The sequence below is a fragment of the Vibrio sp. YT-18 genome (genome assembly GCF_033337345.1).
Lineage (GTDB): Bacteria > Pseudomonadota > Gammaproteobacteria > Enterobacterales > Vibrionaceae > Vibrio > Vibrio alginolyticus.
The window spans coordinates 1-51,658 of sequence record NZ_JAWOQO010000027.1; the positions used below are offsets into that span (position 1 = coordinate 1).

Annotated in this window: 47 protein-coding genes and 1 pseudogene; 12 read left to right on the forward strand and 36 right to left on the reverse strand. The window is 45.0% G+C overall.

Annotation, left to right across the window (positions count from 1 at the left end; translation table 11 throughout):
* Positions 1–547: 547 nt before the first annotated feature.
* The 7 genes from R7M72_RS22450 to dusA all read right to left on the reverse strand — a co-directional run bounded on the left by R7M72_RS22450 (position 548) and on the right by dusA (position 7,551).
* On the reverse strand, positions 548–1,327 hold the full coding sequence (locus R7M72_RS22450; RefSeq protein WP_005382748.1) for a phosphoadenylyl-sulfate reductase: 780 nt from the start codon (positions 1,325–1,327) through the stop codon (positions 548–550).
* Complete coding sequence (gene cysI / locus R7M72_RS22455) at positions 1,320–3,056, reverse strand: assimilatory sulfite reductase (NADPH) hemoprotein subunit (protein ID WP_005382750.1); 1,737 nt, start codon at positions 3,054–3,056, stop codon at positions 1,320–1,322. The genes R7M72_RS22450 and cysI overlap by 8 nt, the downstream gene beginning before the upstream one ends.
* Positions 3,056–4,927 carry an assimilatory sulfite reductase (NADPH) flavoprotein subunit gene (locus tag R7M72_RS22460; RefSeq protein ID WP_213987538.1) on the reverse strand — a complete coding sequence of 624 codons (1,872 nt, stop codon included), beginning with the start codon at positions 4,925–4,927 and terminating at the stop codon, positions 3,056–3,058. Before R7M72_RS22460 ends, cysI begins: the two co-directional genes overlap by 1 nt.
* A 117-nt stretch (positions 4,928–5,044) precedes the next feature.
* The gene (locus R7M72_RS22465) at positions 5,045–5,275 is read right to left on the reverse strand and encodes a hypothetical protein (protein WP_005381264.1); all 231 of its coding nucleotides are present in this window, start codon (positions 5,273–5,275) and stop codon (positions 5,045–5,047) included.
* 157 nt (positions 5,276–5,432) lie between these two features.
* Entirely contained in the window at positions 5,433–6,092 is a 660-nt protein-coding gene (locus tag R7M72_RS22470; RefSeq protein WP_005381265.1) for a TIGR04219 family outer membrane beta-barrel protein, read from the reverse strand.
* A 98-nt stretch (positions 6,093–6,190) separates the two neighbouring features.
* Entirely contained in the window at positions 6,191–6,406 is a 216-nt protein-coding gene (pspG, locus tag R7M72_RS22475) for an envelope stress response protein PspG (protein WP_005381266.1), read from the reverse strand.
* A gap of 164 nt (positions 6,407–6,570) precedes the next feature.
* Complete coding sequence (dusA, locus tag R7M72_RS22480; RefSeq protein WP_318056331.1) at positions 6,571–7,551, reverse strand: tRNA dihydrouridine(20/20a) synthase DusA; 981 nt, start codon at positions 7,549–7,551, stop codon at positions 6,571–6,573.
* A gap of 321 nt (positions 7,552–7,872) precedes the next feature.
* On the opposite strand from dusA, the gene zur reads away from it, so the two are divergent.
* Positions 7,873–8,337 carry a zinc uptake transcriptional repressor Zur gene (zur, locus tag R7M72_RS22485; protein WP_005381268.1) on the forward strand — a complete coding sequence of 155 codons (465 nt, stop codon included), beginning with the start codon at positions 7,873–7,875 and terminating at the stop codon, positions 8,335–8,337.
* Between the two features lie 9 nt (positions 8,338–8,346).
* The gene (locus R7M72_RS22490; RefSeq protein WP_005381269.1) at positions 8,347–8,808 is read left to right on the forward strand and encodes a chemotaxis protein CheX; all 462 of its coding nucleotides are present in this window, start codon (positions 8,347–8,349) and stop codon (positions 8,806–8,808) included.
* 99 nt (positions 8,809–8,907) lie between these two features.
* Here R7M72_RS22490 and pgi read toward each other — a convergent pair whose 3' ends face one another.
* Positions 8,908–10,560 carry a glucose-6-phosphate isomerase gene (pgi, locus tag R7M72_RS22495; RefSeq protein WP_005381270.1) on the reverse strand — a complete coding sequence of 551 codons (1,653 nt, stop codon included), beginning with the start codon at positions 10,558–10,560 and terminating at the stop codon, positions 8,908–8,910.
* Positions 10,561–10,866: 306 nt separating this feature from the next.
* Here pgi and R7M72_RS22500 point away from each other — a divergent pair, with 306 nt between their 5' ends.
* Positions 10,867–11,286: a secondary thiamine-phosphate synthase enzyme YjbQ gene (locus tag R7M72_RS22500; RefSeq protein ID WP_042523680.1), complete on the forward strand. Its 420-nt coding sequence runs from the start codon at positions 10,867–10,869 to the stop codon at positions 11,284–11,286.
* 38 nt (positions 11,287–11,324) lie between these two features.
* Here the strand turns inward: R7M72_RS22500 and alr are convergent, their stop codons facing one another.
* Positions 11,325–12,401, reverse strand: a complete 1,077-nt coding sequence (alr, locus tag R7M72_RS22505) for an alanine racemase (RefSeq protein ID WP_031780779.1) — start codon at positions 12,399–12,401, stop codon at positions 11,325–11,327.
* A gap of 13 nt (positions 12,402–12,414) precedes the next feature.
* Positions 12,415–13,815, reverse strand: coding sequence for a replicative DNA helicase (locus R7M72_RS22510; protein WP_315956619.1), 1,401 nt, complete (start codon positions 13,813–13,815; stop codon positions 12,415–12,417).
* A gap of 221 nt (positions 13,816–14,036) precedes the next feature.
* Between R7M72_RS22510 and R7M72_RS22515 the strand changes: the two genes are divergently transcribed.
* Positions 14,037–14,801 (forward strand): DUF481 domain-containing protein, encoded by a 765-nt coding sequence (locus R7M72_RS22515; protein WP_005381276.1) that lies wholly within the window; start codon positions 14,037–14,039, stop codon positions 14,799–14,801.
* Positions 14,802–14,878: 77 nt separating this feature from the next.
* Here the strand turns inward: R7M72_RS22515 and rplI are convergent, their stop codons facing one another.
* From rplI to pilM, 14 genes are all read right to left on the reverse strand, one after another.
* Positions 14,879–15,331 carry a 50S ribosomal protein L9 gene (gene rplI, locus R7M72_RS22520; protein ID WP_005382760.1) on the reverse strand — a complete coding sequence of 151 codons (453 nt, stop codon included), beginning with the start codon at positions 15,329–15,331 and terminating at the stop codon, positions 14,879–14,881.
* A gap of 33 nt (positions 15,332–15,364) precedes the next feature.
* A complete protein-coding gene (gene rpsR / locus R7M72_RS22525) occupies positions 15,365–15,592 on the reverse strand; it encodes a 30S ribosomal protein S18 (protein ID WP_000090472.1) in 228 nt (75 codons plus the stop codon).
* Between the two features lie 16 nt (positions 15,593–15,608).
* The gene (gene priB / locus R7M72_RS22530) at positions 15,609–15,911 is read right to left on the reverse strand and encodes a primosomal replication protein N (protein ID WP_005381298.1); all 303 of its coding nucleotides are present in this window, start codon (positions 15,909–15,911) and stop codon (positions 15,609–15,611) included.
* A gap of 8 nt (positions 15,912–15,919) precedes the next feature.
* Positions 15,920–16,309, reverse strand: a complete 390-nt coding sequence (rpsF, locus tag R7M72_RS22535) for a 30S ribosomal protein S6 (protein ID WP_005381299.1) — start codon at positions 16,307–16,309, stop codon at positions 15,920–15,922.
* Between the two features lie 244 nt (positions 16,310–16,553).
* Complete coding sequence (gene rpe, locus R7M72_RS22540) at positions 16,554–17,225, reverse strand: ribulose-phosphate 3-epimerase (protein WP_042523676.1); 672 nt, start codon at positions 17,223–17,225, stop codon at positions 16,554–16,556.
* Positions 17,226–17,317: 92 nt separating this feature from the next.
* Positions 17,318–18,157: a Dam family site-specific DNA-(adenine-N6)-methyltransferase gene (locus R7M72_RS22545; protein WP_005382762.1), complete on the reverse strand. Its 840-nt coding sequence runs from the start codon at positions 18,155–18,157 to the stop codon at positions 17,318–17,320.
* A 69-nt stretch (positions 18,158–18,226) separates the two neighbouring features.
* Positions 18,227–19,738, reverse strand: a complete 1,512-nt coding sequence (locus R7M72_RS22550; RefSeq protein WP_033907307.1) for an SPOR domain-containing protein — start codon at positions 19,736–19,738, stop codon at positions 18,227–18,229.
* Positions 19,739–19,790: 52 nt separating this feature from the next.
* A complete protein-coding gene (gene aroB, locus R7M72_RS22555) occupies positions 19,791–20,891 on the reverse strand; it encodes a 3-dehydroquinate synthase (RefSeq protein WP_005381318.1) in 1,101 nt (366 codons plus the stop codon).
* 32 nt (positions 20,892–20,923) lie between these two features.
* The gene (gene aroK, locus R7M72_RS22560) at positions 20,924–21,442 is read right to left on the reverse strand and encodes a shikimate kinase AroK (RefSeq protein WP_005381319.1); all 519 of its coding nucleotides are present in this window, start codon (positions 21,440–21,442) and stop codon (positions 20,924–20,926) included.
* A gap of 187 nt (positions 21,443–21,629) precedes the next feature.
* Complete coding sequence (locus tag R7M72_RS22565) at positions 21,630–23,375, reverse strand: type IV pilus secretin PilQ (RefSeq protein WP_054577257.1); 1,746 nt, start codon at positions 23,373–23,375, stop codon at positions 21,630–21,632.
* A gap of 25 nt (positions 23,376–23,400) precedes the next feature.
* Entirely contained in the window at positions 23,401–23,916 is a 516-nt protein-coding gene (locus tag R7M72_RS22570) for a pilus assembly protein PilP (RefSeq protein WP_005382766.1), read from the reverse strand.
* The gene (locus R7M72_RS22575; protein ID WP_054577258.1) at positions 23,906–24,499 is read right to left on the reverse strand and encodes a type 4a pilus biogenesis protein PilO; all 594 of its coding nucleotides are present in this window, start codon (positions 24,497–24,499) and stop codon (positions 23,906–23,908) included. Before R7M72_RS22575 ends, R7M72_RS22570 begins: the two co-directional genes overlap by 11 nt.
* Positions 24,492–25,067, reverse strand: a complete 576-nt coding sequence (locus tag R7M72_RS22580; RefSeq protein WP_054577259.1) for a PilN domain-containing protein — start codon at positions 25,065–25,067, stop codon at positions 24,492–24,494. The genes R7M72_RS22575 and R7M72_RS22580 overlap by 8 nt, the downstream gene beginning before the upstream one ends.
* Positions 25,051–26,067, reverse strand: coding sequence for a type IV pilus biogenesis protein PilM (gene pilM / locus R7M72_RS22585; protein WP_017821733.1), 1,017 nt, complete (start codon positions 26,065–26,067; stop codon positions 25,051–25,053). The genes R7M72_RS22580 and pilM overlap by 17 nt, the downstream gene beginning before the upstream one ends.
* A gap of 144 nt (positions 26,068–26,211) precedes the next feature.
* Here pilM and R7M72_RS22590 point away from each other — a divergent pair, with 144 nt between their 5' ends.
* Positions 26,212–28,773, forward strand: a complete 2,562-nt coding sequence (locus R7M72_RS22590) for a penicillin-binding protein 1A (protein WP_025768081.1) — start codon at positions 26,212–26,214, stop codon at positions 28,771–28,773.
* Between the two features lie 53 nt (positions 28,774–28,826).
* Here R7M72_RS22590 and oxyR read toward each other — a convergent pair whose 3' ends face one another.
* On the reverse strand, positions 28,827–29,738 hold the full coding sequence (oxyR, locus tag R7M72_RS22595) for a DNA-binding transcriptional regulator OxyR (protein WP_005381326.1): 912 nt from the start codon (positions 29,736–29,738) through the stop codon (positions 28,827–28,829).
* A gap of 169 nt (positions 29,739–29,907) precedes the next feature.
* Here oxyR and R7M72_RS22600 point away from each other — a divergent pair, with 169 nt between their 5' ends.
* The 3 genes from R7M72_RS22600 (at position 29,908) to R7M72_RS22610 (ending at position 32,955) form a co-directional block, all read left to right on the forward strand.
* A complete protein-coding gene (locus R7M72_RS22600; protein ID WP_005382781.1) occupies positions 29,908–30,636 on the forward strand; it encodes a redoxin family protein in 729 nt (242 codons plus the stop codon).
* Between the two features lie 191 nt (positions 30,637–30,827).
* Positions 30,828–32,300, forward strand: a complete 1,473-nt coding sequence (locus R7M72_RS22605) for a dihydrolipoyl dehydrogenase (protein ID WP_054702247.1) — start codon at positions 30,828–30,830, stop codon at positions 32,298–32,300.
* A gap of 373 nt (positions 32,301–32,673) precedes the next feature.
* A complete protein-coding gene (locus R7M72_RS22610; protein WP_025768083.1) occupies positions 32,674–32,955 on the forward strand; it encodes a DUF3624 domain-containing protein in 282 nt (93 codons plus the stop codon).
* Between the two features lie 194 nt (positions 32,956–33,149).
* On the opposite strand, the gene argH is transcribed toward R7M72_RS22610, so the two are convergent.
* From argH to argC, 4 genes are all read right to left on the reverse strand, one after another.
* Positions 33,150–35,024 (reverse strand): argininosuccinate lyase, encoded by a 1,875-nt coding sequence (argH, locus tag R7M72_RS22615; RefSeq protein ID WP_170897639.1) that lies wholly within the window; start codon positions 35,022–35,024, stop codon positions 33,150–33,152.
* 242 nt (positions 35,025–35,266) lie between these two features.
* Complete coding sequence (locus tag R7M72_RS22620) at positions 35,267–36,481, reverse strand: argininosuccinate synthase (RefSeq protein ID WP_005381332.1); 1,215 nt, start codon at positions 36,479–36,481, stop codon at positions 35,267–35,269.
* Positions 36,482–36,565: 84 nt separating this feature from the next.
* Positions 36,566–37,357, reverse strand: a complete 792-nt coding sequence (argB, locus tag R7M72_RS22625; protein ID WP_005381333.1) for an acetylglutamate kinase — start codon at positions 37,355–37,357, stop codon at positions 36,566–36,568.
* A 21-nt stretch (positions 37,358–37,378) separates the two neighbouring features.
* The gene (gene argC / locus R7M72_RS22630; protein ID WP_017633525.1) at positions 37,379–38,383 is read right to left on the reverse strand and encodes an N-acetyl-gamma-glutamyl-phosphate reductase; all 1,005 of its coding nucleotides are present in this window, start codon (positions 38,381–38,383) and stop codon (positions 37,379–37,381) included.
* A 144-nt stretch (positions 38,384–38,527) separates the two neighbouring features.
* Between argC and argE the strand changes: the two genes are divergently transcribed.
* The 3 genes from argE to R7M72_RS22645 all read left to right on the forward strand — a co-directional run bounded on the left by argE (position 38,528) and on the right by R7M72_RS22645 (position 43,534).
* Positions 38,528–39,664, forward strand: coding sequence for an acetylornithine deacetylase (gene argE, locus R7M72_RS22635; RefSeq protein WP_054577261.1), 1,137 nt, complete (start codon positions 38,528–38,530; stop codon positions 39,662–39,664).
* A gap of 271 nt (positions 39,665–39,935) precedes the next feature.
* A complete protein-coding gene (gene ppc, locus R7M72_RS22640) occupies positions 39,936–42,569 on the forward strand; it encodes a phosphoenolpyruvate carboxylase (RefSeq protein ID WP_005381336.1) in 2,634 nt (877 codons plus the stop codon).
* Between the two features lie 425 nt (positions 42,570–42,994).
* Positions 42,995–43,534: a PadR family transcriptional regulator gene (locus R7M72_RS22645; RefSeq protein ID WP_005382791.1), complete on the forward strand. Its 540-nt coding sequence runs from the start codon at positions 42,995–42,997 to the stop codon at positions 43,532–43,534.
* 70 nt (positions 43,535–43,604) lie between these two features.
* Here R7M72_RS22645 and metF read toward each other — a convergent pair whose 3' ends face one another.
* The 3 genes from metF to R7M72_RS22660 all read right to left on the reverse strand — a co-directional run bounded on the left by metF (position 43,605) and on the right by R7M72_RS22660 (position 48,354).
* Positions 43,605–44,507: a methylenetetrahydrofolate reductase gene (gene metF / locus R7M72_RS22650; RefSeq protein WP_005381345.1), complete on the reverse strand. Its 903-nt coding sequence runs from the start codon at positions 44,505–44,507 to the stop codon at positions 43,605–43,607.
* A gap of 262 nt (positions 44,508–44,769) precedes the next feature.
* A complete protein-coding gene (locus R7M72_RS22655) occupies positions 44,770–47,178 on the reverse strand; it encodes a bifunctional aspartate kinase/homoserine dehydrogenase II (protein WP_171343379.1) in 2,409 nt (802 codons plus the stop codon).
* A 15-nt stretch (positions 47,179–47,193) separates the two neighbouring features.
* Complete coding sequence (locus R7M72_RS22660) at positions 47,194–48,354, reverse strand: O-succinylhomoserine (thiol)-lyase (RefSeq protein WP_017633522.1); 1,161 nt, start codon at positions 48,352–48,354, stop codon at positions 47,194–47,196.
* Positions 48,355–48,579: 225 nt separating this feature from the next.
* Here R7M72_RS22660 and metJ point away from each other — a divergent pair, with 225 nt between their 5' ends.
* Positions 48,580–48,900 (forward strand): met regulon transcriptional regulator MetJ, encoded by a 321-nt coding sequence (gene metJ, locus R7M72_RS22665; RefSeq protein WP_005381353.1) that lies wholly within the window; start codon positions 48,580–48,582, stop codon positions 48,898–48,900.
* Between the two features lie 113 nt (positions 48,901–49,013).
* On the opposite strand, the gene R7M72_RS22670 is transcribed toward metJ, so the two are convergent.
* The 4 genes and pseudogenes from R7M72_RS22670 to R7M72_RS22685 all read right to left on the reverse strand — a co-directional run.
* Positions 49,014–50,291, reverse strand: coding sequence for a malic enzyme-like NAD(P)-binding protein (locus R7M72_RS22670; RefSeq protein WP_005381358.1), 1,278 nt, complete (start codon positions 50,289–50,291; stop codon positions 49,014–49,016).
* A gap of 206 nt (positions 50,292–50,497) precedes the next feature.
* Complete coding sequence (gene bfr / locus R7M72_RS22675) at positions 50,498–50,974, reverse strand: bacterioferritin (protein ID WP_005381359.1); 477 nt, start codon at positions 50,972–50,974, stop codon at positions 50,498–50,500.
* Positions 50,975–51,067: 93 nt separating this feature from the next.
* A complete protein-coding gene (locus R7M72_RS22680) occupies positions 51,068–51,256 on the reverse strand; it encodes a (2Fe-2S)-binding protein (RefSeq protein ID WP_005381360.1) in 189 nt (62 codons plus the stop codon).
* Between the two features lie 331 nt (positions 51,257–51,587).
* A pseudogene (locus R7M72_RS22685) lies at positions 51,588–51,658 on the reverse strand (elongation factor Tu); the annotation flags it as partial.

Sequence of the window (51,658 nt, forward strand, 5' to 3'; positions counted from 1 at the left end):
GCAGAAGTAATGTTTGAATTGACTGTGCTGAATCTTTCGATTCAATGGTCACTTCGTATCATTGAAACCTAATTTGATACCGAAGTATCGAATGGGATTATCATCAACGAGTGCCCACACAGATTGATAGGTCTATATTGTTAAAGAGCAACTCTTCTTTGTGATTGACATCACTTCGGAAGAGGCGGCCATTCTAGCGAGATAATTTATTGTGTCAAACACTTTCTTCAAATTATTTCGTTTTTCTTTTCAGCCTTATCAACTTCGCTTAAACCCTTGTGAGCCCTTGCCCTGTCGACGAGGAGGCATTATAGAGATCGCGCTCACATTGGCAAGTGTTATTTTTCAAAAATTGCAAAAATAATGGTTAAACGATGAGTTTTCGATCAAACCTTTATTTATTCAACTTTACCCCAAGCTCTCACACAACTTATCCACAGAGTTGTTCTTTGAGACGTATTTTTCAAGTACCATAAATAAAGAAAGCTGCTTTATTGCAGCTATCTTTATTAAACTTAACCTAAACTCTATTTAAAGAGCATTATGGCTATATGCCAGACCCATCTTGTTCAGAGCCATCATCTTCGTGTAGGCCACATTCTCGCTTTAAGCCAAAGAATCGAGTTTCTTCCTCTGACATTCCCGGCTCCCATTTACGAGTGGTATGTGTATCACCAACTGAAAGGTAACCTTCATCCCATAATGGGTGGTATTTAAGGCCGTGTTGTTCTAAGTAGTAATGAACGTCTTTATTAGTCCAATCAATTACTGGTAGAAATTTAAACACACCGTTCTGAATTGATAGAATCGGTAAACCTGCACGAGATTTACTTTGCTCTCGACGCAATCCAGAGAACCACGTTCCAACATTAAGCTCTTTTAACGCTCGACGCATCGGCTCAACTTTATTGAGCTTGTTGTATTTTTCAATTCCCTCTACACCCTGCTCCCATAATTTTCCATATCGAGCTTCTTGCCAATTCGCACTTTCTTTGGCTCGATAAACTTTTAAATTTAGGTTGAGAGCATCTGTCAGCTCATCGATAAATCGGTACGTCTCAGCAAACAGGTAACCAGTATCGGTTAGAATGACGGGGATGTCCGCTTTGGCGCGAGTAACTAAATGAAGCATAACCGCGGCTTGAATACCAAAACTAGAAGAAACCGCGAACTCGCCTTCTAGATTATCTAAAGCCCACGCTACTCTCTCTTGTGCTGAAAGCTTTTCGAGCTCGACATTAATTTGAGCAAGACGGAGGATTTGCTCCGTCTTTGTTAATGTCAGTAACTCTGTGAGCTCCAGCTTGGATGCTACAGAATCAAGCATGAAAGTCCCTCTTTGATACGAGCACTTCTTGGATAATGCCAGCACGAATAGTGAAATCGCCAAAGGCTTCGCCTTCTTCACGCTCTTTCGACCATCGAGCCACCAGCAGATCAATCTCTTCTAAGATTTGCTTATCCGTGATGTTCTCTTTATACATTTTTGGTACTCGAGTACCGGCACGGTTACCACCTAGGTGCAAGTTGTAACGACCCGGCGCTTTGCCAACTAGACCAATTTCAGCCAACATTGCGCGACCACAGCCATTTGGACACCCAGTTACACGCAAAATGATGTTGTCATTTTCTGGTAGGTTGTGCTTCTCCAGAATCCCCTCCACATCAGTAACAAACTGAGGAAGGAAACGCTCAGCTTCTGCCATCGCTAGCGGACAAGTTGGAAAAGCAACACAAGCCATTGAGTTCTTACGCTGTTCACTTACGCCGTCGTCCATTAAGCCATGTTCACGAGCGATCTTTTCAATCTTCGCTTTTTCGTTTTTAGGTACACCCGCAACAATTAGGTTTTGGTTTGCTGTCATGCGGAAATCGCCTTTGTGGATTTTGGCAATTTCAGCAACACCCGTCTTAAGTGGTTTACCTGGAAAGTCTAATAAGCGACCGTTTTCGATGAAAAGCGCTAGATGATATTTACCATCAATTCCTTCTACCCAGCCAATACGGTCACCACGTTCTGTGAATTCATATGGACGGCTTTGCTCAAACTTAACACCAGCACGTTTCTCGACTTCCGCTTTAAAGACATCGCTACCTACACGATCCAATGTGTATTTGGTTTTTGCGTTCTTACGGTTTGAACGGTTACCCCAGTCGCGCTGAGTTGTTACTACAGCTGCGGCAACATCAAGTGTCTTGTCCAGCGGAATAAAGCCAAAGTCGTCAGCGCGGCGCGGATAAGTTGATGTATCGCCATGCGTCATCGCTAAGCCGCCGCCGACCAGGACGTTAAAGCCTACTAGCTTACCGTTATCTGCAATCGCTACGAAGTTGAGATCGTTAGCGTGTACATCTACGTCATTTTGCGGTGGGATAACCACTGTAGTTTTAAACTTACGTGGTAAGTAGTTCTTGCCTAGAATCGGTTCGTCTTCTTCTGTGCTTTCTACTTTTTCACCGTCTAGCCAAATCTCTGCATAAGCGCGCGTCTTTGGTAATAGATGCTCACTGATCTTCTTCGCCCATTCGTAAGCTTCTTGGTGTAACTCTGACTCCACTGGGTTAGTGGTACACAACACGTTACGGTTTACATCACCCGCGGTTGCAATCGAATCAATGCCAATACTGTTGAGCGTTTGATGCATCAACTTAATATTGGGTTTTAATACCCCATGAAACTGGAACGTTTGGCGAGTCGTCAGACGAATACTTCCATATAAAGAGTGCTCCGTTGCGAACTTGTCGATCGCTAACCATTGCGTTGGCGTGATGATGCCTCCAGGCATACGAGCACGAAGCATCACATTATGTAATGGTTCCAGTTTTTGCTTTGTGCGTTCATTACGGATATCACGATCGTCTTGTTGATACATACCGTGGAAACGAATTAACTGGAAGTTGTCGGCAGTAAAGCCACCAGTAATACGGTCCTGTAAATCTTGCTCAATGGTGCCACGTAATAAGTTGCTTTCTCGCTTCAGGCGCTCGTTATCAGATAGCGGCCCTAACTCTTCACCTAATACAACCTGCTTATTATTGTCCGTAGAAAAAGTCATTAGTACACATCCCTCTGATAACGCTTCGCTTTACGTAGGTCATTAATAAATTGTTCTGCATCGTCACGCGGCATCTTGCCTTCTTGTTCAGCAACGATAACCAATGCGTCGTGCACATCTTTTGCCATACGCGTTGCATCACCGCAGACATAGATATAAGCGCCTTCTTGGATCCACTGCCACACTTGAGCTGCGTTTTCTAAGATGCGATGTTGTACGTAAACCTTTTCTACTTGGTCACGACTAAAGGCAACATCCAATCGGCTTAGTACTCCTGACTTGAGATACTTTTGCCATTCCACTTGGTACAAGAAGTCTTGAGTGAACGTGCGATCACCAAAGAACAACCAGTTTTTGCCTTCAGAATCGCGGTTTTCACGTTCCTGAATAAAGCTACGGAATGGTGCGATCCCTGTGCCAGGACCAACCATGATAATTGGAGTACTATCATCTTCCGGCAGTTTAAAGTTGTTGTTATGCTCAACAAATACTTTAACTTCATCTCCCTCTTCGAGACGCTGTGCTAAGAAACTAGACGCACCACCATATCGTTTTTCGTCGTTTTGTTCGTACTCAACCAAAGCAACCGTTAGGTGTACTTCTTCATCGACCTCTTCTTGGCTTGATGCAATAGAGTAAAGGCGTGGAGTAAGACGACGAAGCAAACCAATCAACTCATCTGCGGTTAACTTGGTTTTCTTTTCTGCCAGTACATCAACGATTTGAGTATTTGCAGAGTACTCGCGAAGCTTATCTTTATCTTCAACTAACTTTTGTAGCTTCTTGCTACCGGATAACTCGGCAAACTTTGTGATGAGCTGCGGGTTAGATGTTGTGATTTCATATTTACTCACGAGAGCACTGTGGATTGACAAGCTTTCACCATCAACGTCAACAGTCTCAACCCCAGACAAACCGACCTTACCAAGAATGGCATTTGCAAGTTCCGAGCTATTTTCAAACCACACACCTAGTGCATCACCTGGCTGATACGTTAAGCCCGAGCCTTCTAAGTCGATTTCTATATGACGAACGTCTTTTCCAGAGTCACGGCCCGTGATTTTTTGACTGGTCAGTAACGTCGCAGTGTACGGATTTTGTTTATTGTAAGGAGAGTGCGCAGTCGCAGCTTGACCCACTGGAAGTTGAACCACATCCGCTTCAGAGCCAGAAGAAAGTGTATCTTTTACCTTGTCTAACGCATTCTTACGCCATTCAGTTGCGGGGGCTTCATAATCCACATCGCAATCAAGACGCTCGATAAATGGAGTCGCGCCTAGCTTTGATAGGTAAGTGTCGAAGTCTTTACCGGTCTGACAGAAGAACTCGTAGCTAGAATCTCCTAATGCAATAACACCATATTGCAGGTTTGGCAGCTTAGGAGCCTTCTTCGATTGCAAAAACTCATGTAGCTCAATGGCATTGTCTGGCGCTTCGCCTTCGCCGTTAGTCGATGCCACAATAATGACATGCGTTTCTTTGGCTAAGTTTTTACCTTTGTAATCGCTTGCATCAAAAAGTTCGACTGCAATTCCTTCTGCTTTTGCTTCCTGTTCCAGAGCTTCAGCAACACCTTTAGCATTGCCCGTTTGGGAAGCAAAAATAATACTCAACTTACCTGCTGGCTTCGCTGATACGGCTGCCGTTGCTTGTGCAATTGGCGTTACCGCTGTGTTTGGTTGATTTTGAGCTAATCCCCAAAAATACCCACTGACCCAAGCAAGTTGCTGTGAAGACAACTCAGAGACAGTTTGTTGGAGTGAGCTAATTTGTTGGTCATTCAGAGGGCTTGCGATTGGAGGATTTCCTCCTTGCCCATTATTATCTTCAGACACATTCTTGTGAGAATACTCATTCTTTTGAAAAGACATTATCACGACATCCCTATTCATTGCGTGACGATAGAGTACCCACTCTCCTTAATAACAAGAAAGAATAGAAGTGAATGTTTTATAACTTTTTGGAAGTAAGAACGGCTTACTTTTTGCTCATCGATCTTCAATGCGGACTTGTTGAAAGCCTACTGCCATTGCCGATTTTGACGCAGTATCCAAATCTTCATAAAGACATTCTTCGCCGTGACTGTCCGTTAGAAAAACAAAACCACCGCGCGCATGTCTGAACTCTACAACCCAACCACCCTCTTGGATTGCAGGCTCAATAATCGCTTCGATAAGCTGATTTTCACGGAATAGATGTCTTAGTTCATTTATTGTCATCGCTATCCCTGTTTTAACTTTCACATTGCTCCTAGGTAAGCATGGTCTAAGTCAGCCAAATAGGGAGAAATTTCGATTAGATATAATGAAGTGATATAAAAAAACGCCGCTTATAAAGCGACGTTTTAAGTAAATCGAATATCTAACATGGCTGAGTTTAGAACGCGTATTCCGCACTCACAAAGAAGCCGTTAGCAAAAATAAACTCTTTCCCTAGATCCGACATGAATTTATCGGACTCTAAATCAATCACACGGTAACCTCCACGAAAAGCCAGTCGAGCTTTTTCGAGCGGTACATTGTATTGAACACCTGCCATGAAATCGGTGCTTTTGATACCTTTGTTGTCACCAAAGTTTATCTCACCAATCACATCAAAGTTTGTATCCGGAACTTGAATTTCTGCGTAACCATACCAAGCCCAAATCAGCTCATCAAATTCTTCTACACGCCTGCTTGAGCCAGCATCAATGTATTTAGTGTCACTTAAATTACTAAACGTGAGACCCGCATCAAAGTGCAATAAATCATGCTCTAGAACGTGGTAATACAAGGTTAAATCGAGCTTATCGAACCCCATGTAATCCGCATCAACACTTGAGTAACGAAGGCGCGCATTAGGGACATATTTAACATCATGTTCAATCGCCGCGTAAAAAGTGCCTGCGGTACTGCTATCTCGTCTCACTTCATTAACTTTAGTGTCGGCAGCCCATACCTCTGCGCCGACTTTTGTCGATACAGAGTACTCTGCAAAAACAGGAAAAGATACTGCCAACGATAATGCCGTTAAAGCGATGTTCGCTTTATTTGTCATGTAGTATTTACTCCGAGATAGCTGATATTCACGTAGAGGACGTGGGAGGAAATATACCATATTCTCACGCCTCTCCATCAACTAAATGATGTTACTCATTACTTATAGCGGGGCTGAGCGACGTAATTCTTGAAGAACCAAATACCCAATGCAATCACGATTAACCATGGTAATAGTTTGAGTACCGCTCCAACCATTCCCAGTAAAAACATCACAACTAACGCAATACCAGTTGCTGCGAATACGGTCATCATTGTGATACCCGTAACCAACAAGGTCGCCGCAAAGACTAAAATAAAGATTAGCTCCAACATAATCACTTCTCCATTTATTTTCAATAAACAGAGCAGTTTCCATACCAACTTACAGAAACGAAGTTAAGATTATGATTTTTAATAAAAAAACAAAGCCAGAGGCATTTCTGCACTCTGGCTTTATCATTCTTTAGTTGGTAATTTTAGCCATTCACTGGCGAATTTTACACATTCAATTCTTTTGGAATCTTAGCTAGCGCGTCTTGCAATACTTCTAGACCAGAACCTGGTTTGTGCGCATTTTCACTGATATGACGACGCCATTGACGAGCACCGGGCATGCTTTGGAACAAACCTAACATGTGGCGGGTAATATGACCAAGGTACGCACCTTTCGCTAATTGCGCTTCAATGTATGGATACATCTCTTCAACAATTTCGCTGCGTTTCTTCACTGGAGCATTAGAGCCAAACAACTCTTGGTCTACCGATGCCAGTAAATATGGGCTTTGGTATGCTTCACGACCAATCATCACACCGTCAAGATGCTGAAGATGTGCTTTTGCTTCTTCTAATGATTTCACGCCACCGTTAATCGCAATCGTTAGGTGTGAGAAGTCTTGCTTCAATTGGTAAGCGCGTGGGTAATCCAATGGTGGGATCTCACGGTTTTCTTTTGGGCTTAGACCACTTAACCATGCTTTACGTGCGTGGATAGTGAACTGCTCACAGCCACCCTTTTCTGAAACAATAGAAACGAAATCCGTTAGGAATTCGTAAGAGTCTTGATCATCAATACCAATGCGAGTCTTGACTGTTACAGGGATATCGACCACGTCTTTCATTGCTGCGACACAATCCGCAACTAACTGCGGTTCAGCCATTAAGCAAGCACCAAATCGACCGTTTTGTACGCGGTCAGATGGACACCCCACATTTAGGTTAATCTCATCGTAGCCACGCTCTTGCGCTAGCTTGGCACACGTAGCCAAATCTGCTGAGTTTGAACCACCAAGTTGAAGGGCTAACGGATGCTCTTCTTCGTTATAAGCCAGGAAATCTCCTTTTCCATGAATGATCGCACCTGTCGTCACCATTTCAGTGTACAACAGGGTTTCTTTGGTCATTAAGCGATGGAAGTAGCGACAATGACGATCAGTCCAATCTAACATTGGTGCTACGGAGAGCCTGCAAGAATGAGTCATGATATAAACACCCGTTTTTATGTTGCCAAGGTCGAGCGCAGCAGTACGCTCAAAAAATAAGTCGGGTATTGTATACCCAAGCACCTCTGGGTGCTAGTTTCAGCGAGAATGATTTGGTTGGCTGACTAGCCAAGTGCTTAGGAATACGCAGAAGTAATACGAATCTGTCATTCGTTGATTCATTCTGTGATGATTATTCCGCCTTCACACCACCACCGACTTGCTTTAATTCATGATTTTCGTTCTGATAGTGGGTAAAATGAAGCATTTCTAAACGAACTTCGTATAGAAATGATTTATCATAGAGCACGTCCGATAGTTATGGTGAAAGGTTTGAACCCAACAATCATTGAACAAATTGAAAGTATCTGCGCAGAGCGTGGAGTACGACTGACTCCGCAACGCCGACGCGTATTTGAACTCATTTGTTCTAATCGCCGCGCCTCAAGTGCGTATGAGCTATTGGAGCAACTAAAAGAGAGTGAGCCTCAGGCTAAGCCGCCCACTGTTTATCGAGCATTAGATTTTCTCCTAGAGCAAGGCTTCATCCACCGAGTGGAATCGACAAATAGCTTTATTACTTGTTGTTCTTTCAATACTCAGCAGCACTTTTTCCAATTACTAATTTGCGATAAATGTGGTGATGTCGTTGAACTCGAAGATGAGACGCTGATATCCTTGTTAGCCGAAAACGCCGAGAAGCATGGATTCAAACTGACCAACCAAGTTATTGAAACTCATGGTGAATGCCAGGCCTGTTCCTCCGAGACGAAAGAAAAAGTATAGAAGAACGTTATGCGCGCTGAATTTGTAAACCCGTTTTTAGCTTCTTTAATGAACGTGCTAAAAACTATGGCTTCTCTTGAGCTGAAGCCACAAAAACCGCGAATCAAAAAAGATGAGATCGCACGAGGTGACGTTTCTGGTCTGATTGGTATGGTAGGCCCACAAACTCGTGGTTCAATGTCGATCACCTTTGATGAAGCACTCGCCCTAGAAATCATGCAGAACATGCTTGGTGAACGTCCAAATGGGCTCAATGAAGAAGTGACCGATATGGTGGGTGAGATCACCAACATGGTTACTGGTGGTGCGAAACGCATTCTGGCGGAAAGTGGTTTTGACTTTGATATGGCAACACCGGTTGTGGTTTCGGGCCGAGGTCATACGATTCGCCACAAGTGTGAAGGCTCAATTATTATCATGCCTTTCTCTTCCCAATGGGGAAATGCCTTTATCGAAATTTGCTTCGAATAAAAGAGAAAAAATAGGTTGGCACTGGCCAACCTATTTTGTTTTTGCCTCAGGCAATAAAAAGGTCAGCATTTGCTGACCTTTTCTTTATCTATTCAAACATTAAGCTTTGAACGCTTTAAATGCGTTGATTAGACCGTTTGTTGAGCTGTCATGCGAGCTGATTTGAGACTCGTCTGCAAGCTCAGGTAGGATTTGGTTAGCCAGTTGTTTACCTAGCTCCACGCCCCACTGGTCAAAGCTGAAGATATTCCAGATAACACCTTGTACGAAAATTTTGTGTTCGTACATTGCGATCAAGTTACCTAGCGTACGAGGCGTGATTTGCTTCACTAGAATAGAGTTTGTTGGACGGTTACCTTCAAACACTTTGAATGGCGCAATCGCTGCCACTTCTTCAGCATTCTTACCTACTTTCACCAACTCTTCTTTTACGGTTTCTTCATTTTTACCAAACGCTAGAGCTTCAGTTTGCGCGAAGAAGTTAGACATCAGTTTTTGGTGATGATCGCTAGCTGGGTTGTGGCTAATTGCAGGTGCAATGAAGTCACATGGGATAAGCTTAGTACCTTGGTGAATTAGCTGGTAGAACGCGTGCTGACCGTTGGTACCTGGTTCACCCCAAATGATTGGGCCAGTTTGGTAAGTTACAGCATTGCCGTCACGGTCAACGTATTTACCGTTTGATTCCATGTTACCTTGCTGGAAGTACGCCGCGAAACGGTGCATGTACTGATCGTAAGGCAGAATAGCTTCTGATTCCGCACCGTGGAAGTTGTTGTACCAAATACCGATAAGCGCAAGGATCACAGGGATGTTGCTTTCTAGATCTGTTGATACAAAGTGCTTGTCCATCTCGTGAGCGCCATCAAGCAGCTCAACGAAGTTGTCGAAACCTACTGCTAGTGCAATTGATAGACCGATCGCAGACCATAGTGAGTAACGGCCACCAACCCAGTCCCAGAATTCAAACATGTTCGCTGTATCGATACCAAATTCAGACACGGCTGTCGCGTTTGTTGAAAGCGCAGCAAAGTGCTTAGCCACATGAGCCTGATCACCCGCCGATTCTAGGAACCAATCACGAGCAGTGTGCGCGTTAGTCATGGTTTCTTGTGTTGTAAACGTCTTAGACGCGATCAAGAATAACGTCGTTTCTGGGTTAACTTTCTTCAACGTTTCAACGATGTGTGTACCATCAACGTTAGATACGAAGTGAAGGTTTAGATGATTTTTGTATGGCGCTAGAGCTTCCGTCACCATGTAAGGGCCAAGGTCAGAACCGCCGATACCGATGTTCACAATATCGGTAATTGCTTTGCCTGTGTAACCTTTCCATTCACCGCCGATAACGCGCTCAGTGAATGATTTCATTTTTTCTAGAACCGCGTTCACTGCTGGCATTACGTCTTCGCCATCTACCATAACTGGAGTATTAGCGCGGTTACGTAGTGCAGTGTGAAGAACAGCGCGACCTTCTGTTTGGTTGATCGCTTCACCACTGAACATCGCTTCAATTGCAGATTTCAGCTCGGTCTCTTTCGCAAGAGCAAACAGGTGCTTCAGAGTTTCCTCATTGATGAGGTTCTTTGAGTAATCGACTAGGATGTCTGAGCCGAAACGTGCAGAGTATTTGTCGAAACGCGCTGCGTCTTGAGCAAACAGCTCTTTAAGATCCATATCTTGTGCAGATTCGAAATGCGCCGTTAGCGCTTTCCAAGCTTGTGTTTGCGTTGGATTGATATTTTTCAACATGGTCTTTATCCCGATGTTACAGTAGGTTCCATTCCTTACAGTCTAGCGAAAACTGTGGAATCCCCGATTTAGCAAATAGAATATAAATTAGATGTTTGGGCAAATTGCCACAAAACAAGTCTTTGTAATTTTTTTTCAGGCGCCAATTATGACCGAGAGCTTTTACACTCACATTGAGTTAGGTCACGTTCCCTGCCCTGAAATTGAACAATTCATTTACGATGACAAGAATCATATCATTTACTAATGACAGGCTCTAATTGGAATAGGATAGACGCCAATTTATAAATTTCCAAAGGAACACGTATGTGGGCACAAAAAACACTGCAATTAAAAGCGAGATGCCGCGGTTTTCACCTGATAACTGATGAAATTGAACAACAATTACCACAAATAAACGAACTTTCAGTAGGTTTATTACACTTATTTATTCAGCACACCTCCGCCAGTTTGACCTTAAATGAGAATGCTGATCCAACCGTGCGTATGGACATGGAAGCGCACTTCAATAAGTTTGTGCCAGAGCGTGCTCCTTATTATCAGCACACCTATGAAGGTGACGACGACATGCCGGCACATATTAAAGCATCACTGCTTGGCAGTAGTGTGACGGTACCAATCCAAAATGGTCGATTAGCTTTAGGAACATGGCAAGGTATTTACTTGGGTGAGCATCGAGACTTTGGTGGCGGCCGCCGCGTTATTGCTACGATTAACGGTGAGTAGATAAAACAAAGGCTAACCTTGGGTTAGCCTTTCATTGTTTATTTTGAGTATTCCATCTCGACGCGAGGCGTTAGCTTAGTCACGAGTTCATACGCAATCGTACCAATGTGACCCGCCACTTCTTCTACTGGGAGCTCTTTCCCCCAAAGAATCGCTTCGTCGCTGACTTTATCCGTTGCGTCTGGTCCCAAATCGACCGTCAGCATATCCATGGAAACTCGACCTGCAATAGGTACTTTACGGCCATTAACCCACACCGGCGTACCGTTTGGAGCACTTCTTGGGTAACCGTCGCCATACCCTACAGCGATGACACCCACTTTTGTATCTCGCTCACTGGTCCAAATACCACCGTAGCCAACACTTTCGCCCTTCTTCACTTCACGTACCGCAATAAGGTGGGATTTAAGTGTCATAACAGGTTGATACCCAAGATCTTGCGCCGTTTTGTCATCGAATGGCGACACACCATACATGATAATACCCGGACGAACCCAATCTAAATGGCTTTGAGGCCATGCCAATAACCCCGCAGATGCCGCCAGTGAACGTTCCCCTTGGCAACCAGAAGTCAACGATTTAAACCGCTCAATCTGTTGTGGGGTAATATCGCTATCCAGCTCATCTGCACAGCCAAAGTGGCTCATGTAACGCAACGGTTTCGCTACATTTGGACACTCCTTTAGCCGCGTTACAAACTCGTCATATTGTTCAGGACGAACCCCAAGGCGGTGCATGCCACTGTCAATCTTCAGCCACACGACAACCGGAGTTTCAAGGTCTGCTTGCTCCAAGGCGATAAGCTGCTCTTCACAGTGCACCACGGTTTGGATGTTGTTCGTCACAAGAACAGGTAAGTCACCAGGAGAGTAAAAACCTTCTAGCAATAGAATCGGCTTTACTACTCCACAAGCGCGCAGTTGCAATGCTTCTTCAATACGAGCCACACCAAACGCATCCGCATGGTTAGCATGTTTTGCAACATGACGTAATCCGTGACCATAACCATTGGCCTTGACGACAGCCATCACTTTACTTTGTGGCGCTTGAGCTTTTACGCGCTGTAAGTTGTGCTGCAACGCAGACAAATCAATGCACGCCTTGGCCGCTTTCATATAGCTCATGGGATTACTCATCATCAATATCGAATGCAGGACCCGCGTAGTTGTCGAAACGCGAATGTTGACCTTGGAAAGTGAGGCGAACAGAGCCGATAGGACCGTTACGCTGTTTACCAATAATGATTTCGGCCGTACCTTTGTACGGACTATCTGGGTGATAAACCTCATCACGGTAGATGAACATGATCAAGTCAGCATCCTGCTCGATGGAACCGGATTCACGCAAGTCCGAGTTTACTGGTCGTTTATCCGCACGTTGCTCTAGGGAACGGTTTAGCTGCGACAGTGCCACAACAGGCACATTTAGCTCTTTTGCCAGCGCCTTAAGAGAGCGCGAGATCTCAGCAATCTCAAGAGTGCGGTTATCGGTTAACGAAGGCACGCGCATCAACTGAAGGTAGTCGACCATGATCATCGACAGACCGCCATGTTCACGAGCGATACGGCGAGCGCGCGAACGCACTTCGGTCGGAGTTAGACCAGAGCTATCATCAATGTACATATTTTTCTTCTGCATCAGGATACCCATAGTAGAAGAAATACGCGCCCAATCTTCGTCATCTAGCTGACCCGTACGGATCTTGGTTTGGTCTACACGAGACAAAGAGGCCAACATACGCATCATCAACTGTTCAGCTGGCATCTCTAACGAGAAAATAAGTACGGGCTTTTCTTGTTGCATGGCCGCATTTTCACACAAGTTCATCGCAAAGGTCGTTTTACCCATCGATGGACGCGCTGCGACAATCACCAAATCAGAGCCTTGCAAACCTGCGGTTTTCTTATTGAGATCGGTGAAACCGGTATCGACCCCCGTAACACCATCTTGTGGCGTTTTATACAACAACTCGATACGTTCTAACGTCTTTTCGAGGATGTTGTCGACGTTTTGTGGTCCTTCGTTTTCACTAGTTCGAGACTCGGCGATAGCAAAAACTTTACTCTCCGCCATGTCTATTAAATCTTCAGAACTGCGACCTTGAGGGTCATAGCCCGCGTCCGCAATTTCATTCGCGACACCAATAAGGCCACGAACAATCGCACGCTCAGCGACAATATCAGCATACGCATTGATGTTAGCTGCACTTGGCGTATTCTTCGCCAAGTCAGCGAGGTAAGCAAAACCGCCTATATCTTCTAACAACTCGTGACGCTCTAGATATTCCGATAAAGTAATAAGATCGAGAGGTTTACCCGCTTCAAGAATGGTTTTTACACCTTCAAAAATCAGGCGGTGTGGACGACTATAGAAATCACTGCTCACAACACGTTCGGCAACGGTGTCCCAACGTTCATTATCCAGTAAAAGACCACCAATTACTGATTGCTCGGCTTCTAGTGAGTGAGGTGGCACTTTAATTGCGTCGACCTGACTGTCTGAAGGTTTGCGATTTCTGTTTTCCGCCATGACTTTGCTCGATAACTACTATTGACCCACGATTATAACCTTAACCTAACTGAGATGCTTCCCCGAAGCGACAATTACTTGTTAAGAAATCATCATGTGAACCACCCGGGTAATAGCCTGGTTCTTCCGCCTAGCTCTAATAAAAATTAACCTACCATTGACCCAACCAAATATCTGTATCAGTATCATGCCCCTCCTTTTTGATTACGTTCGAGGTTGATGTGTCCCGATACTGGTTACTTAGCTTTAGCCTACTGTGCGCTAGTGCATCGTATGCTGACGAATCAGTACAGCCAGAGCAAAATATTGATGTACCCGACCCACTAAAAACCGAGGTGGAGTTCGGCTATCAAGCTCACACAGGTAACACGGACTCTCGTTCCCTGAATGCTCGTTTGAGTGCTGAATATACGTCAGGTCGACACCGTTCTAATGGTGAATGGAAGTACTACAACTTGTACAAAGACGGTGAAGAAGACAAACGCTCATCCACCTACTCCCTACAGAGTGACTACAAGTTAGGCCCTAAGACATATTTGTATGGCAGCTTTAAAGGAGTGGATTCTCGCTACAGTGCTTATTTTAAAGACTATACGTTGTCAGGTGGTTTGGGTTACCAGTTCTCCTACACTGAGAACTTCATTTTAGAGGTAGAGGTAGGCCCTGGTTTTCGCTATCAAGAGCCAAACTTAGACGAAATAGATGATGACGATATTGTCTTTCCCGATATCGTTAGAGAAGGCATTTTTCGAGGAAATATCAACACAACTTGGCATGCGTTGGATAATTTAAGTTTCGCAGCTGATATTACGTTGGTAACAGGTAGAAGTAACACACGTACTGATAGTGAACTCAGTGTAACCAATGATATTACTGAAGATATTGCACTGAAACTGGCGCACTCTCGTCAGTATCACGATAAAGTGCCTGAAGGCTTAAGCAAAGCAGACAGCGTATTTTCCGTTAATTTACTTTTCGCTTTTTAACCCTTTTTCTCTCAGTTTTAGAAATAAAAAAAGCACCTCCAAGGAGGTGCTTTTTAGTATTTCGTCTTGATACTGAATTACTCAGCAGCAACAACTTGTAGGTTAACTGTCGCGAAAACTTCAGAGTGAAGTTGAACGCTGATCTCGAACTCACCAGTGTTACGTAGAGCACCTTCAGGAAGGCGAACTTCGCTCTTAGCAACTTCAACGCCTGCAGCTGTGATAGCGTCAGCGATGTCACGAGTACCGATAGAACCGAATAGTTTGCCTTCGTCACCAGCTTTAGAAGCGATAACTACCGCTTCTAGAGCGTTAACTTTCTCTGCGCGAGCTTCTGCAGCAGCTAGTTGCTCAGCAACTTTAGCTTCTAGTTCAGCACGACGAGCTTCAAACATTTCAACGTTAGCTTTAGTTGCCATAACTGCTTTACCTTGTGGGATAAGGAAGTTACGAGCGTAGCCAGATTTAACGTTTGCAGTATCGCCAAGACCACCTAGGTTACCAATTTTATCAAGTAGAATAACTTGCATTGCTTAATCCTCTTTCTTAATAAAATGAACCGATTACTGATGCTTGTCAGTGTACGGTAGTAGAGCTAGGTAGCGTGAACGCTTGATAGCACGTGCTAGTTGACGCTGGTACTTAGCGCTTGTACCAGTGATACGGCTAGGTACGATTTTACCAGCTTCAGTGATGTAGTTTTTAAGAGTTGCTACGTCTTTGTAATCAATCTCTTGTACGCCTTCTGCAGTGAAACGGCAGAATTTACGACGACGGAAGAAACGAGCCATGGGCTATCTCCTGATCTTAAATTTGAGTAATGTTGTCGGCGTGTAACACTAATTTTCCCACGCCATTTCGGCCGGTTTGATAAGTGACAAAACCACTTACCTTAATGTTACTGCCTTGAACTAAATTCTGAGTTAGTGCTTGTGACCCAAGCCCGCTGACGACTACCGGCATACGACAATAAACTTGTCGAGGTAAGTCAGCTTCGATAATAGTAGAGCGATGCTCCAGCCAAAACCGACAGTGTTCAATGCCACCAGGGCTTTTACTACGAATGGGCGGTTTGGCAATGGTGCCGCTCAGCTCCATTCGATTGGCCATAAGAAAACTTACTCAGCAGCTTCTGACTTAGCTTCAGGCTTAGCTTCAGAACGCTCTTCACGACGTGGAGCACGCTCTTCTTTTTGCTTAAGCATGATAGATTGCTCAGTGATCGCTGCTTTAGTACGCATGATCATGTTACGTAGAACTGCATCGTTGAAACGGAAAGCAGTTTCTAGCTCATCAATTACAGCTTGGTCAGCTTCAACGTTCATAAGAACGTAGTGAGCTTTGTGAAGCTTGTTGATTGGGTAAGCCAGTTGACGACGGCCCCAGTCTTCTAGACGGTGGATTTTACCGCCAGCTTCAGTGATTGAACCAGTGTAACGCTCGATCATGCCAGCAACTTGCTCGCTTTGATCTGGGTGCACCATGAATACGATTTCGTAATGACGCATTGGTTGCTCCTTACGGATTATTCAGCTTCCACAAATGGCTCAGTCGTCCAGAGGAAGCAAGGAACTAAAGATAATTGACTGAGTTTAAGGAGCACGAATAGTACAGAAAGGGCGTAAAATAGGCAAGTGATTATTTGCTCATCGCAGCGGATATTTAATTTCTTCTAATACTAGAAAACACAAAGGCTGCCAACAACATGGCAGCCTTTAAAATCAGTGTGTTATTGCGCTGGCTTATCGGTGCTTAGTTAACTTCAGCCAGTTCAGCGCGCATTTGATCGATCACTTGTTTGTAATCTGGCTCACCGAAAATCGCCGAGCCTGCGACAAACATGTCTGCGCCCGCTTCTGCAATTTCACGAATGTTGTCAACCTTCACACCGCCATCGATTTCTAAGCGGATATCACGACCAGACTCGTCAATCATCTTACGAACGGCACGCAGTTTATCTAGTGTATGAGGAATGAATGATTGGCCACCAAAACCAGGGTTTACCGACATCAGTAGAATCATGTCGACTTTATCCATAATAAATTCAAGACTTGCAAGTGGCGTTGCTGGGTTTAGTACCACACCAGCCTGACAGCCGTGCTCTTTAATTAACTGCAGTGTACGGTCTACATGATCAGAAGCTTCTACATGGAACGTAATCATCGACGCACCCGCTTTTGCGAAATCAGGAATAATACGGTCAACGGGTTTCACCATTAGGTGAACATCGATTGGCGCTGTGATGCCATAATCGCGTAGTGCTTTACACACAGGCGCACCAAAAGTCAGGTTTGGTACATAGTGGTTATCCATAACGTCGAAATGCACCACATCCGCACCCGCTGCGAGTACTTTTTCTACATCTTCACCGAGACGAGCAAAATCTGCCGATAAAATGGATGGAGCAATAAGAAAATCTTTCATACCTGACCTCAGTAGTAATGAGCAAACAATCTGCGCGCAATTCTACCGAAGCCAGTGGGGAGATCCACTATTTAGATATAATAGTGTGAGAATTAAGAGCTTGATTTATCCATGTCTGGGGCATGAAAAAGTGCAAGTAGCTCATCAACTTTATTACGACCGTTACCATTACGGCTAATGGTACGCTTTACTTTTACCACATTAAGATCCGCACCGTGATACAACCGACGTGTCAAGGTAGTGTCGTGGTTAGAAATCAACACAGGAATGCCACGTTCAGTCGCTGTTCTTTCAGCAATGTCGGCTAATGCAGCTTGGTCGTCCAACGTGAAACCATTACCTGCGTATGAGGTGAAATTTGCCGTATTTGAAAGCGGCGCATAAGGTGGATCGCAATACACGACGCTCCCTTTGCGCGCACGACGAAATGTTTCAGGATAACCTTCACAAACGAACGTAGCTTTTTTGGCTTTTTCTGCAAAAAACTCCAATTCCGCCTCAGGGAAATACGGCTTTTTGTAAGAGCCAAACGGTACATTGAAGCCACCTTTTTTGTTGTAACGGCATAGGCCATTAAAACCAAAGCGGTTCATGTACAAAAACGCTAAAGAGCGGTACATCACGTCATCGGTTTTATTAAACTCAGCGCGAATGTGTAGGTAGGCTTCTTTGCGGTTGTTCTCAGCGACAAACCAACGCTTCGCTTCAGAGATATACTCTTCAGGGCGTTCTTTCAGCAGGTTGTACAGATTGATCAAATCTGGATTGATATCTGCAAGTAGATAATGGTCATAATCGGTATTCAGAAACACTGAGCCCGCACCAACAAAAGGTTCAACTAGCTTTCGAGCCGGCGGCAAATGACGTTGGATGTCTTCAACCAGTCCGTATTTTCCTCCTGCCCATTTAAGAAAGGCTCGTTGCTTTTTCATCTACTGCTCTATCTATCGACCAAAAATTAAGGCTGCGGAATGTAACATATTTTTCAGGGAAGCTCAGGTTTATTTCACTCGTTCAATTTCACGGTGAACCTGACGGAGTGATTTTGCCCAAGGACTCACCGACTTAACCGAATCTGGCAAGCTTGCGACGGCATCACGAGCCATTTGAATTGTCGGATAATCTTGATATGTGATGATATACCACTCGGTGTCATTACGAACGGTAGGATAAATTCGCACTTGATTATTCAGTTGATGCTCATTGAGAAAGGATTGTACATCTTCCATTGAGGTCATAGCTGCGAGTTGTAAAGTATAAGCTCTTGGCGATAGCGCTTTTAGTTCTTCACGAGCAAATGAAAACTTCACAACAGGTTGGTTTGCCTCACCCTCTTCTGACTGAGCAGGTGCTTGCGTCATATCTTGATTCGGTTTTACGACTTTAATCAAAGGGGAGCTAGTTTCATCGGCGGTTTCTGTCTTCTCAGTACCTACGACATCATCAATCGCTTTTGTGTCTGCTGAATCAGCTTTACCTTCAAGCAATGCATCGACCACATTCGACTCAATCACCACTCTTTGTTGATTGTCATCACTGCCTACGCTCGCTACTTCTTCTGTCACAGCTGGCGGTAATGAATCAGAATCATCAACCGCACCAGACTTATCAAGACTGCTAGAGCCATCGGTTACAGGTTGCAGTGAAGACTGCGCTGCACTGACTCCTGACTCTTCAAAAGTTGGAATAGCCGTTTGCTCTAAACTGCCAGCAATTTGCTGCGCTTTATCATCAGGACTTGGTTGACTAAGCATCCACCAATAGCCACCAGCAGCAAGCAACAGTAAGACTAATACCACCAACGCAATATTCAGGGGTGAACCGACAATCGAGCGGATAATGATCCTTTTTTCCACTTTCATCTCTCCTAACGCCATGATGTCACCCGGTACTGGGTCGACTTTTTTAAATGCATCTCGAACCCGTTTCTCAGACTCATCATCGACGTAGCGCGCAACAAGTGACTCAAAGAAACGACGAGCTTCCACTTCGGACAACATATCAATATCAAGCTCAACAGGCTTTATCTCTTGTCCATAACTGAGACGTGCTAGCAAACCGTCTAAACGTCCAGACTGTGTAAACAGTAAGACATTGATGGTCCAATTTGGCTTATGGTGCGCCTCTAAGACCAGCATCCAAAGCTCAGAGATAAGTGTCTCACTCAATAAATGCGCATCATCTACAACAATTGCAATGTCACACGCCTCATCACCTAAAAGCCTTTCAAGGCTATCAAGTAAAGGCTCTTGCTGATTAAACAATGCGTCTGAAACCAGTTGACTCAAAATAAGGACGCGATGCTGCACATCGTCTTGATTAGAATGACAAAGTAACAAACATTGATTCTTGTTACTGGCACCCACTTCAAGGTATCGCTGCGCTAACCAAGATTTCCCGTACCCATCATGACCATTAATCGCAATGAGATTGGAACCAAAGTTAGTCAGTAGACCTAATCTATCAAGCAACTCGATTTGAGAATCTAATTCCAGTACGTGAGCAACACTCATCTAATAACCTTAATACACTACAAGAATGACGCCCAAAGGCGCCATTACAAGGTTAAATATCGCGACCGAAGTCTATTGCCTGCTTGAGTACGTCTTGCGTCGTATCAGCAATTACCTCGGCAGTGCCAATGCCTGTAGGCAAAACCAATCGTAATTGACCAGAGAGGACTTTCTTATCTCGCATCATGTGCTTGATGAAGTCATCGAAATTCATACTGTCTGGAGTATGCACAGGCAGTTTTGCACGACGCAAAATCGCAACAATACGCTCAAATTGCTCTTCCGAGATCAGACCGCGTAGATGCGACGTTTTGGCCGCCATAACAGTGCCGGAAGATACCGCTTCACCATGCAGCCAATTGCCATAGCCAAGTTCCGCTTCAATCGCATGACCAAAGGTGTGACCTAAGTTAAGCAAAGCACGGATGCCCGATTCTTTCTCATCCTGAGCCACCACTTCCGCTTTTATTTCACAGCAACGTGCGATCGCATAAGTTAGTGCTTCTTCATCCAACGCATACAAGCGTTCAAGATTGTCTTCTAACCATACAAAAAAATCTGCATCGTAAATAATGCCGTACTTAATGACTTCGGCGATACCCGCAGCGAACTCACGTTCAGGCAACGTCGACAGGCAGTTCGTATCAATGATCACGGCTTTAGGTTGGTAAAACGCACCTATCATGTTCTTACCCAACGGATGGTTAACCGCGGTTTTTCCACCAACCGAAGAGTCCACTTGGGATAGTAATGTGGTCGGTATTTGAATAAAGTCGACCCCACGCTGGTAACAGGCAGACGCAAAACCCACAAGGTCGCCAATAACACCACCACCTAACGCGATGATCACAACATCACGAGCATAACTCCCTTCCAGTAAGAAGTTCATTACTTGATTAAATACATCCAAGTTTTTGTACTGTTCACCGTCAGGCAATTCTAACAAGGATGCACTACAGCCGAGCTGCTCGAGTTGCTTTAAAATTTTGTCTGCATACAAAGGCGCCACTGTGACATTACTGATCACAACAACTTTTTGTTTTGCATTTTTGTTTGAGAGAACTTGAGAGAGGTACGCCGGGTCCTCAAATAACCCGGCGCCAATAGAGATTGGGTAGCTACGCTCAGCTAGGTTGACCGTAATCCGTTCCATCGGTTTGCTCCAATTAAAAAAAAGATAAAGACTTATCTCTCTTCTAGCATTTTTACGATCTGGTTGGCTACCACTTTTGCACTTTGATCGTCAGTGCGAACAGTGTAATCCGCTACTTCTTCATATAAAGGATTACGTTCTTCAGCTAATTGCTCCAGTACTTCGCGAGGGTTATCCGTTTGAAGTAAAGGACGCTTCTTGTCGCGGTTTGTACGCGCAAGTTGCTTTTCAATCGTCGTTTCTAAGTAAACAACAACACCACGTGCCGAAAGACGATTGCGGTTTTCTTTGCTCTTAACAGAGCCACCGCCAGTCGCAAGCACGATGCCTTGCTCTTGTGTTAGGTCTTCAAGTACCGCTTCTTCACGCTTGCGGAAGCCTTCTTCACCTTCTACATCAAAAACCCAAGAGATGTCTGCACCAGTGCGCTCTTCGATCACTGTATCGGAGTCAACAAACTCCATATGCAGTTGCTGTGCTAGATGTCTACCAATTGTACTTTTGCCGGCGCCCATTGGGCCAACAAGGAAAATATTACGTTTCTCAGCCATGTTTAGCAGTAATTTACAACATTGATTCAATAAGATCGCCACAAGAAAACACAGCTAAACTGCTGTTCTACAAGGCTTGTGGCACCAGTTCCTCACAGATAATTCGTGATAAGACCCGAAATTATCCAAGCATGGTGCCACTATTGCAACTTTATTTTTGATTTAATCAGTTTTTCCCGAGACAGAACTACTGAATCACCACCTTAGGCGTGACGAAAATTAACAGCTCACTTTTACCAACATTTTCATAACTTCGACGAAAAAGCGCACCTAATAGCGGCAGGTCGCCCAACAAAGGCACTTTGTCCACCGAGTTAGTAATGCTGTGCTGAAAAATACCACCAAGAACGACCGTTTCACCGTTATTCACTAACACTTGCGTCCCGATACGTTGAGTATCAATCGCAACAGCTTCACCAGTGCCTGTCTTCACGACTTGTCCTGGTCTATCTTGCGTGACACTTAAATCCAACACTAAGCGGTTATCCGGTGTGATTTGCGGGGTCACCTTCAAACTTAATACCGCCTTTTTGAACGTCACCGTCGTTGCACCACTTGATGATGACTCAAGATAAGGAATCTCTGTACCTTGTTCGATATAGGCAGGCTTCTTATTGGTAGTGATCAAACGTGGGCTCGAGATAATCTCAGCTTTAGACTCTTGTTGCAGCGCAGAAAGTTCCAAATCAAGTAGTGTGTCTGATCCTAACTTCGCTACTTGGAAAGCAAGACTGGTCGCATTCGGGCTGGTTGCAGCTAAGTTTACATTTAGGAAGTCATCGATCCCTACTCCATCACCGTCACCACCGTCATCACCCCCTTCTCCATTATAGAGACCGATCGTGGCAAGGTTGTTCTCAATAGAACCGCCCACTGTATTACTGCCATTAATAGACGTAAAACCCCAACGAATACCTAGCTCGTCCATGTTACCTTCATTTATGGTCACAATACGCGCCTCAATTTGAACCTGTTTAACTGGAATATCCAAAGACTCAATAATTTCTCGAATCACCTCGATGTTTTCAGGTAACTCTCTAATCAATAACGAGTTAGTTCGCTCATCAATGGTCATACTGCCGCGCTCTGACAGCATGCTGATATTTCCTTCACCATTGATCATCTCCGCAATGTCTGATGCTTTAGCAAAATTAACTTTGATGATTTCAGATGAAAGCTCTCCCATTTCTTCCGTCAGTTTTTGTTTTTCTAACTGCTGCTTCTCACGCAAGTCCAGCTCATCAGTCGGAGCAACTAAAATCACGTTGCCATCGACACGCTTATCTAACCCCTTAATTTGCAAAATAATATCCAGCACTTGCTGCCAAGGGACACCATCAAGACGAAGCGTGAGGTTGCCTTCGACAGAGTCGGAGACAACCAAATTAAATTGGTTGTAATCAGCAATAAGCTGCAAAACATTTCGCACAGGAATATCTTGGAAGTTAATCGAAATAAGCTTACCTTCTCTTTCTAAAATGCTTTTATCTGGGGCTTTCTCATTGGGTTTGATCTTCGCTACTTTGATTTCCAAAAAACGCCCCGTTAAACGGTAATCATGCATGTATTCTTCATTGATGTTCGCAACCAAGCGCGTCGTCGAGGTGTCGCGAAACACTTCTACGCTCTCAACCACAGTCGAAAAATCTTTCACGTCTAGGAGATACAATTGCTCGTCTTTTACTGAAGTGTTAAGCAAATCGATACTTAACCCTTCCTGTACACGCTTGATATCTACAATCGCAGCCGGTGACGCCAATTCGACGACAATCACGGCGTCTTTATCTTTATTAGTTCGAAAGTCGATACTTTTTAGGGCATTGGACGAAACTTCTTCAGCTGCCGCTAAAGGGGCTAAAAATACAAACAACCATAAGGAGAAGAGCCCAGTAAGTATCCTTGGTGTACGTGTTAATCCTTGTCTCATTTTCATTACTCAATATCAAAAATAAATGGGGCTATCTCAAAGCCAACTTAACTTTACGTTTTTGCCAACATCCTAAGCCGTCGGGCAACGTTTCATTAATCAACAAATAGGAGTGGCTGACATGGGTCACTTTGCCATTATTGCGTCCAAGGTATTGACCCGGCTTAACTTTATAGACGGTGCCATTGGGAGCCTGAACGAGGCCAGAAACCGTGTTATCCATGCCCATGACCCCTTTCAAACGTAATTGGCTTAATGGGAATTTTTCTAATTTTCCAGTTCGCCTTCTTGAGGGCGGTTGCCAACAATCTTTTCTTGCAACTGGCTGAGTCGCGATGGTGGCTTCTTTGGGCAATTCAAAGGGTGCACGCTGTACTTCCGGTGCGTACGTGACTGCAACATACTTGTCTGCGGGCTTAAGCTTCTCGACCTCTCGACGCGCCTGTGTTTCCACTCCTCGAATAAAATCCGTCAATGATTCATCATTCGCCTGGCAGCCCATCAATAGAGAACCCATCAGTACCAGCAACAAAGACTTACTTGTCATTTTTCGTCTCCTCCGGCTTAAACTGATAGGTGTTAGCGCGCACCCGAAAGTGCAGAGTTTCGCTCTCTTGGCTGACACGTTGCCAAGTCACATCTTTAAACGTGATGATTCGAGGTAGCGTCGCTATCGCCTGAGAAAAATGGCCGATGTCATGAAAGTCACCCGTTAACTCAATGTTTAAAGGGAGACGATAAAGGAAGTGCTCTGATTGTTTTTCGCCCCAGTCGATTCGGGTGAAAGTCAGCTTATTGTCGATGCCAAGTTCATTCACTGAAGCGAGCATTGTAGCCAGCTCTTTTTGCGCAGGCAGTTGCTGCAGCAATAACTCGTAACGGGTGGTAAGTTCATCCAATTGAGATTGAAGCTGAGGCAACGCTGCCACTTTGTTCGCTTTGATCTTCAATGCCACCTTGAGTGTCTGCTCCTGCTGGATCAAGTGATTCAACTGTTCTTCTTTCGGTTTAAGGTAAAACCAATAACCTAAGCCTTGAATCACCATGATCAGAAGCGCGATTACTATAATCTGGGGCAACAATGGCCACTCGGCCATTTCATCGATTTCGAGATCCTGCCAATCAACCACGTTGAGCCTCCAATTTCTTCTCCGTTACTTTGAACATGAAAGACACTTTGAATGTTTGAAACTCTTTCCCAAAACGGGCTTTGCCGTGAACGATGGAATGCATTTCTACGTCGTTCAACTTGGCCGAGCGCTCCATGTTGTCCAGCATCGTGGCAAGTTTTGGAGTGCTATCAGAGATCCCAGAGATCTCAATTTCCAGATCATTCATTTTGATCTTGTCGACATATACACCTTCAGGGATAACGGCAGGCATTAAGTTCATGAACTCGGTCGTTTTGTTTCGTCCGTTTTGTAAACCTTCAACGACCTTTAGGCGTTCGAGGATTTTGCTGTGCTCTTGCTCTGCAATTTTCATTGCTTCAATACGCTGGTCGAGTTCGGCAATGTAGTGAGTGAGGTAATCGAGCCGATCCTGTTGTTGATCTTGTTGGTACTCAAAAAACTTTCCAATACCCCACTGGATGCCAACAGCGACCAACATGCCTAATGCGACCAAACTGATGAAACGACGTCGGTGCTCTTCTCTTTGATTCTCTCGCCAAGGAAGTAAATTAATGCGATAAAGCACGGGCGCCTCCTAGCCAATGAATGCCACGAACGGCCAGTCCGGCTGCTGTTGAGAAATGCTGCCAATCCACAGCACGACGCTTACGCTTAGACACCTTCATCTCAAATAGCCCTAGCGGATTTAGCAATTCACACTCTAACGACAATTGTTGAGACAACTCTTCTGCGAGCATGGGAGTGGAGGCCCCCTCCCCTGATAACCAGATACCCTTGATGTTTTGTGAGCCATTGATTGAGGTATAGAGCTGCATCTGGCGCTTTACTCGCTCTATGATTTGACGGTTAAACAGCTCTGTTTTCTCCTGAGCATCATCGGACAGAAAATCGACTGGAGAAGCGCTGTTTGCTCCGCGTGTGCCGTAAGCAAACTCTTTGTGAAACAGTTCACCTTGTTCGGTAAACATGGTGAAGGAGCTCGATAAGGTGCCAATATCGAGTAAGCAGTATTTGTTTTTGTCAGGAAAGCGATCGGCGGTGAGCTTCCAGATATGACCAAGGCTTTGCGAATGCACGTCCACTAAAACAGGTTTTAGTCCGGACTTTTGTAATGCATCGACTCGGCCTTCTACCACATCTTTTCTTGTCGCAAACACTTGATAGCTATCACTGCCACTCTGCCCGCCCTCAGCGCGAAGACGAACGAAGTCTAAACTCAGCTCTTCGACAGGGAATGGCGATTGATGAGAAAAGGCTTGTATCACTGCAAACTCAACTTCACTCTCTTCAAGATTTTGTTCTATTTGCAGTTTCTTGCTAATTACCGAGTTATCAGGAACTGAGATCGCAACTTTTTTAGCACCAAAAGGCAGTTCTTTTTTTATCTGCTTGAGGGTCTTTACAATTTCTTGATGATTTATGGTGTTATTTTCAGCGACAATACCTTCCTTTAGTAATATTTCTTTGTAACCCAACAGAGCGTAATTGTTGCCTGTGGGTTTAAGTACTACGGCTTTGAGGCTGTTATGGCCTATATCGATGCCGGTAACGATTAGCTTATCCATCTCTTACTCTCGCTCCGAAATTTCTTCGTGCAAAGGTTGTTATTAGCATCCAAATAAGAGTTAATATCTCTTATGTGCTAAATTTTTGACCTAAGAGTACAAGGGTTTGCCGTTACACAGCCTCAACCAATCAGGGATTCTCCGGTGAAGTTCATAAAGCGTTTATTATTTTTAACATTGATTTGCATAATTCTTGGAGTCACCACAATATTTGGCTTCTATCAGTACGTGAAGCCTGAATTGCCAGATGTTGCAACTCTAAAAGACGTTGAATTACAAACACCTATGAAGGTGTTTAGTCAAGACGGGAAGCTGATCGCACAGTTCGGTGAAAAGCGTCGTATTCCTGTTACTTATGACGAAATTCCTCAAGACTTAATTCACGCGCTCATCGCAACCGAAGATAGTCGTTTCTATGAGCATCCTGGTATCGACCCTATCGGCATCACTCGTGCAGCGGTTGTTGTTGCGGTTTCAGGCTCGGCTAAACAGGGTGCAAGTACGATTACGCAACAGCTAGCTCGTAACTTCTTCTTATCTAATGAGAAGAAGATCATGCGTAAGATTAAAGAGATTTTTATTGCTATCCATATTGAGCAGCTTTTAAGTAAGCAAGAAATCATGGAGCTTTATGTCAATAAAATCTTCCTTGGTTACCGCTCATATGGCTTTGGTGCTGCCGCTCAAGTGTATTTTGGTAAGAGCCTTGATGAATTGACGTTAAGTGAGATTGCAACACTCGCTGGTATGCCAAAAGCGCCATCAACCATGAACCCAATTTACTCTCTTGAGCGCGCAACAAAACGCCGTAACGTTGTATTAATGCGAATGCTTGATGAGAAATACATTACACAAGAGCAGTATGACGAAGCACGCAATGAACCTATCGTGGCGCGTTATCATAGCGCTGAGATTGAGCTTTCCGCACCTTACGTAGCAGAGTTGGCTCGTGCATGGGCAGTAAAAGAGTACGGTGAAGAAGAAGCTTACACCTCTGGCTTGAATATCTACATGACTGTGGATTCTAAACTGCAAGATGCTGCGAATACGTCTGCGGTAAATAACCTCTTGTCATACGATGAACGTCACGGCTACCGTGGTGCAGAAAGTGTGCTTTGGAAAGAAGGGGAAGCGGCCTGGGGCAATGAGCAAATAGAAAAGCACCTGAAGAAACAGCCAACTTATGGTGACCTTTACCCTGCGGTTGTGACGAAAGTCGATGATAAGACGGCGCAAGTATGGGTTAAGAACCATGAAGAGCAAACCATCCCTTGGACTGGAATGCACTGGGCGCGTAAGTACATTACTGATAACCGCCAAGGCTCAACACCAAAGTCAGCGCATGATGTGCTAGCGACAGGTCAACAAGTTTGGGTTCGCGAAGTAAGTGAAACCGATGAAGATGACAACACAACACTGAGCTGGAAACTGAGCCAAGTGCCGACAGCAAACACCGCGTTTGTTGCGATGAACCCAGAAAATGGCGCGATATTGTCGCTGGTTGGTGGTTTCAACTTTGTTCACAGCAAGTTTAACCGTGCAACCATGTCAGTGCGTCAGGTTGGTTCAAGTATCAAGCCTTTCATCTACTCGGCAGCAATTGACAAAGGGCTGACTCTAGCGACTTTGATTAACGATGCGCCAATTAACAAGTGGGATGCAGGTTCTGGTTCAGCTTGGCGACCAAAAAACTCACCACCAACTTATGGTGGCCCAACGCGTCTTCGCCTCGGCTTAGCTCAATCAAAAAACGTCATGGCAGTGCGTACACTCCGTGAAGTTGGCCTCGAGGAGACACGTCAGTACCTTACTCGTTTCGGTTTTGATATTAACCAAGTACCACGCTCTGAGACCATCGCACTCGGAGCTGGCAGCTTAACACCAATGAAAGTGGCACAAGGTTACTCTGTGTTTGCAAACGGTGGTTATTACGTTGAACCATTCTATGTAGAACGCGTGGAAGATGCATTCGGTGAAGTACTGTTTAAAGCCAATCCAAAGAGTGTTTGTCATAAGGATTGTCCGCAAATGAGCGAGCAGCCAGAAAATCGCTACGCTGATGAATTTGGCGAACAAGACGTCGCGATTGATGGCCTAGCAACAGACAATGCCCTTGAAAATGATGAACCTCAATATGCACCGCAAGTTATCTCCGAACAGAATGCATTCTTAATGCGTGAGATGATGTACAGCAACATTTGGGGTGGCGGTAACTGGCGTGAAGGCACAGGTTGGAATGGTACAGGCTGGCGCGCGCAAAAACTTGGTCGTCGTGATATCGGGGGTAAAACGGGTACAACGAATGATTCCAAGGATGCTTGGTACAATGGCTATGGACCTGGTGTCGTTGCGATAGCTTGGGTTGGCTTTGATGATCACTCACGTGCACTTGGCCGCACCACTGTTAACAGCAACCTAGGGCAAGGCCAAATTTCTGGTGCCGAGTCGGGTGCGAAAACCGCAGAGCCTGCTTGGATTGACTTCATGCGTGTTGCGCTAGAAGGGACGCCGGAGCAAGGTAAAAATATTCCAGAGGATATTATTCGAGTTCGTATTGATCGCAACAGCGGTATGCTAACGCACAAGGTAGATAGCACATCAATGTTCGAATACTTTGAAAAAGGCACGGAGCCTACCGAATACGCTGGCGACCGTTTAGAAGATAGTATTTACTCTTCAGGCTCTGGCGCAGAAGAACTGTTCTAAATCACAAAAGCACAAGGGAGAGCATCAAGCTCTCCCTTTTTTATGTCTGCTTCTTATGCTGCAGCATTCAATGATGGATAAGAAGCCAACACCTCTTTAATCTTCGCTGCTAAAGCTTCAAACCTAGCTCGTAATGGTGAGCCCGGACGGTATACGAGAACGATATTACGCGAGGGGGTTGGGTTAACAGCTGGTACGTAGCATACGCCATCTTTTTGCTTCTCATTAGGGATAGAAAGCTGAGGCAATAACGTAATCCCCGCACCGGCAGCAACCATATTGCGTAACGTCTCCAAGCTGGTGGCTTTAAAACGCTCATCGTCTTTTGCACCAGCGGCAAAACAAAAACCTAACGCTTGATCTCGCAGACAGTGGCCGTCTCCCAACGCTAAAACGGTTTTACCATTCAGCTCCAACATATCAACATGGTCGAGAGAGGCCCACTCGTGGTCACATGGCACTGCGACACTTAATGGCTCTTGATACACTTCGATCTCTTTAAATGGCGCAGTTTCATCAACCGAAGCTAAAACTAAGCAATCTAGTTTGCCTTCTTCCAATTGACGCACTAATTGATGTGTTTGAGCTTCGTGCAGAAATAGTTCCAACTCAGGAAATGCTTCTTTTATCTGCGGCAGAATTTTGGGTAGTAGATAAGGCCCAACCGTCGGGATGAAACCAATATGCATCGGTCCAGTCATGGCTCCGCTTTGACCACTTGCCATATCTCTGAAGGTTTTCACTTCACTTAAGATGCGTTTAGCCTGCTCCACCAGCTGTAACCCTGAATCGGTAAACAAAACACGTCGGCTGCTTCGCTCTAAAAGCGTGGTCCCGAGTTCATCCTCTAGTTTACGAATTTGCCCACTCAATGTTGGCTGGCTAACAAAACATGCCTCTGCCGCTTTGCGAAAGTGCTTATGTTCCGCAAGTGCAACTAAGTACTCAAAATCTCGAATATTCATAATTCACGCTTCGCTTCTTTAACAATAGCTAATACCTATCAAAACCATAACACCAAACGATTAGAGCTATCAAAGGATTTTTACAATAATGGGCTCAACAAAACGAAACAGAGCGACGAAAAACGCTAAGCTCTATACGCATAATTTAAAATAGTTAAAGGAAATCATTATGTTTGTATCTAAAGAAGGTCAACAAGTCCCTCAAGTTACTTTTCCAGTTCGTCAAGGTGATTCTTGGGTGAATGTAACGACCGATGAGCTATTTAAAGGTAAGACCGTTATCGTATTTAGCTTACCGGGTGCATTTACTCCAACCTGTTCATCAAGCCATCTACCTCGTTACAACGAATTGTTCCCTGTATTTAAAGAGCACGGAGTGGATGAGATTATTTGTGTCTCGGTCAATGATACGTTCGTGATGAATGCATGGAAACAAGACCAAGAAGCAGAAAACATTACCTTCATCCCGGATGGTAATGGTGAATTCACCGATGGCATGGGTATGTTAGTGGATAAAAACGACATCGGCTTTGGCAAACGTTCATGGCGTTACAGCATGCTAGTAAAAGATGGCGTAGTGGAAAAAATGTTCATTGAGCCAAACGAACCAGGCGACCCATTCAAGGTGTCAGACGCAGATACGATGCTGAACTACATAGCGCCTGACTACAAAACGCAAGAATCCATCACGGTGTTCACTAAACCAGGCTGCCCTTTCTGTATGAAAGCGAAACAAAATCTGATTGACCACGGTCTTCAATATGAAGAAGTGATTCTGGGTAAAGACGCAACAACAGTTAGTCTACGAGCTATATCTGGTCGCACGACTGTTCCACAAGTCTTTATCGGTGGCAAGCATATAGGCGGTAGCGAAGAGCTAGAAGCGTATCTAGGCTAAGCTGTCCATAGCCTACACCCTCGGTCTCCGGTGCCTTTTGGCTCGGAGGCCAACCCTAAACCACTTCTTCTACTAGTCTAGATAAGTAGTCATCTGCCAATAAGGTGACTACTTATCCAGATTCAACTATCCAATTCACTCTCCAAGCTCAATGTAGCTAGCTTGGCTTAAAACAAAAGCGAGAGTTCACGATGAAACAAGTAAATGTCGACGTAGCGATTATTGGTGGCGGTACGGCTGGTCTTGGTGCTTATCGAGCAGCAAAAGCTCATACCAACAGCGTGGTAATGATTGAGGGCGGTCCCTACGGAACAACCTGTGCTCGTGTCGGATGCATGCCGTCTAAGCTGTTAATTGCGGCAGCAGAAAGTGTTCATCAAATCGAAAAAGCACCTGGATTTGGGATACACCCGCAAGGTGAAGTACGAATTAACGGACAAGAAGTTATGGATCGTGTAAAGCGCGAACGCGATCGTTTTGTTGGCTTTGTGCTTGAAAGTGTCGATGATATTCCCGCTGAAGACAAACTATCGGGCTACGCGAAGTTTGCCGATGACCACACTCTCATCATAGATGATCATACTCAGGTCACCGCACAGCGCATTGTTATTGCGACAGGATCTCGTCCAGCATATCCGGCAGCTTGGAATGAACTGGGTGATCGCCTAGTGATTAACGATGATGTATTTGACTGGGATGACTTACCAGAGTCCGTGGCAGTATTTGGCCCAGGAGTCATCGGCCTTGAATTGGGTCAGGCTTTACACCGCCTAGGGGTGAACGTGAAGCTCTTTGGCCTTGGAGGACAAGTGGGCCCACTGACAGACCCAGAGGTGATGGCGTATGCAGATAAAGCCTTTAAGGAAGAGTTCTACCTTGATGCAGATGTAAAAGTCGAAAGCATGAAACGCATTGCTTCATCAGACAATGACGGCGAAGACAAGGTCGAAATCCAATTCATCAACCATGATGGCGAATTAGAAACTTTCGTTGTCGATTACGTATTGGCCGCAACGGGTCGTCGTCCAAACGTCGATAAGCTGGCGATCGAGAACACCAATGTGGCTCTCGATGAACGTGGCGTACCAACGGCGGATCACTATACATTGCAAACTTCGGTAGAGAGCATCTTCATTGCAGGTGATGCAAGTAACCAAATTCCACTGCTGCACGAAGCCGCTGACCAAGGCCGTATTGCTGGAGACAACGCAGGCCGTTTCCCAGATATTCGTGCGGGTCTGCGTCGCTCACCAATTTCAGCCGTGTTCTCCGACCCTCAAATTGCTATGGTTGGCGAAACATATAAACAACTAGAAACACGTCTAGGCACATGTGGATGTTTCGCAACCGGTGAAGTCTCGTTTGAAAATCAAGGACGTTCGCGCGTCATGCTTCGTAATAAAGGTATTCTGCATGTCTACGGAGAGCAAGGCACTGGACGTTTTTTAGGTGCAGAAATGATGGGCCCGAATGCAGAGCATCTTGCGCACCTTTTAGCGTGGGCGCACCAAAATAGGATGACGATTTCTGAGATGTTAGATATGCCCTTCTATCACCCAGTGATTGAAGAAGGCGTCCGCACTGCTCTACGTGATTTGAATGCAAAACTACACTTAGGGCCAGAAATGGTGAAACATTGTCTTGACTGCGGCCCAGGCTGCTAACGCTTTCAGGCTTCTATCTAAATATAAAGCAAAGCCTCGTCATCAACGAGGCTTTGCTTTACTACTTTGGCGCAATGAAATCTCTCTTACGCTGCCATCATTGCATAGCGACTGACCATACAAATCGCGACAACACCGATCATAAAGAACCCACCAGCGATACTCAGCGCAAGTTTCAACTCTGTCGACATCATTATATTTCCTGTTAAAGACTGACAGAGCACCATACATCAATTACGTGCCACAAAGCTTTTACAAAGCTAACTTTCCATTTTTGGTTGTGTCATAGCGCTCTAAGTCCGGTACAAGAAACGCTTTCCACCATATAGTTAGATATATAATCTGAAGCAACACTAATGGTTTGGAAAACACTATGACTTGTCGCCGCTGCGAAGAACATTGGTTTTGGAAAAAACTTGGACGTTGCCAACGATGCTTGGATCAATTGACGGTACTTTCTGTACTGTGTTGGATTGTGTGGTGGTTTACGCTCAAAGATGATCCACAAAGCATCGAGTCGATCGCTTTGATCTTTGCCGGCTTCGCTTTCAACGTTTTGTTGTTTCTACACTTATGGATGCGTTTTGTCATCTTGCCTTGGCAACGTCGAAAGGGACAAAAAAAGGCCAATAAAAAAGAGAAAAGTGACAGATAGAAAAAAGCCCCAAAACCAATGTCAGTTCTGGGGCTCTCTTAGATTCTTCTAAGAAAAAGCAGTGGTACTTTAATAGACCGGGCTTCCTCTCAAAGGTTCCAAATTTTTTCGATTTTTTTAGCGAATACTGATGTAAGTAAACAGGAAAATGACTATGTCATTGAATGCTAATAAAATCACTCCACAACTTCAGTTCATGCCACATGCGTTTTTTGGATCACTTGCTCCATTAAATTGATCTCAAGCGCTACCTCATCACATGCATGTTGACGTGGGCACTGATCGCAATCTTTCAGAACTTTCTCCGGCAGTAATGACTTCGATGTCGGTAAAAAGCTTTGCTTCATAAAGAACTCAGGCGTTCGCGTTAGAACAAAGACTTTCTTGATCGCCATCTGGCGCGCTTTCTCAACCAAATAGTTCACAATCGCACTGCCCTGCCCTTGGCCTTGCCAGCCCGCTTCGATACCAAGAGAGCGTATTTCAGCCAACCCTGAGTCATACACATATAGAGAAGCGCAACCCGTCACTTCACCATGATGCTCAGCCACCGCGAAAGAGCCAATATCTCTCACGAGCTCATTACGAGAGCGCGGAAGATTCTCACCAAGGTTCGCCCAGTAAGCAACCATACCTTCCAACGTTTCAATGTCCGTCAAACGTGCAGGACGCACTTTCACCGCCGAGCTGTCACGCTGGCTCAGGCGCTTATCCGCTTGTTCTACCGCGTAAGCGACCTGGTGAGGCGAAACACCACCCAAAGCACAACGCTTTTCCAAACACGAATCGATAGTCAGAATGTCATACACATCCGCTTCAATGACTTCTGAGAAGGCTTTTAACTCTTCGAGGGACAGTTCTTCTAACGCACAACCTTTAGCAATAGCACCAACGACCGCGACACCGACGATGTGGTGAGCTTCACGGAATGGGATGCCTTTCGCAACTAGGTAATCAGCTAACTCCGTCGAGTTTGCGTAACCTTGTTTCGCCGCTTCTAGTGTGCGCTCGCCATTCACTTTAATACCGTCAAAACACAGAGCTGCCATTTCCATGCAGTCGTTCCATGTATCTAAAGCGTCAAACAACCCTTCTTTATCTTCCTGCATGTCTTTGTTGTACGCCAATGGCAAGGCTTTAACTGTCATCATCATGCTCGATAATGCGCCATAGACACGCCCTGTCTTACCACGGATCAACTCAAGTGCATCTGGGTTTTTCTTCTGTGGCATTAATGACGAACCAGATGTCACCGTATCCGCTAACTCAATGAAGTTTGACTCGCCTGAATTGTAGAAGATCATATCTTCTGCAAGACGAGAAAGGTGCAGCATAGAAATCGAAGCCACCGACATCAGCTCCATCACATGATCACGATCTGAAACCGAATCGAGTGAATTACGCGTAGCACGGAGGAAACCGAGATTATGTGCTAATTGTTCGCGATCAATCGGATAAGCCGTTCCCGCTAACGCACCCGAGCCAAGTGGACAAGTGTCGAGACGCTGTAAGGCATCATTCAGACGAGAGTAGTCACGCTCGAACATTTCAACATAAGCCAAGCACCAGTGAGCAAAGGTTACAGGTTGAGCACGCTGAAGATGAGTATAGCCTGGCAATACGGTGCCTTGGTGCTGTTTAGCAACATGGACCATTTGTGCTTGTAGGCGATCTAAAGCAATCAATAATTGCTGACCTTGCTGACGACACCAAAGTTTCAAGTCTGTGGCGACTTGGTCATTCCGAGAACGCCCAGTGTGGAGTTTTTTACCTAAATCTCCCACTTTACTGATTAGCTGCTGTTCAACCCAAGAGTGGATATCTTCTGCATCAGAGCGAAGAATTTGGTGAGGGTCTTCCATCACTTCTAACTTCAGCTCATTTAAAGCAAGTTCCAGTTTTTGCTGTTCTTCTGCCGATAGCACATCAACAGAAAGCAGAGCTTTAGACCATGCGATTGAACCTACGATGTCTTGCTCAGCTAATCGGTAGTCAAAACGCAACGAATCATTGAACTCTTTAAATCTGGTATCTGCCGCTTGGGTAAATCTTCCGCCCCATAATGCCATTGCGTCTCTCCTGATGACTATTGCTTACTTTAACGTTCTCGAATGAGTAGTAACCAATTTGATGGTCATTTGCTCACTTTTTCTTATGGGTCAACGTTACGGCAATTTCGACAAAAAATAAAGTATAAATTCAATATTTTTACATATATATTCAAACCAACTTTAGATACCCGCTTTTAGAAACCAAAAGACCCGCCTATAAATGGCGGGTCTTTATTCAATCCAAGATGGATGTTAAGGGATTATTTCTTCTGGCTGTTCAATGCACGAATACGGCTTGATAGCGAGTAAAGACGGATGAAACCACCTGCATGGCTTTGGTCGTACACTTCATCTTCACCAAAAGTCGCGAACTCTTCTGAATACAAGCTGTTGTCAGAACGTTTTTGCGTCACTGTCGCTTGACCTTTGTAGAGCTTAACAACCACTTCACCGTTAACGTCTTGCGCTAGCTCTTCTGAAGCGGCAAGGATCGATTTACATAGTGGCGTAAACCAACGGCCATCGTATACAAGGTGAGACGCTTTTAGACCTAGCTCCTCACGGAATTCGAATGATGATTTGTCTAGCACAAGCTGCTCTACAGCACGCAGCGCTTCCATCATGATGGTGCCTCCCGGTGTTTCATAACAACCACGAGACTTCATCCCAACAAGACGGTTTTCCACGATATCGATACGGCCAACACCGTGCTTAGCGCCCTTCTCGTTTAGGTAAACCAGTGCGTTATATGGTGTCATCACTTCACCATCAACTTCGACCACTTCACCTTTTTCTACTTTCAGCGTGACGTATTCCGCTTCATTTGGCGCTTGCTCTGGGTCGACAGTCCACACCCAGCAGTCTTCGTTTGGTGCGTTCCACGTATCTTCTAAAACGCCGCCTTCCGTCGAAATGTGCCATGCGTTTGCATCACGTGAATAGATCTTAGTAAGAGACGCAGAGCAAGGAATATTACGCTCAGCTAGGTAATCCAAACACTCTTCACGGCTCACTAGGTCCCACTCACGCCAAGGTGCAATCACTTGTAAGTCCGGTGCTAGTGCTGCGAATGCGCCTTCAAAACGTACTTGGTCGTTACCTTTACCTGTACAGCCATGACACAGAGCGTCCGCGCCCACTTTACGTGCCACTTCAACCTGCGCTTTGGCAATGATTGGACGCGCCATTGATGTACCTAGCAGGTACTTACCTTCGTAGTACGCGCCGGTTTTTAGCGTTGGGTAAATGTAGTCTGCGACCATTTCTTCTTTCAAGTCAGCGATGTAGCACTCAGAAGCACCAGAGGCTTTTGCTTTCGCTTCAATGCCTTCTAGCTCTTCGGCACCTTGACCAACATCGGCAACGAAAGCCACTACTTCACAGTCGTAGTTCTCTTTTAGCCACGGGATAATTACTGAAGTATCTAGACCGCCTGAGTATGCGACTACCACTTTATTTACGTTCACTTTGCTCATGTTTTTTCTCCAAACTTAACTGGCGCTGCGCTCGGCGGTCAGTGCCAACTACGACTTCCTAATATTGAATTCTTTTGCTGATGCTTATTGAGGCAAGAATTGAGTACCAATACTTTCACCAGCGAATAACTGTGCTAATTTTTCTGGGTAACGCCAGGTCGCGACTTCAATTGGACGGCCAAGATCATTGGCGGCCTCCAAAGCGGCTTTAACTTTGACGATCATGCCATCGGTGATCACATGTCCATCGATCAACGAGTTAGCTTGCTGCTCTGACAGGGTTTTGATCAAATGGCCTTTTCCATCTAATACACCACTCACGTCTGATAACAGGACTAACTCCGCATCTAATGCGCCCGCAACCGCGACTGCTGCTTGATCAGCATTCACATTCATCATCTGGCCATCTTTGGTTAAACCAATTGAACTGATGATCGGCAGTGCACCTGTGTTTAGCACCGCTTGTAATAGTGCTGAGTCACCCGGTGATGCTTTGCCTACCGCGCCGAGTTCTGGGTCAAGTTCTTCAACAAGACACAAACCACCATCCGCAAGGCTAAGGCCCACAGCGTTAAGACCGTCCGCAATCGCTTGACCTTGAAGTAACTTATTCGCAGTGCCTGCAAGCGCGCCTGCAATCACAGGAATTTGATCGTAAGGCGTTACGCGTAAACCGTTTTTCTTTACGGTTTCAAGCTGAAGCTTTGCCATCAACTCATCAACTAGGTAGCCACCGCCATGAACGATGGCGATTTGTCGCTGTGCCGATTTTTGGTAAGCCGCAATGGCACCAAACAGTTGGCTTAAGGTTTGAGTGCATGATAGAGCTGCACCACCTAGCTTAATGACTAAAGGAGCTTGATTGGTTTGCGTCATCGCATTTCCCTCTTTCAACGACTACAGCAACGCTGTCAGTTCTGGGTAACCGTAATGAATATTGAGACATTGCATCGCTTGACTCGATGCACCTTTAAGTAGGTTGTCGATAGCTGAAATCACAATGATGTGTTCGCCTTGTACCTTCCAGCCGATATCGCAGAAAGGGGTATTTTCGACATCCTGAATACGTGGAATACCGTCGCCTTTAAGACGCACCGCAGGCTTGCCTTGATAAGCTTGTTCAAACGCCTGTGCCACTTGTGCTTCTGTCACACCTTGCGCAAGCTTCATGGTGATAGTGGCAAGAATGCCGCGTTTAAAGTTGCCGAGGTGCGGAGTAAAAATCACATCGCAACCCAAGTGCTGAGCAATCTCTGGCTGGTGACGATGGTTAAATACACCATAAGGTTGCAAGCTCACTTCACAGAAGCTGTTAACCATGGAGGCTTTACGCCCTGCACCAGATACACCACTGGTTGCGTTGATCACTGGCCATTGGTTGGTATCGAGCAACGCATGTTCTAATAAAGGTTTGATTGCAAGCTGTGAAGCGGTTGGGTAGCAACCTGCTACTGCAATCAAAGGAGTGGTTTTTATTGATTCTTGGTTCCACTCTGCTAAGCCGTATGCTGCTTTATCTAACCAGTTGTTATGTTGATGTGCGAAGCCATAAAAAGTGTCGTAAAAGCCTTCACTTTTCACACGGAATGCACCCGATAAATCGAATACCTGACAGCCTGCCTCCAAGAAAGTTGGGGCTAAATCATGGCTGACTTCGTGAGCCGTTGCCAAAAACACCACGTCCGATTCTTGAGCGATTTGCAGTGGATCCGTTAGTGGTAAAACTGGCATATCAATGATGCCCGCTAGCTTACCGTGTAGCTGCGCGATGCTCTTTCCCGCATCAACACTGTTGGCGGAAACGTATAAACCTGATAGCGTGAGTTGTGGGTGTTTATTAACCATTAACGCTAACTCTGCGCCGGTGTAACCGCTGGCTCCAATAATCGTGGTTTTTAGCATTGTGTGACATCCATATACTTAAAGGCTCAAATGACTATTCATATTTAATTTTTGCTTTATTTTGATTTTTTATTCATTAAATATGATTTAATATGTGTTTTACATTTTTGTGGTCTGTCTGTCAACAGGAGATTTGAAGAATCCATGCAATTACCAACTTTTCTAGAGGTCTATGAAGGACTCATCAGCACCTCTTCTATCAGCTCCACGGATCCGAGCTGGGATCAGGGCAATGCAAAAGTCATCGAAAAACTCGCATCTTGGTTTAAAGATCTGGGTTTTAGCGTTGAAGTGATCGAAGTCGAGCCAGGCAAGCACAATATGATCGCACGTATGGGAGAGGGAGAAGGTGGCCTTTTACTTGCTGGCCATAGTGATACCGTGCCATTCGATCAAGGGCGATGGAATTTTGATCCGCATAAACTGACGGAAAAAGACAACCGCTTCTACGGTTTAGGCACAGCAGACATGAAAGGCTTTTTCGCCTTTATTTATGAAGCAGTGAAGAAAGTCGATTGGAGCAAGCAGAGCAAACCACTTTACGTATTAGCCACTTGTGACGAAGAGACCACCATGTTGGGCGCGCGACATTTCACAGCAAACGCCCCATTTAAGCCGGATTACTGCATCATTGGTGAACCCACCAGCCTTGTACCAATTCGAGGTCATAAAGGGCATGTGGCAAATGCCATTCGCGTAACAGGCAAGTCCGGTCACTCATCGGACCCAGCGCTTGGCGTTAACGCTATTGAGATCATGCATGAAGTCATGTTCGCCATGATGCAACTGCGTGACAAATTGATTAAAGAATATCACCATCCGGGTTTTGCCATTCCAAGCCCAACCCTAAATCTTGGACACATTCATGGTGGTGACAGCGCTAACCGTATTTGTGGTTGCTGCGAACTGCATTACGACGTGCGTCCTCTTCCCGGCATTAGTCTTGATGGTTTAGAGAACATGTTGCGCGGAGCATTAAAAGAAGTCGAAGCGAAATGGCCAGGGAGACTGGAGATTATTCCATTGCATGAGCCTATTCCGGGTTACGAATGCCAACATGACCACCCATTTATTGGTGGTGTTGAAGAGATTTGCCAAACTAGTTCAGAAACCGTGAACTACTGTACTGAAGCACCATTTCTACAGCAGTTGTGTCCAACCTTGGTGCTCGGCCCTGGGTCAATCGACCAAGCCCATCAACCGGATGAGTTTCTATCCTTCGACTTTATCGCCCCCACAATTGATGTGCTTTCAAAGGCGATGGTCAAGTACTGCTGTTAATACGCGTTTAAGCTCAAAGTCTGTGCAGCTCGATTGAGCTGCATCTTTTTATCTTCACAATTTAGCGCTAGTCTTAACACTTATTTAACTTGTTATTTTGTAATTAATTTTCACTTTTTACTCTATGGCTGCCGTAAATTTGCTCTAAATCAGGAGACAGCGGAATAATTGCAAACTTAGTCTGCTTTATTTGACTATAACTGGTGCTTTTCGCTAGATTGGAGTCTTAACAAGGACAATGGATGTAGTTTTTTTACGAGGCAGGACGACAATGAACGAGAAATACGCCGCACTCAAAAGTAATGTGCGCATGTTAGGCCACTTATTGGGTAACACCATTCGCGATGCCCATGGCGAAGAAATCTTCGAGAAAGTGGAAACCATTCGTAAATTATCCAAATCAGCTCAAGCAGGGAATCAAGCAGACAGGGACAGCTTGATCGAAGAAATCAAACATCTACCTGATGAGCAGCTAACGCCCGTTACTCGCGCGTTTAACCAATTTCTAAACCTCACCAATATCGCTGAGCAATACCACACGATTTCACGCCATTGTGAAGAGCACATTTGCGAACCAGACGCGATTAACTCGCTGTTTTCTAAACTGGTACAAAACGATGTGAGCAAACTGGACACTGCCCAAGCGGTTCGTGATCTGAATATTGAATTGGTATTGACGGCTCACCCAACAGAAATTACGCGCCGCACGATGATCAACAAACTGGTCAAGATAAACGAGTGCTTATCAAAGTTGGAGCTAAGCGATCTTTCTTCTAAAGAGCGCAGAAAAACCGAACGCCGCCTAGAGCAACTGATTGCCCAAGGCTGGCATTCAGACGTGATTCGACAACAACGCCCTACTCCGTTGGATGAAGCAAAGTGGGGCTTTGCGGTCGTTGAAAACTCTCTATGGGAAGCAGTACCGGACTTCCTACGTGAGATGAATGACCGTCTAAAATCTTACCTTGGAGAAGGTTTACCCATTGATGCTCGCCCAGTGCACTTCTCCTCTTGGATGGGCGGTGACCGTGACGGTAACCCGTTTGTTACTCACAACGTTACGCGTGAAGTCTTACTATTGTCTCGTTGGAAAGCCGCCGATCTTTATCTCAATGACATCAACGAGTTGATCAGCGAGCTGTCTATGACAGTTTCAAACGATCAAGTCCGTGAACTTGCTGGCGAAGATCAGCACGAACCATACCGTGCGATCCTGAAGCAATTACGCACTCTGCTCAATGAAACCAAAGATATTCTCGATGCTAAGATCCACGGTCAAAAGCTGGCTGTTAAAGCACCACTGCAAAAAGTCGAGCAACTTTGGGAACCGCTGTATGCCTGCTACCAGTCACTAAACGAATGTGGCATGGGTGTAATAGCCAACGGCTCACTACTGGATACACTACGCCGCGTAAAAGCATTTGGTATCCATCTTGTACGTCTTGATATCCGCCAAGAGAGCACGCGTCACTCAGACGTCTTGTCTGAACTAACTCGCTACTTAGGTATTGGTGATTACGAACAATGGAGTGAGCAAGATAAGATTGCTTTTCTAACTAACGAGCTTGCATCTAAACGTCCGCTTCTCCCTCGTGATTGGGAACCGTCTGAACCCGTCAAAGAGGTTTTGGATACCTGCAAGATTGTTGCAGCACAACCGCGTGAAGCGTTTGGCGCTTACGTTATTTCAATGGCACGTACCGCCTCTGACGTACTAGCCGTTCATCTACTGCTACAAGAAGCGGGTTGCCCTTACCGCATGGATGTGTGTCCTCTGTTCGAAACGCTAGACGATTTGAACAACGCAGAATCGGTCATCAAGCAGCTTATGGGGATTGACCTTTACCGTGGTTTTATCCAAAACCACCAGATGGTCATGATTGGTTACTCTGACTCAGCGAAAGATGCAGGTGTTATGTCTGCTGGTTGGGCTCAGTATCATGCGATGGAATCGTTAGTTAAAGTGGCTGAGGAAGAAGGCGTTGAGCTAACTCTATTCCATGGTCGTGGGGGCACAGTCGGTCGCGGTGGTGCACCTGCGCATGCTGCGCTTTTGTCGCAACCACCAAAAAGCTTGAAAGGCGGTTTACGTGTAACAGAACAAGGCGAGATGATCCGCTTTAAACTGGGGCTCCCAGATGTCGCAGTAAACAGCTTTAACCTATACGCAAGTGCGATTCTGGAGGCCAACTTGTTACCGCCACCAGAGCCAAAACAAGAATGGCGCGACTTGATGGAAGTGCTATCAGAAGTAAGCTGTGAGTCTTACCGAAATGTGGTTCGTGGCGAGCCAGATTTCGTGCCTTACTTCCGCCAAGCAACACCAGAACTCGAACTCGGCAAGTTGCCACTTGGTTCTCGTCCTGCAAAACGCAACCCTAAGGGCGGAGTAGAAAGCTTACGTGCAATCCCGTGGATCTTCTCATGGAGTCAAAACCGTTTGGTACTTCCTGCATGGCTAGGCGCAGGTGAAGCGATTCAATACTCGATCGATAAAGGCCACCAAGCATTGCTCGAAGAGATGTGCCGCGAATGGCCATTTTTCTCAACTCGTCTCGGCATGCTGGAAATGGTGTACTCGAAGTGTAATATTGATATCTCTCGCTACTACGATGAGCGATTGGTGGATGAGTCGCTCCGTCCACTCGGTGAAAAGCTTCGTGCTCAGCTTCAAGAAGACATCAAAGCGGTACTGAATGTAGAGAACAATGAAAACTTGATGCAGCATGACCCTTGGGGACTCGAGTCGATTCGCTTACGCAATATCTACGTTGAGCCATTGAATATGCTACAAGCAGAGCTACTATACCGCACGCGTCAAACCGAAGAAGCTTCTGCAAACTTGGAAGAAGCGTTGATGGTGACGATTGCTGGTATTGCTGCTGGTATGCGCAACACAGGCTAATCGTTTCATTTTTAATAAAAAGCTGGGCAAATGCTCAGCTTTTTTTTATCACAGGATAATCGCAACAAAACAAAAGCAGTTAAATACACCACTAGAGACCCAAAAAATACCAAAATAAAAGAATAAAAAACCACAAGTTAACACTATTGATTATTATGTTAGTTTTTTAGGGTAATTTTGTCCTACTATTCCACTTCATGCTTATTATTTATATACTACTTGCCTGCTGAGAGCTCATAAATCCAATCATACCTGCTCCAGCCTTGATGGGACTCCCCATCTCTCTAGGTGATAAACGGCTTTAAGGTGACAGGACCAACATTGTTGGTGCTACTTATACATTAAAAAACTCAAGTGCCAGTAAGAGCGCAGCTGAAAGTATAAGTAGCTTGTTTACAAGTTTATTGACCATTTGGATTGAAGACATGTCATTACCACACGTAATCTTAACTGTTCTTAGCACTCGCGACGCAACCGGTTACGATATCACTAAAGAATTCTCTGCTAGCATCGGTTACTTCTGGAAAGCAAGCCACCAACAGGTGTACCGTGAACTCAACAAAATGGCTGAGAAAGAACTGGTTACTTGCGTATTAGAACCCCAAGAAGGCAAACCAGACCGCAAGGTTTACTCCATTACAGACGCTGGTCGCAGCGCTTTAGGAGAGTGGTTTGATCAACCAACTGCACACCCAACAGTTCGTGATGAGTTTTCAGCGAAATTGATGGCATGTGCCGTTCAACCTGCAGCTCCATTCCGTGACCAACTCGCCGAGCTAGTTGAAGAGTCTCGCAAACTGGTTTCTCACTACAAAGAAATTGAAGCGGCTTACTACGCAACGCCGTCAACTTTAGATAAACAAGCTCGCCTAGAACGTCTAACGCTTCGCCGTAACCTTCTGTTACGTGAAACTTGGATCACTTGGGCAGAAGAAGTTCTAACTGAACTTGAAGTGATTGGTTAAACTCCTTTTGCTTTGATAAAACGAAAAAGGCTTGCCACTTGGCAAGCCTTTTATCTTTTTGAAACCAGATTTACGCACCGACTACTGCGCGAGGACGAACACCCAACGTATGGCATAACGCGTAAGTCATCTCTGCACGGTTTAGTGTGTAGAAGTGAAAGTCCTTAACCCCTTCACGACTCAGTACACGCACCATATCAATAGCTTGGCTAGCTCCTACAAGCTGGCGAGTCACCGGATCATCATCCAAACCATCGAATTGTTTGCTCATCCATCCTGGTACTTTCACGTTGTTCTGTGCCGCAAAGCGAGAAGCTTGCTTAAAGTTCGATACAGGCAAAATTCCTGGCACAATTTCTACGTCAATTCCTGCTGCGACACAACGGTCACGGAATCGCAGGTAAGACTCAACGTCAAAAAAGAACTGAGTAATAGCACGGTTTGCACCTGCATCTACCTTACGTTTTAGGTTCAATAAGTCAGACTGAGCGCTTTTAGCTTCAGGGTGAACCTCAGGGAATGCAGCAACGGAGATATCGAAATCGTGGCGTGATTTCAGCAGCTCAACCAAATCCGAGGCATACATATCAGGCGCACCGCCACCTGGAGGAATATCACCACGCAGAGCGACGATATTTTCAATACCATTGTTCCAATAATCATCGGCAATATTAATCAACTCTTCACGAGTCGCATCAATACAAGTGAGATGGGGAGCGGCAACCAATCCGGTTGTGGCTTTAATTTCTTTAATGATGGAGTGTGTTCTGTCACGCTCGCCGGAGTTCGCACCGTAAGTCACAGAAACAAATTTAGGTTGAAGCGTTTTAAGACGGTGCACTGAATTCCAAAGTGTTTCTTCCATCTTAGCGCTGCTTGGCGGAAAAAACTCAAACGATACATTGATGTTATCTGATAACTCAGCAATATTCTGGTTCAAGGCGTCGATATGGCCTGCGTGCGTATATCCCATCTTACTCTCCCTGCGGCACTCCGCCACGAAAACAAATCCTTAAAATCGACGTTTAGACGTCTATATGTCTACAGAATGTATTGAATACGATTTAATGTCAACCTTGTAATTATGAATTTTTCTCACGTTAATAATGAAGATAGTTCAAGTTTCTACTCGAGCATCATCTCACCATTTTGCACGGGTTATGACTTCAGTATGGCACTGATAGGGGAATAAAAAACCCTGGATTAATTCCAGGGTTTTTAGGTCAATCGCAACTTTAAAATAAACCAGCCAATCGGTTGAGGTCGGATTGAATAGCGCCGGCTGTCACTTCTCTGCCTGCGCCTGGTCCTCGAATGACCAGAGGGTTATCTTTGTACCACTTGCTCTCTATGGCAAAAATGTTATCGCATGGCAATAAGTTGGCGAGCGCGTGCTCACGAGATAACGCTTCGACTCCCACCGTTGCTTTACCATTTTTTTCTAAACGCGCCACATAGCGAAGCACTTGATCGTTTCTCTGTGCTTTTGTCAGACGCTCTTGAAGTATTTCACTCAACAACGCTCCATTATCGAAGAAATCATCTAAGCTCAGTTCTCTTAATTCTTCTGGCACCAAAGACTCAACTTTAACGCTGTCTGGTTCTATATCTAGGCCCGACTCTCGAGCCAAGATGACTAACTTACGCATTACATCGGAGCCATCTAAATCAGAACGAGGGTCAGGTTCGGTTAACCCTTGCTGCCAAGCAAGATCGACTAAATCATTAAATGGCACAGAACCATCAAACTGTTGGAACAGCCATGATAACGTCCCCGAGAAAATCCCCGATAGAGCGACGATTTCATCCCCACTTTCACGAAGATCTCGCACGGTATGGTTTATCGGTAACCCAGCACCAACCGTTGCGTTGTATAGCCAATGACGACCAATTTTAGCGAATGCATCTTGAACCTGATGGTAGTACTGACTATCTGCGGAACCGGCCACTTTGTTAGCGGAAATCAAATGAATGCCTTGCTGTGCGATTTCTACGTAGCGCTGAGCTAACTCTTTACTCGCGGTAACATCAAGCACGACGGCTTCATCATAGCTTTTAAGCGCTCCCAAACGTGCCAGCCAATCCCCATTGTTTGCTATGCTTTCATCATCAAATCGTTCAGCAACACTCGCCGCCTCAATACCTTGCTCATCGAACCAATAGGTTTGGCTATCCACAACCGCGACAAGATCAAAGCTCATACCATGACGTTTTTCGAGCTCACTTTTTTGCGTAGCAAATAAATTTAGCCAACTAGAACCAATATTACCCTTGCCACATAAAGCCACTGCCACGCGTTTTTGCGCTTGGAACAACTGGCTATGAATCGTTTGAACCAACGCCTCGGTATCAGTACGGCGCAAAACAGCGACTAGGCTCAGCCCTGAGTCTGTTTCAGAGATAAATTCTACCGGAGAGTGCTTTAGCTTCTGATAAAAGCCAAAGCAATGATTGGCGTTTTTCGTAACGCCTGCACCTACCGCAGCTAAGAGCGAGTAACCTTCTTTTAGCTTAATTTCTGCCTCTACCGCAAGCTCTTGCAAGTGTTTCAATGCACCACCGGCGATTTCTGCGGTGTAAGCCAAGCGTAGCGTATGCTGATCGGATTGAGCTTCAAATGCCAATGGCTCTAATTGCGCGCGCTGCAACGCTTGTAATACATCACTCTGTGTTTTTTCGAAGTCGTGCCCATGCATGAAAGACAACTGCACCAATAAAACATCATCCAGTGAAGTAATAATTTTAGCGCCACGACCAGATGCCAATACACGCTCAATACGAGTAGAACCCGACTCTGGCAGATAGCTACACTTGAGATTAAGGTCCATGGTACTTTGCGCCACAGGCTGAAGCGTACGACTGTGTAGCACTGGGGCAGCTAAGCGAGCAAGTTCACTGGCTTCATCCAATCGAAGTAACGGTAATAAACAAGCGTCAGACACCAAACGTGGATCGGCACTATAGACACCAGCAACATCACTCCAAATCGTGACAGTACTGACTTCAGCAAGCGCGCCTATGACCGTTGCAGAATAGTCAGAGCCGTTACGACCAAGTAGAATGGTTTCTCCTGCCTCGTTCTGAGCCATAAAGCCAGTAATTACCACACGTTTATGGTTATGCTGCGCGAGGATCTCTTTAATTAAAGGGTATGAACGAGCGCGATCAACCTCTGGTTGAGTTCCCGCTTCTGCACGTAAAAACGCTCGTGCATCTTGTGCAACCGCAGGGATAGAACGTTGAGATAATAACGCGGCCAATAGGCGAGCAGACCATACTTCTCCGTGCCCCAGTACCGCGGCTTTTTGCGCATTAGTGAGTGGTGCAGTCAGCTCCGAGAGAGTACTGAACTCATCATGTAATAAAGCTAACAGCTCTTCTTTTGTTTCACTCTCCAACAAGCTTTCTATTAGCTCAGTTTGAAACTGTCTTAAGCTTTGAAGCGCTTCATGCGCAATTCGGCCATCTTTATTTAACCCTTCCAAAAACTCAATCAAGCGGTTAGTGGTTTTTCCTGCAGCAGAGACGACCACCAGATCATTTTCTGTCGAATACTCCTTGAGAATACCCACAACGCGTAAGTAGCATTCTGGGTTTGCTAAGCTACTGCCACCAAACTTATGCAGCTGACGTTGTACAGTCATTGTTATCGTCTCCTATTACTGGGTAGCTTTAGCGAACGCTTGTTCTAAATCTGTGATGAGGTCTTGTGCATCTTCCAAACCGACAGACAAACGTAATAGTTGATGAGAGACCCCAGCCTCCGCCAGCGCCTCCTCACCCATTGCACGGTGCGTCATGGATGCTGGGTGGCAAATCAAACTTTCTACACCACCTAATGACTCTGCTAATGAAAACAGTTGGAGCTCTTTCACAAACACCTTTAACTGCTCAAACGAACCAGCAAACTCAAAACTCAACATAGAGCCAAAGCCCGTTTGCTGCTTTTTAGCAATGTCGTGACCTGGATGTTCCGGCAGGCTTGGATGATAGATAGTTTTAACTAACGCTTGTTTCTGTAGGTAAGCTAGTACCTGCTGTGAGCTCTCTTCATGTACTCTCATACGAGCACCAAGCGTACGAATACCTCGCAGTGTCATGTAACTATCGAAAGGTGTGCCCGTTGCACCAATACAATTGCCCCACCATGCAAGCTCTTCTGCATGCGCTTCTGTGTTGGTGATGATTACCCCACCAATTACGTCCGAATGACCGTTGATGTACTTTGTTGTGGAGTGGATAACAAAATCCGCACCTAGCTCTAAAGGTTTTTGGTACACGGGTGTCAAAAAGGTATTGTCCACCGCAACTAACGCGCCGACTTGTTTCGCTTTTTCACAAGTAGCTGCAATATCCACTACGCGAACCAGAGGGTTTGACGGAGTTTCTAGCAAAATGAGTTTTGGTTTTTGTGCCAATGCAGCATCTAAAGCCTGTTCGTCTGATTGATCGACAAACTGAACCTTAAAATCGCCTTTGTTAGCTCGGGTATTAAAAAGACGATAGGTACCACCATAACAATCGTGAGGAGCAATAATGAGATCATCTGGGCCGAGAAAAGCGGAAACCCATAAATTTAATGCCGACGTACCGCAGTTAGTAACAACCGCTCCTTTTCCAGACTCAAGTTCAGATAGCGCACTTTCCAACAGTCCGCGGTTTGGATTACCAGATCGTGTGTAATCATACTTGGGCACTTCACCAAAAGCAGGAAAACCATAGTTAGTGGAAAGATAAATAGGTGGAACGACAGCATGATATTGGCTGTCTGATTCAATACCAGTGCGTACTGCAATGGTCGCAGGTTTGCGAGTGCTCATGGGTGTATCCTTTCACGGGTAATGACTTCTAAATAGGAATGCGCTATATCTAATGAGTAACATAAAGTGATCAACACGCTTCCTTTGCTGTTATGTTCACTTTACTCGTCAAAAAATGAGACGTCAACACTTCTAGACGTCTATATGTCTTTGCTTATGGCGGTAAATGCAGCTAAAATCAGCACCTAAATTATTTTTAACCGATTACATAAATGAAGGTGTGCAATGGCTGACTGGAATGGCGAATACATTAGCCCATATGCAGAGCACGGCAAAAAAAGCGAACAAGTAAAAAAAATTACCGTCTCTATCCCGCTAAAAGTTTTAAAGGTGCTAACTGATGAGCGTACTCGCCGTCAGATCAATAACTTACGCCATGCAACCAATAGCGAATTGCTATGCGAGGCATTTTTGCACGCGTACACAGGTCAGCCACTTCCGACAGATGAAGACCTTCGTAAAGACCGTCCTGATGATATTCCAACAGAAGTAAAAGCGCTGATGACGGAAATGGGCATCGAATTTGAGTCATTCGACGAAGAATAAAAAAGCCTGATAAAAGGTTTCAGGTAATAACTCTTGCCTCGAGCCAAATGGATGACATAAAAAATGGGACGCAATAGCGTCCCATTTTTTGTGTATCACATCTGAAAGATATATTACTCTGCCATGTAGTTTTCAGGCATCTCGATACGAGCTACACCTGAATTAACCGCCGCCTGAGCAACCGCTTTTGCAACACGTGGTAGCAAACGTGAATCCATTGGTTTTGGAATAATATAGTCCGCACCAAACTCTAGCTTATCAACACCGGCAGCCTTCAATACGGCTTCAGGTACAGGCTCTTTTGCTAGCTCGCGAATCGCCTCAACGGCTGCAAGTTTCATTTCATCATTGATTTCACTTGCACGCACATCAAGAGCACCACGGAAAATGAATGGGAAACACAATACGTTGTTAACTTGGTTAGGATAATCACTACGGCCAGTACCCATGATCAAGTCATCACGAACTGCGTGAGCAAGTTCCGGCTTGATTTCAGGATCCGGGTTAGAACATGCGAATACGATTGGCTTATCAGCCATCAACTTCAACGCTTCCGCTGGCAACAGGTTTGGACCAGATACACCTAGGAACAGATCTGCACCTTCAATTACGTCTTCTAGTGTGCGCTTATCTGTATTGTTCGCAAATAACTGCTTATATTCATTAAGGTCATCACGACGAGTGTGAATCACACCTTTGCGATCTAGCATGTAGATTTTTTCGCGCATTGCACCGCATTTGATCAGAAGCTCCATACACGCTACAGCGGCAGCGCCAGCGCCAAGACAAACAATTGTTGAATCTTCAAGTTTCTTACCTTGAAGTTCGATTGCATTCAGCATACCCGCTGCCGTTACAATAGCAGTACCATGTTGATCATCGTGGAATACTGGTACATCACAACGCTCAATCAAACGTTTTTCAATCTCAAAACAGTCTGGTGCTTTAATATCTTCAAGGTTGATACCGCCAAAAGTGTCTGCAATGCTCGCAACAGTATCCACAAATTCATCGATCGTGCGGTGCTTAACTTCAATATCAATAGAGTCAAGACCAGCAAAACGCTTAAACAGTAACGCTTTACCTTCCATCACAGGCTTAGATGCAAGTGGACCTAGGTTACCTAGACCTAGAATAGCGGTACCGTTAGAAATAACAGCAACCATGTTCCCTTTTGCAGTGTACTTGTACACGTTATCCGGGTTTTGTGCGATTTCACGCACTGGCTCTGCAACACCAGGGCTGTATGCAAGGGCAAGATCACCCGCCGTTTCCGCAGGCTTTGTCAGTTCGACAGCAATCTTTCCTGGAGTTGGATAAGCATGGTAATCCAATGCTTTTTGGCGATGTTCTTCTTCTGGAGTGGCTGCTTGGTGGTTGTCTTCAGACATGGACGTTTCTCTTTTTTATTTTTAGGTAAGGGGGCATAAATTCTATCGGATAGAAATCAAACTTCATAGGCAAGATTGCGAGCAATATCCTTAAAAAGCCGATAATAAAAGAGATTAGACCAGATAACGGGGTTAAGCACCCGATTTTCGAGTCAGGTGCTCTTTCTTCTTACTATTATTGGAGTATGCAAACTCAGAAAGTATCGTTACTCTTCGTCCACGTATTGCGCTTGGAGATAATTCTCAATACCAGACATTTCAATCAAGCCAAGTTGCGTCTCTAGCCAATCAACATGTTCTTCTTCATCTTCAAGAATATCTTGGAAGAGATCTCGAGACACATAATCTCGAATGTCTTCAGCGTAGGCAATCGCATCTTTTAAATCTGGAATAGCCGCCATTTCAAGCTTTAAGTCACACTCGAGCATTTCCTTGGTATCTTCACCAATCATCAACTTACCTAAATCTTGTAGGTTCGGTAAGCCTTCAAGGAACAAAATACGCTCAATTAGATGATCGGCATGCTTCATCTCATCGATAGATTCGTGATATTCCTTGTCTGCTAGGTGCTTTAAGCCCCAGTCTTTATACATTCGGGCATGAAGAAAATACTGATTAATAGCGACGAGCTCGTTACCGAGCACTTTATTGAGATGTTGAATGATGATTGGATCGCCTTTCATGACAAAACCCTCCTCTTTGGCTTCATTTAAATGTAGAAGCAAATGAGAAGGTGTCAAAATGTAAGGCAAATAATTACTGCATACTTACAGCAATTAGCTGGCTTGTTTAAATTCCGTGTAACTAGTTTCCGCTAAAATTTCCTTGGCCTGTCTGATGCACTTACCACATTGGCTGCCCAATGCCGTGCACTTTTTGATTCCTTTAATATCTGTTACGCCTTCATCTATCGCCAACTTCCTGATTTTTTTGTCGGAGACACCATGGCAAAGACAAACGTACATACTCAAAAAACCTATAAAACTAATCTGTGACAAACAATATAAACAAGAATAGTTCTTGTTACCAGTCGCATTATGGTGTCCGCTCAGAATATTTGGTTATAACGATTTTACCGCTGCAGGAAAAGATCAAAGGGTTAAGAGGGGTGAGTAAAAGCGTTAAGAAATAAAGTCGGTAAAACTCTGTTTTTAAATCGAAAAAGTGACGTCTTTTATTTCAACACTTATAACTAAATGTAATCTAGAAATGAAAAAGGGAAGCCTAAGCTTCCCTTTTCGATGCGCTTTCTTCAAAAAGAAGAACAGTGCAAGATTTCGTTTAATTCGTTATGAATTAGTCGAAGATCTTAGCAACAACACCAGCACCTACTGTACGGCCACCTTCACGGATCGCGAAACGTAGAC

What these genes read in the sequence shown, in the direction of transcription:
- R7M72_RS22450 (WP_005382748.1), bottom strand. Translation starts at nt 1,327, where the DNA reads ATGCTTGATTCTGTAGCATCCAAGCTGGAGCTCACAGAGTTACTGACA.
- cysI (WP_005382750.1), bottom strand. Translation starts at nt 3,056, where the DNA reads ATGACTTTTTCTACGGACAATAATAAGCAGGTTGTATTAGGTGAAGAG.
- R7M72_RS22460 (WP_213987538.1), bottom strand. Translation starts at nt 4,927, where the DNA reads ATGTCTTTTCAAAAGAATGAGTATTCTCACAAGAATGTGTCTGAAGAT.
- R7M72_RS22465 (WP_005381264.1), bottom strand. Translation starts at nt 5,275, where the DNA reads ATGACAATAAATGAACTAAGACATCTATTCCGTGAAAATCAGCTTATC.
- R7M72_RS22470 (WP_005381265.1), bottom strand. Translation starts at nt 6,092, where the DNA reads ATGACAAATAAAGCGAACATCGCTTTAACGGCATTATCGTTGGCAGTA.
- pspG (WP_005381266.1), bottom strand. Translation starts at nt 6,406, where the DNA reads ATGTTGGAGCTAATCTTTATTTTAGTCTTTGCGGCGACCTTGTTGGTT.
- dusA (WP_318056331.1), bottom strand. Translation starts at nt 7,551, where the DNA reads ATGACTCATTCTTGCAGGCTCTCCGTAGCACCAATGTTAGATTGGACT.
- zur (WP_005381268.1), top strand. Translation starts at nt 7,873, where the DNA reads ATGGTGAAAGGTTTGAACCCAACAATCATTGAACAAATTGAAAGTATC.
- R7M72_RS22490 (WP_005381269.1), top strand. Translation starts at nt 8,347, where the DNA reads ATGCGCGCTGAATTTGTAAACCCGTTTTTAGCTTCTTTAATGAACGTG.
- pgi (WP_005381270.1), bottom strand. Translation starts at nt 10,560, where the DNA reads ATGTTGAAAAATATCAATCCAACGCAAACACAAGCTTGGAAAGCGCTA.
- R7M72_RS22500 (WP_042523680.1), top strand. Translation starts at nt 10,867, where the DNA reads ATGTGGGCACAAAAAACACTGCAATTAAAAGCGAGATGCCGCGGTTTT.
- alr (WP_031780779.1), bottom strand. Translation starts at nt 12,401, where the DNA reads ATGAAAGCGGCCAAGGCGTGCATTGATTTGTCTGCGTTGCAGCACAAC.
- R7M72_RS22510 (WP_315956619.1), bottom strand. Translation starts at nt 13,815, where the DNA reads ATGGCGGAAAACAGAAATCGCAAACCTTCAGACAGTCAGGTCGACGCA.
- rplI (WP_005382760.1), bottom strand. Translation starts at nt 15,331, where the DNA reads ATGCAAGTTATTCTACTTGATAAAATTGGTAACCTAGGTGGTCTTGGC.
- rpsR (WP_000090472.1), bottom strand. Translation starts at nt 15,592, where the DNA reads ATGGCTCGTTTCTTCCGTCGTCGTAAATTCTGCCGTTTCACTGCAGAA.
- priB (WP_005381298.1), bottom strand. Translation starts at nt 15,911, where the DNA reads ATGGCCAATCGAATGGAGCTGAGCGGCACCATTGCCAAACCGCCCATT.
- rpsF (WP_005381299.1), bottom strand. Translation starts at nt 16,309, where the DNA reads ATGCGTCATTACGAAATCGTATTCATGGTGCACCCAGATCAAAGCGAG.
- rpe (WP_042523676.1), bottom strand. Translation starts at nt 17,225, where the DNA reads ATGAAAGATTTTCTTATTGCTCCATCCATTTTATCGGCAGATTTTGCT.
- R7M72_RS22545 (WP_005382762.1), bottom strand. Translation starts at nt 18,157, where the DNA reads ATGAAAAAGCAACGAGCCTTTCTTAAATGGGCAGGAGGAAAATACGGA.
- R7M72_RS22550 (WP_033907307.1), bottom strand. Translation starts at nt 19,738, where the DNA reads ATGAGTGTTGCTCACGTACTGGAATTAGATTCTCAAATCGAGTTGCTT.
- aroB (WP_005381318.1), bottom strand. Translation starts at nt 20,891, where the DNA reads ATGGAACGGATTACGGTCAACCTAGCTGAGCGTAGCTACCCAATCTCT.
- aroK (WP_005381319.1), bottom strand. Translation starts at nt 21,442, where the DNA reads ATGGCTGAGAAACGTAATATTTTCCTTGTTGGCCCAATGGGCGCCGGC.
- R7M72_RS22565 (WP_054577257.1), bottom strand. Translation starts at nt 23,375, where the DNA reads ATGAAAATGAGACAAGGATTAACACGTACACCAAGGATACTTACTGGG.
- R7M72_RS22570 (WP_005382766.1), bottom strand. Translation starts at nt 23,916, where the DNA reads ATGACAAGTAAGTCTTTGTTGCTGGTACTGATGGGTTCTCTATTGATG.
- pilM (WP_017821733.1), bottom strand. Translation starts at nt 26,067, where the DNA reads ATGGATAAGCTAATCGTTACCGGCATCGATATAGGCCATAACAGCCTC.
- oxyR (WP_005381326.1), bottom strand. Translation starts at nt 29,738, where the DNA reads ATGAATATTCGAGATTTTGAGTACTTAGTTGCACTTGCGGAACATAAG.
- R7M72_RS22600 (WP_005382781.1), top strand. Translation starts at nt 29,908, where the DNA reads ATGTTTGTATCTAAAGAAGGTCAACAAGTCCCTCAAGTTACTTTTCCA.
- R7M72_RS22605 (WP_054702247.1), top strand. Translation starts at nt 30,828, where the DNA reads ATGAAACAAGTAAATGTCGACGTAGCGATTATTGGTGGCGGTACGGCT.
- R7M72_RS22610 (WP_025768083.1), top strand. Translation starts at nt 32,674, where the DNA reads ATGACTTGTCGCCGCTGCGAAGAACATTGGTTTTGGAAAAAACTTGGA.
- argH (WP_170897639.1), bottom strand. Translation starts at nt 35,024, where the DNA reads ATGGCATTATGGGGCGGAAGATTTACCCAAGCGGCAGATACCAGATTT.
- R7M72_RS22620 (WP_005381332.1), bottom strand. Translation starts at nt 36,481, where the DNA reads ATGAGCAAAGTGAACGTAAATAAAGTGGTAGTCGCATACTCAGGCGGT.
- argB (WP_005381333.1), bottom strand. Translation starts at nt 37,357, where the DNA reads ATGACGCAAACCAATCAAGCTCCTTTAGTCATTAAGCTAGGTGGTGCA.
- argC (WP_017633525.1), bottom strand. Translation starts at nt 38,383, where the DNA reads ATGCTAAAAACCACGATTATTGGAGCCAGCGGTTACACCGGCGCAGAG.
- argE (WP_054577261.1), top strand. Translation starts at nt 38,528, where the DNA reads ATGCAATTACCAACTTTTCTAGAGGTCTATGAAGGACTCATCAGCACC.
- ppc (WP_005381336.1), top strand. Translation starts at nt 39,936, where the DNA reads ATGAACGAGAAATACGCCGCACTCAAAAGTAATGTGCGCATGTTAGGC.
- R7M72_RS22645 (WP_005382791.1), top strand. Translation starts at nt 42,995, where the DNA reads ATGTCATTACCACACGTAATCTTAACTGTTCTTAGCACTCGCGACGCA.
- metF (WP_005381345.1), bottom strand. Translation starts at nt 44,507, where the DNA reads ATGGGATATACGCACGCAGGCCATATCGACGCCTTGAACCAGAATATT.
- R7M72_RS22655 (WP_171343379.1), bottom strand. Translation starts at nt 47,178, where the DNA reads ATGACTGTACAACGTCAGCTGCATAAGTTTGGTGGCAGTAGCTTAGCA.
- R7M72_RS22660 (WP_017633522.1), bottom strand. Translation starts at nt 48,354, where the DNA reads ATGAGCACTCGCAAACCTGCGACCATTGCAGTACGCACTGGTATTGAA.
- metJ (WP_005381353.1), top strand. Translation starts at nt 48,580, where the DNA reads ATGGCTGACTGGAATGGCGAATACATTAGCCCATATGCAGAGCACGGC.
- R7M72_RS22670 (WP_005381358.1), bottom strand. Translation starts at nt 50,291, where the DNA reads ATGTCTGAAGACAACCACCAAGCAGCCACTCCAGAAGAAGAACATCGC.
- bfr (WP_005381359.1), bottom strand. Translation starts at nt 50,974, where the DNA reads ATGAAAGGCGATCCAATCATCATTCAACATCTCAATAAAGTGCTCGGT.
- R7M72_RS22680 (WP_005381360.1), bottom strand. Translation starts at nt 51,256, where the DNA reads ATGTACGTTTGTCTTTGCCATGGTGTCTCCGACAAAAAAATCAGGAAG.